Source organism: Bombella saccharophila, assembly GCF_026385475.1.
Classification (GTDB): domain Bacteria; phylum Pseudomonadota; class Alphaproteobacteria; order Acetobacterales; family Acetobacteraceae; genus Bombella; species Bombella saccharophila.
The window spans coordinates 633,485-691,155 of sequence record NZ_JANIDW010000001.1 but is presented as its reverse complement, the minus strand read 5'-3'; the positions used below and the strand labels follow the sequence as shown (position 1 = coordinate 691,155).

General features: G+C 50.5%; 51 protein-coding genes (2 of these 51 running past the window's edge). 25 read left to right on the top strand and 26 right to left on the bottom strand.

Annotated features, from left to right (window positions below):
• Positions 1-32: the beginning of a 3-deoxy-D-manno-octulosonic acid transferase gene (locus NQF64_RS03060; RefSeq protein ID WP_266106417.1), read on the bottom strand. 1,219 nt of this gene lie to the left of the window's left edge; the window shows 32 of its 1,251 coding nt (coding positions 1-32); it begins with the start codon at positions 30-32; its stop codon lies beyond the left edge, outside the window.
• Between the two features lie 171 nt (positions 33-203).
• On the opposite strand from NQF64_RS03060, the gene fabI reads away from it, so the two are divergent.
• From fabI to NQF64_RS03035, 5 genes are all read left to right on the top strand, one after another.
• Positions 204-1,055: an enoyl-ACP reductase FabI gene (fabI, locus tag NQF64_RS03055; RefSeq protein ID WP_099027080.1), complete on the top strand. Its 852-nt coding sequence runs from the start codon at positions 204-206 to the stop codon at positions 1,053-1,055.
• A gap of 5 nt (positions 1,056-1,060) precedes the next feature.
• Positions 1,061-2,155, top strand: a complete 1,095-nt coding sequence (aroC, locus tag NQF64_RS03050) for a chorismate synthase (RefSeq protein WP_099027079.1) — start codon at positions 1,061-1,063, stop codon at positions 2,153-2,155.
• A 193-nt stretch (positions 2,156-2,348) separates the two neighbouring features.
• The gene (locus NQF64_RS03045; RefSeq protein ID WP_266106416.1) at positions 2,349-4,262 is read left to right on the top strand and encodes a ribonucleoside-diphosphate reductase subunit alpha; all 1,914 of its coding nucleotides are present in this window, start codon (positions 2,349-2,351) and stop codon (positions 4,260-4,262) included.
• A 34-nt stretch (positions 4,263-4,296) separates the two neighbouring features.
• Complete coding sequence (locus NQF64_RS03040; RefSeq protein ID WP_099027077.1) at positions 4,297-5,319, top strand: ribonucleotide-diphosphate reductase subunit beta; 1,023 nt, start codon at positions 4,297-4,299, stop codon at positions 5,317-5,319.
• Between the two features lie 269 nt (positions 5,320-5,588).
• Entirely contained in the window at positions 5,589-6,599 is a 1,011-nt protein-coding gene (locus NQF64_RS03035; protein ID WP_099027076.1) for a polyprenyl synthetase family protein, read from the top strand.
• On the opposite strand, the gene NQF64_RS03030 is transcribed toward NQF64_RS03035, so the two are convergent.
• Complete coding sequence (locus tag NQF64_RS03030) at positions 6,596-7,420, bottom strand: glutamate racemase (RefSeq protein ID WP_266106415.1); 825 nt, start codon at positions 7,418-7,420, stop codon at positions 6,596-6,598. The genes NQF64_RS03035 and NQF64_RS03030 overlap by 4 nt on opposite strands.
• Positions 7,421-7,446: 26 nt before the next feature.
• Entirely contained in the window at positions 7,447-8,202 is a 756-nt protein-coding gene (locus NQF64_RS03025) for an orotate phosphoribosyltransferase (protein WP_099027253.1), read from the bottom strand.
• 192 nt (positions 8,203-8,394) lie between these two features.
• Here NQF64_RS03025 and NQF64_RS03020 point away from each other — a divergent pair, with 192 nt between their 5' ends.
• Positions 8,395-8,649: a hypothetical protein gene (locus NQF64_RS03020; RefSeq protein WP_266106414.1), complete on the top strand. Its 255-nt coding sequence runs from the start codon at positions 8,395-8,397 to the stop codon at positions 8,647-8,649.
• 67 nt (positions 8,650-8,716) lie between these two features.
• Here the strand turns inward: NQF64_RS03020 and NQF64_RS03015 are convergent, their stop codons facing one another.
• The 12 genes from NQF64_RS03015 to NQF64_RS02960 all read right to left on the bottom strand — a co-directional run bounded on the left by NQF64_RS03015 (position 8,717) and on the right by NQF64_RS02960 (position 25,002).
• A complete protein-coding gene (locus tag NQF64_RS03015; protein WP_407651787.1) occupies positions 8,717-10,915 on the bottom strand; it encodes a pyrroloquinoline quinone-dependent dehydrogenase in 2,199 nt (732 codons plus the stop codon).
• A gap of 135 nt (positions 10,916-11,050) precedes the next feature.
• A complete protein-coding gene (locus NQF64_RS03010) occupies positions 11,051-13,258 on the bottom strand; it encodes a pyrroloquinoline quinone-dependent dehydrogenase (protein ID WP_266106413.1) in 2,208 nt (735 codons plus the stop codon).
• On the bottom strand, positions 13,251-13,631 hold the full coding sequence (locus NQF64_RS03005; protein WP_266106412.1) for a glycerol dehydrogenase: 381 nt from the start codon (positions 13,629-13,631) through the stop codon (positions 13,251-13,253). The genes NQF64_RS03010 and NQF64_RS03005 overlap by 8 nt, the downstream gene beginning before the upstream one ends.
• 140 nt (positions 13,632-13,771) lie before the next feature.
• Positions 13,772-14,074, bottom strand: a complete 303-nt coding sequence (locus NQF64_RS03000; protein ID WP_099027274.1) for a chorismate mutase — start codon at positions 14,072-14,074, stop codon at positions 13,772-13,774.
• Positions 14,064-14,786, bottom strand: coding sequence for a metallophosphoesterase (locus NQF64_RS02995; protein WP_099027390.1), 723 nt, complete (start codon positions 14,784-14,786; stop codon positions 14,064-14,066). Before NQF64_RS02995 ends, NQF64_RS03000 begins: the two co-directional genes overlap by 11 nt.
• 82 nt (positions 14,787-14,868) lie before the next feature.
• Positions 14,869-19,416: a coiled-coil domain-containing protein gene (locus tag NQF64_RS02990; protein WP_266106411.1), complete on the bottom strand. Its 4,548-nt coding sequence runs from the start codon at positions 19,414-19,416 to the stop codon at positions 14,869-14,871.
• Positions 19,417-19,456: 40 nt separating this feature from the next.
• Complete coding sequence (locus tag NQF64_RS02985) at positions 19,457-20,086, bottom strand: thioredoxin domain-containing protein (protein WP_099027276.1); 630 nt, start codon at positions 20,084-20,086, stop codon at positions 19,457-19,459.
• Positions 20,087-20,171: 85 nt separating this feature from the next.
• Complete coding sequence (locus tag NQF64_RS02980; RefSeq protein WP_230873282.1) at positions 20,172-21,056, bottom strand: hemolysin family protein; 885 nt, start codon at positions 21,054-21,056, stop codon at positions 20,172-20,174.
• Positions 21,057-21,073: 17 nt separating this feature from the next.
• A complete protein-coding gene (gene ybeY / locus NQF64_RS02975; RefSeq protein ID WP_266106410.1) occupies positions 21,074-21,592 on the bottom strand; it encodes an rRNA maturation RNase YbeY in 519 nt (172 codons plus the stop codon).
• Positions 21,564-22,622, bottom strand: a complete 1,059-nt coding sequence (locus tag NQF64_RS02970; RefSeq protein ID WP_099027279.1) for a PhoH family protein — start codon at positions 22,620-22,622, stop codon at positions 21,564-21,566. Before NQF64_RS02970 ends, ybeY begins: the two co-directional genes overlap by 29 nt.
• Complete coding sequence (miaB, locus tag NQF64_RS02965; RefSeq protein WP_266106409.1) at positions 22,619-24,004, bottom strand: tRNA (N6-isopentenyl adenosine(37)-C2)-methylthiotransferase MiaB; 1,386 nt, start codon at positions 24,002-24,004, stop codon at positions 22,619-22,621. Before miaB ends, NQF64_RS02970 begins: the two co-directional genes overlap by 4 nt.
• Before the next feature lie 23 nt (positions 24,005-24,027).
• Positions 24,028-25,002, bottom strand: a complete 975-nt coding sequence (locus NQF64_RS02960; protein ID WP_099027281.1) for a lysophospholipid acyltransferase family protein — start codon at positions 25,000-25,002, stop codon at positions 24,028-24,030.
• 216 nt (positions 25,003-25,218) lie between these two features.
• Here NQF64_RS02960 and NQF64_RS02955 point away from each other — a divergent pair, with 216 nt between their 5' ends.
• The 3 genes from NQF64_RS02955 (at position 25,219) to NQF64_RS02945 (ending at position 32,110) form a co-directional block, all read left to right on the top strand.
• Positions 25,219-27,219, top strand: coding sequence for an autotransporter assembly complex protein TamA (locus NQF64_RS02955; RefSeq protein WP_266106408.1), 2,001 nt, complete (start codon positions 25,219-25,221; stop codon positions 27,217-27,219).
• The gene (locus NQF64_RS02950) at positions 27,219-31,394 is read left to right on the top strand and encodes a translocation/assembly module TamB domain-containing protein (protein ID WP_266106407.1); all 4,176 of its coding nucleotides are present in this window, start codon (positions 27,219-27,221) and stop codon (positions 31,392-31,394) included. The genes NQF64_RS02955 and NQF64_RS02950 overlap by 1 nt, the downstream gene beginning before the upstream one ends.
• 71 nt (positions 31,395-31,465) lie before the next feature.
• Positions 31,466-32,110 (top strand): YceI family protein, encoded by a 645-nt coding sequence (locus tag NQF64_RS02945; protein WP_099027392.1) that lies wholly within the window; start codon positions 31,466-31,468, stop codon positions 32,108-32,110.
• A gap of 93 nt (positions 32,111-32,203) precedes the next feature.
• Here NQF64_RS02945 and NQF64_RS02940 read toward each other — a convergent pair whose 3' ends face one another.
• The 3 genes from NQF64_RS02940 to NQF64_RS02930 form a co-directional block, all read right to left on the bottom strand.
• Positions 32,204-33,004, bottom strand: a complete 801-nt coding sequence (locus tag NQF64_RS02940) for a glucose 1-dehydrogenase (RefSeq protein WP_266106406.1) — start codon at positions 33,002-33,004, stop codon at positions 32,204-32,206.
• A gap of 82 nt (positions 33,005-33,086) precedes the next feature.
• The gene (locus NQF64_RS02935) at positions 33,087-33,677 is read right to left on the bottom strand and encodes a CarD family transcriptional regulator (RefSeq protein WP_099027284.1); all 591 of its coding nucleotides are present in this window, start codon (positions 33,675-33,677) and stop codon (positions 33,087-33,089) included.
• Between the two features lie 81 nt (positions 33,678-33,758).
• The gene (locus NQF64_RS02930; protein ID WP_266106405.1) at positions 33,759-34,634 is read right to left on the bottom strand and encodes a bestrophin family protein; all 876 of its coding nucleotides are present in this window, start codon (positions 34,632-34,634) and stop codon (positions 33,759-33,761) included.
• Positions 34,635-34,743: 109 nt separating this feature from the next.
• On the opposite strand from NQF64_RS02930, the gene NQF64_RS02925 reads away from it, so the two are divergent.
• Entirely contained in the window at positions 34,744-35,865 is a 1,122-nt protein-coding gene (locus NQF64_RS02925; protein ID WP_099027286.1) for an S-(hydroxymethyl)glutathione dehydrogenase/class III alcohol dehydrogenase, read from the top strand.
• Positions 35,862-36,713, top strand: coding sequence for an S-formylglutathione hydrolase (gene fghA, locus NQF64_RS02920; RefSeq protein ID WP_266106404.1), 852 nt, complete (start codon positions 35,862-35,864; stop codon positions 36,711-36,713). The genes NQF64_RS02925 and fghA overlap by 4 nt, the downstream gene beginning before the upstream one ends.
• A gap of 56 nt (positions 36,714-36,769) precedes the next feature.
• Here fghA and hisI read toward each other — a convergent pair whose 3' ends face one another.
• Both hisI and ygfZ read right to left on the bottom strand, forming a co-directional pair.
• Entirely contained in the window at positions 36,770-37,213 is a 444-nt protein-coding gene (gene hisI / locus NQF64_RS02915) for a phosphoribosyl-AMP cyclohydrolase (protein WP_266106403.1), read from the bottom strand.
• Entirely contained in the window at positions 37,194-38,045 is an 852-nt protein-coding gene (gene ygfZ / locus NQF64_RS02910) for a CAF17-like 4Fe-4S cluster assembly/insertion protein YgfZ (protein ID WP_266106402.1), read from the bottom strand. The genes hisI and ygfZ overlap by 20 nt, the downstream gene beginning before the upstream one ends.
• Positions 38,046-38,147: 102 nt before the next feature.
• Here ygfZ and NQF64_RS02905 point away from each other — a divergent pair, with 102 nt between their 5' ends.
• The 5 genes from NQF64_RS02905 to NQF64_RS02885 are packed head-to-tail and all read left to right on the top strand — an operon-like array spanning position 38,148 to position 43,839.
• Entirely contained in the window at positions 38,148-40,520 is a 2,373-nt protein-coding gene (locus NQF64_RS02905) for an adenylate/guanylate cyclase domain-containing protein (RefSeq protein WP_266106401.1), read from the top strand.
• Entirely contained in the window at positions 40,517-41,335 is an 819-nt protein-coding gene (locus NQF64_RS02900) for an MlaE family ABC transporter permease (RefSeq protein ID WP_099027291.1), read from the top strand. Before NQF64_RS02905 ends, NQF64_RS02900 begins: the two co-directional genes overlap by 4 nt.
• Positions 41,335-42,069, top strand: a complete 735-nt coding sequence (locus tag NQF64_RS02895) for a P-loop NTPase family protein (protein WP_266106400.1) — start codon at positions 41,335-41,337, stop codon at positions 42,067-42,069. The genes NQF64_RS02900 and NQF64_RS02895 overlap by 1 nt, the downstream gene beginning before the upstream one ends.
• Positions 42,070-42,076: 7 nt before the next feature.
• Positions 42,077-43,048, top strand: a complete 972-nt coding sequence (locus tag NQF64_RS02890; protein ID WP_266106399.1) for an MlaD family protein — start codon at positions 42,077-42,079, stop codon at positions 43,046-43,048.
• A complete protein-coding gene (locus NQF64_RS02885) occupies positions 43,045-43,839 on the top strand; it encodes a hypothetical protein (protein WP_266106398.1) in 795 nt (264 codons plus the stop codon). The genes NQF64_RS02890 and NQF64_RS02885 overlap by 4 nt, the downstream gene beginning before the upstream one ends.
• Positions 43,840-43,890: 51 nt before the next feature.
• On the opposite strand, the gene bioB is transcribed toward NQF64_RS02885, so the two are convergent.
• The gene (bioB, locus tag NQF64_RS02880) at positions 43,891-44,874 is read right to left on the bottom strand and encodes a biotin synthase BioB (protein ID WP_099027294.1); all 984 of its coding nucleotides are present in this window, start codon (positions 44,872-44,874) and stop codon (positions 43,891-43,893) included.
• A gap of 122 nt (positions 44,875-44,996) precedes the next feature.
• Here bioB and NQF64_RS02875 point away from each other — a divergent pair, with 122 nt between their 5' ends.
• From NQF64_RS02875 to mltG, 8 genes are all read left to right on the top strand, one after another.
• Positions 44,997-45,824: an acyl-ACP desaturase gene (locus NQF64_RS02875; protein WP_099027295.1), complete on the top strand. Its 828-nt coding sequence runs from the start codon at positions 44,997-44,999 to the stop codon at positions 45,822-45,824.
• A gap of 4 nt (positions 45,825-45,828) precedes the next feature.
• A complete protein-coding gene (locus NQF64_RS02870; RefSeq protein WP_407651785.1) occupies positions 45,829-47,940 on the top strand; it encodes a M13 family metallopeptidase in 2,112 nt (703 codons plus the stop codon).
• Positions 47,941-48,061: 121 nt separating this feature from the next.
• Positions 48,062-48,787, top strand: coding sequence for a glycine betaine ABC transporter substrate-binding protein (locus tag NQF64_RS02865; RefSeq protein ID WP_266106397.1), 726 nt, complete (start codon positions 48,062-48,064; stop codon positions 48,785-48,787).
• Between the two features lie 27 nt (positions 48,788-48,814).
• A complete protein-coding gene (fabD, locus tag NQF64_RS02860; protein WP_266106396.1) occupies positions 48,815-49,759 on the top strand; it encodes an ACP S-malonyltransferase in 945 nt (314 codons plus the stop codon).
• A gap of 12 nt (positions 49,760-49,771) precedes the next feature.
• Positions 49,772-50,515, top strand: a complete 744-nt coding sequence (gene fabG, locus NQF64_RS02855; RefSeq protein ID WP_099027299.1) for a 3-oxoacyl-[acyl-carrier-protein] reductase — start codon at positions 49,772-49,774, stop codon at positions 50,513-50,515.
• 130 nt (positions 50,516-50,645) lie between these two features.
• The gene (locus tag NQF64_RS02850) at positions 50,646-50,888 is read left to right on the top strand and encodes an acyl carrier protein (RefSeq protein WP_099027300.1); all 243 of its coding nucleotides are present in this window, start codon (positions 50,646-50,648) and stop codon (positions 50,886-50,888) included.
• A gap of 125 nt (positions 50,889-51,013) precedes the next feature.
• Positions 51,014-52,297: a beta-ketoacyl-ACP synthase II gene (gene fabF, locus NQF64_RS02845; protein WP_099027301.1), complete on the top strand. Its 1,284-nt coding sequence runs from the start codon at positions 51,014-51,016 to the stop codon at positions 52,295-52,297.
• Positions 52,298-52,350: 53 nt separating this feature from the next.
• Positions 52,351-53,391 (top strand): endolytic transglycosylase MltG, encoded by a 1,041-nt coding sequence (mltG, locus tag NQF64_RS02840; RefSeq protein ID WP_266106395.1) that lies wholly within the window; start codon positions 52,351-52,353, stop codon positions 53,389-53,391.
• 85 nt (positions 53,392-53,476) lie between these two features.
• On the opposite strand, the gene NQF64_RS02835 is transcribed toward mltG, so the two are convergent.
• Complete coding sequence (locus NQF64_RS02835; RefSeq protein WP_257875183.1) at positions 53,477-54,106, bottom strand: lipid-binding SYLF domain-containing protein; 630 nt, start codon at positions 54,104-54,106, stop codon at positions 53,477-53,479.
• Positions 54,107-54,213: 107 nt separating this feature from the next.
• On the bottom strand, positions 54,214-55,008 hold the full coding sequence (locus NQF64_RS02830; protein WP_266106394.1) for an inositol monophosphatase family protein: 795 nt from the start codon (positions 55,006-55,008) through the stop codon (positions 54,214-54,216).
• 193 nt (positions 55,009-55,201) lie between these two features.
• On the opposite strand from NQF64_RS02830, the gene NQF64_RS02825 reads away from it, so the two are divergent.
• A complete protein-coding gene (locus tag NQF64_RS02825) occupies positions 55,202-56,089 on the top strand; it encodes a glucosamine inositolphosphorylceramide transferase family protein (protein ID WP_099027305.1) in 888 nt (295 codons plus the stop codon).
• Between the two features lie 17 nt (positions 56,090-56,106).
• On the opposite strand, the gene NQF64_RS02820 is transcribed toward NQF64_RS02825, so the two are convergent.
• The 3 genes in view from NQF64_RS02820 to NQF64_RS02810 are tightly spaced (each overlapping or abutting the next) and all read right to left on the bottom strand, a layout consistent with a single transcriptional unit that may run on beyond the window.
• Positions 56,107-56,862, bottom strand: coding sequence for a nucleotidyltransferase family protein (locus NQF64_RS02820; protein ID WP_266106393.1), 756 nt, complete (start codon positions 56,860-56,862; stop codon positions 56,107-56,109).
• The gene (locus NQF64_RS02815) at positions 56,859-57,665 is read right to left on the bottom strand and encodes a sterol desaturase family protein (protein ID WP_099027307.1); all 807 of its coding nucleotides are present in this window, start codon (positions 57,663-57,665) and stop codon (positions 56,859-56,861) included. Before NQF64_RS02815 ends, NQF64_RS02820 begins: the two co-directional genes overlap by 4 nt.
• Positions 57,662-57,671 carry the 3' portion of an LptF/LptG family permease gene (locus NQF64_RS02810; protein WP_099027308.1) on the bottom strand. It continues 1,091 nt past the right edge of the window, so 10 of the gene's 1,101 nt are visible here — the last part of the coding sequence; its start codon lies off the right edge, out of view; its stop codon occupies positions 57,662-57,664. The genes NQF64_RS02815 and NQF64_RS02810 overlap by 4 nt, the downstream gene beginning before the upstream one ends.

Sequence of the window (57,671 nt, the reverse complement as noted above, 5' to 3'; positions counted from 1 at the left end):
GACCAGCCAAGGAGGAGAGGATCGAAGCGCATTGGAGGTTACCTCTCACGGTGGTGCATTTTCGCATCATATGCCATAGAACAACATCAGATGAAGCGGAAAACAGGTTCTTGAAAGCAGAGTCCTCTTGCCGTGCGGCCCTCCTTGTGCAACGAGATGGCCCAATTTATTACAAATGTTAGACCATCCTCAAGGGGGCGACCATGTCGGATACAGAAGCTCATGCGCTTAATGCAACAGCCAAAGGGACACTTATGGCTGGCAAACGTGGCGTTGTGATGGGTGTGGCCAATAAGAATTCCATCGCTTGGGCCATTGCAAAATCTTGTGCAGACCAAGGGGCTGAGATTGCTTTTACCTACCAAGGCGAAGCGCTAGGGAAGCGTGTACGGCCTTTAGCGGAGAGCGTCGGCTCGGATATGGTGCTGCCGTGCGATGTGAGTGATGATGCCGCCATTAATGCCACCTTTGATGAGATTGAGAAGAAGTGGGGCAAGATTGACTTTGTCGTCCATGCTATTGGTTGGGCCGATAAACAATATCTACGCGGGCGTTATGTTGATACGCCGCGTGAGGCGTTCCTTCAGGCTTTAGATATTTCCTGCTTCTCCTTTACTGCTGTAGCGCGGCGTGCCGCAGCGATGATGAATGAGGGTGGCTCTTTATTGACGCTGACTTATCTCGGTGCAGAGCGTGTAATGCCGCATTATAACGTGATGGGTGTTGCCAAAGCCGCTCTGGAGGCCTCTGTGCGGTATATGGCGGTGGATTTAGGCCGCGATAATATCCGTGTGAATGGGATTTCCGCCGGTCCAATTATGACATTAGCGGCTAATGGGATTGGGGATTTCCGCTATATTCTGCGTTGGAATCAAATTAATGCTCCGCTGGAGCGGAATGTATCGCTGAAGGATGTTGGTGGCTCTGGGTTGTATTTTCTCTCCGACCTCTCCGCTGGTGTAACCGGCGAGATTCACCATGTGGATTGCGGCTATAACATTATCGGCATGAAGAACCCAGAAGCTCCAGATATGACCCTATCCTCAGAGGATTAATAGCTATGTCAGAGAACAGCTTTGGGCGTTTGTTGCGTGTGACAACATGGGGGGAAAGCCACGGGCCAGCGATTGGCTGTGTGATTGATGGCTGTCCCCCGCGCCTTAAGCTGTCGGAGGAGGATATTCAGCCTTGGTTGGATAAAAGGCGACCCGGCCAGTCGCGCTATACGACACAACGGCGCGAGGCTGACCAAGTGCGTATTCTCTCCGGTGTGTTTGAAGGGCAGACGACGGGAACGCCCATCTCTCTGATGATTGAGAATACGGATCAACGCTCCAAGGATTATGGGGAAATTGCTCAGCAATATCGTCCCGGCCATGCAGATATTGCGTATGACCTTAAATACGGCATACGCGATTACCGTGGTGGTGGGCGGTCCTCCGCGCGCGAGACGGCTATGCGGGTGGCGGCGGGGGCTGTGGCGCGCGTGATCTTGCGGGAGCTTGTGGGGCCGCAGCTCGTCATCCGTGGGGCATTAACGGCGATTGGCCATCAAAAGGTGGATCATACGCGCTGGGCATGGGATGAGGTGGAACGCAATCCCTTCTTCTCCCCCGATGCAGCGATTGTTCCGCAATGGAGCGAGCAGCTAGAGGCTGTGAGAAAATCCGGTTCATCCATCGGGGCGACTCTTGAAGTTGTGGCAGAAGGGGTGCCCGCCGGTTTGGGGGCACCCGTTTATGGCAAGCTAGATGCTGAACTTGCGGGCGGCTTGATGGGGATTAACGGCATTAAAGCGGTCGAGATTGGTGATGGCATGGCTGTTGCGGCTCTGCATGGGCATGAGAATGCCGATCCCATTCGCCCTTCGGAATCGCCCTTAGAGCCCGTGTTTTTGAGCAATCATGCAGGTGGGATTCTGGGAGGAATCTCAACAGGACAACCTATTGTTGCGCGCATGGCCATTAAACCGACCAGCTCCATCCTCATCCCTGTCCCAAGCATCAATCGTGCTGGCGAGGCTGTGGATGTGATGACGAAGGGGAGGCATGACCCTTGTATTGGGATTCGGGCTGTACCAGTGGCAGAGGCGATGGTGGCGTGCATTCTTGCTGACCAGCTTTTGCGGAATCACGCTCAATGTGGGTGGTTGTGATTCGCCGCGTCTAGGAGACTACAAAGAGATTAATGCAACACAAGATATAGTGTCTCTTTCCCTAGCGTTGCTCCTATATATCCGCAACTCACGCTTATTTTTATAAAAACAGGACTTGAAATTTCGTCCCCATGCGTGGGAGATGGGGGGACCAAAATCGTTAAAAGTGAACTTGGATGAAGGGGCTCGATTCATGACAATGCCTGACGTGCGGACAGCCGCCCGGCCATCGGGTAAGACGGCAGAGCCCGAACTCTTTGCAGAGAGAGTGCAATTACCAGGGCGTCATCCCGTTTATATAAATTCAGAGCGGGATGAACGGCTGACGGCGTTTGGCCGTGCCACTTTAGATGACCGCTATCTGTTAGAAGGTGAGACTTACCAAGGGTTATTTGCCCGTGTTGCCTCGCGTTATGGGGCGGATGAGGGGCACGCGCAGCGTATTTATGATTATATGTCGCGCCATTGGTTTATGCCCGCAACACCTATTCTCTCCAATGGGGGGACGAATCGTGGGCTGCCAATTTCTTGCTTCCTTAATGAGTCTGAGGATAGCCTAGAAGGGATTGTCGGGCTCTGGAATGAGAATGTCTGGCTTGCGGCAAAGGGCGGCGGGATTGGCTCTTATTGGGGCAATTTGCGCTCCATTGGGGAGAATATCGGCCGTAATGGGAAGACCTCTGGGGTGATCCCCTTTATCCGGGTGATGGATAGTTTAACACTCGCCATTAGTCAGGGGAGTTTACGCCGTGGGTCCGCCGCTGTTTATCTGCCGGTTTGGCACCCTGAGATTGAGGAGTTTATCGAGATGCGCCGCCCCACGGGGGGGGACCCGAATCGTAAGGCTCTAAATCTCCATCATGGTGTTTTGCTTACAGATGACTTCATGCGCGCTGTTGCGGGTGATGAGGAATGGGCTCTGATCTCCCCGAAGGATCATAGTGTGATTCGGAAGGTCTCAGCGCGTGCGTTATGGATTCGTCTGCTTACGGCGCGGATGGAGCAGGGCGAGCCTTATATCGTCTTTTCCGACACGGTGAATCGCGCACGGCCAGAGCATCATCGTCTTGCGGGGTTGGAGGTTAAAACCTCTAACCTTTGTGCGGAGATTACCCTGCCAACAGGGATAGACCATCACGGCAAGACACGCACAGCGGTGTGCTGCCTCTCCTCTTTAAATCTCGAATATTGGGATGAGTGGAAAGATGAGCCGCGCTTTATTGAAGATGTGATGCTCTTTTTAGATAATGTCCTTCAGGATTTTATCGATAATGCCCCTAACGATATGGAGCATGCACGTTATGCCGCCATGCGGGAGCGTTCGGTCGGCTTGGGGGTTATGGGCTTTCATTCCTTCTTGCAGTCGAAGATGATTCCTTTTGGCAGCGTGATGGCCAAGGTGTGGAATAAGAAGTTCTTCCAGCACATTGCCGAGCAAACAGCGGCAGCATCGCGTGCTCTTGCAAAAACGCGTGGCCCATGCCCCGATGCGGCAGATTATGGGATTCAAGAACGGTTCTCTCATAAGATGGCTGTTGCGCCGACAGCGTCTATCTCCATCATTGCGGGGAATGCCAGCCCCGGGATTGACCCAATTAGTGCGAATGTCTTTTTGCAAAAAACGCTCTCCGGCTCCTTTACGGTACGGAATCGCCATCTCGCTACGCTGTTGCAGAAATATGGGCAGGATACGGATGAGGTCTGGTCTTCCATCACGTTGAGTAAGGGCTCTGTCCAACATTTGGACTTCCTCTCTCAGGATGAAAAAGATGTCTTTAAGACAGCCTTTGAGATTGACCAGCGTTGGGTGATTGAGCATGCGGCTGATCGCGCGCCGTTCATCTGTCAGTCGCAATCGGTTAATCTTTTCTTGCCGGCAGATGTGCATAAGCGCGACCTTGTGCGTATTCATTACGAAGCGTGGAAAAAAGGTGTAAAATCTCTTTATTACTGCCGCTCTTTATCCATCCAACGGGCTGATACTGTTTCCAATATGGCGGTGAAACGCGATATCATGGAGGGTGATGATGATCACCTCCCTCAAGCCACACCGCGCCATGCAGAAAGTGGGGCGGGGAGCTATGAGGAATGTCTCTCCTGCCAATAAGAGCAGCAGCGCGTTAGGATAGAAGGTCTCAGATATGACAGAAGCAACTCCGTTACCAGAAGCCCCAGAATCTGCCGCGCAGGCGAATCTGCTTGTGGAGAATCCGGTTTATAAGCCCTTCCGTTATCCGTGGGCTTATGATGCTTGGTTGACACAACAGCGTTTGCATTGGTTGCCAGAGGAGGTCCCCCTCGCTGAGGATGTAAAAGACTGGCACCGCAAACTCTCCGAAGCAGAGCAGAACCTTGTGACGCAGATTTTTCGCTTCTTTACGCAAGCGGATGTAGAGGTGAACTCTGCTTACATGAAGTATTACAGCCAGGTCTTTAAACCGACCGAAGTGCTGATGATGCTCTCATGTTTTTCGAATATTGAGACGATTCACATTGCTGCTTATTCCCATTTGTTAGATACAATCGGGATGCCAGAGACGGAATATTCCGCTTTTCTGAAATATAAAGAGATGAAGGATAAGTATGATTACATGCAATCCTTCAATATTAATAGTAAGCGCGAGATCGCCAAAACAATGGCTGCTTTTGGGGCCTTTATGGAAGGGCTTCAGCTTTTTGCATCCTTTGCTATTTTGCTGAACTTCCCGCGCTTTAATAAGTTGAAAGGGATGGGGCAGATCGTTTCATGGTCTGTGCGTGATGAAACACTGCATTGCCTTTCTATGATTCGCCTGTTCCGTACGTTCGTGCGGGAAAACCCAGAGATTTGGACAGAGGATTTCCGCGCCGAGTTGGTAGAGATTTGTCGTCAGACAGTCTCTCACGAAGATGCGTTTATTGAGCTTGCTTTTGAGATGGGGCCTGTAGAGGGCCTCTCAGCTCAGGAAGTGGAGCGTTATATTCGCTTTATTGCCGACCGTAGGCTAACCCAGCTTGGGTTAGACCCTATTTATGGCATTGAGGAAAATCCGCTCCCTTGGGTTGATGATATGCTCAATGCGGTGGAGCATACGAACTTCTTTGAAAATCGTGCGACGGAATATTCACGCGCCTCTACCCAAGGGACATGGGAGGATGCGTTTGAAAGTGGTGTGTTTGATTGAGCAAAAAGCCATAAACGTTGTGTTATATGAGTGGCTGATGGGCAAAACGTGTCTTGACCATATCTCTCTAGCCGCTCATATGGTGTGCAAATGTTAATCGGGGAGAATAGCTGTTTGCTTTATGTTGCATGTTGTTGCGATAAAGGGGGAACAGCTTTCTAGCCCTATCCGTTTTGCATAGTTATATATGAATTAAGCGGATAGAACTGGAGTTTTGCGTTTTGGTGTCTTCCTCATCAGGGTCTTCGAGTGCATCTAGCGGTGAGGCTATGAAGAAAGAGGTCAAAGGGGAGGATGCCCTGAAGGCTCTTTCCGCCTATCTCGCTGATGATATGGTGGCTTGTAATCAGGCCATCATTGATAGGATGCAAAGCTCTGTTCCCTTAATTCCGCAGCTTGGGGCGCATTTGGTTGCAGCGGGGGGGAAGCGGTTGCGCCCGTTGCTTACTTTGGCTTCTGCTCGGCTATGTGGCTATGGTGAGAGGCCGGGTGAAACCCGTCATATAGGTTTGGCTGCTTGTGTGGAATTTATCCATACAGCGACCCTCTTGCATGATGATGTGGTGGATGAAAGTACCTTGCGGCGGGGTATGGCCTCAGCCAATGCCTTATTTGGGAATAAGGCCTCTGTGCTGGTGGGGGACTTCCTATTTGCGCGTTCCTTCCAGCTTATGACGGCCGATGGCTCATTGGAGGTTATGGCTATCCTTTCTGCAGCCTCGGCAACGATTGCGGAGGGCGAAGTGCTGCAAATGTCCACGCAGAATGATCTTTCGACCTCCATTGAGCGTTATTTAGAGGTGATTCACGGCAAAACCGCTGCTCTTTTTGCCGCAGCTTGCCGTGTTGGGGCTGTTGTGGCGCAGAAAGACCGTAAGGCTGAGTTGGCTTTGGAGCAGTACGGTACAAATCTGGGCATGGCCTTCCAGCTTGTGGATGACGCGTTGGATTATGCGGCAGACCAACAAATATTGGGCAAAACAGTGGGGGATGACTTCCGCGAGGGGAAAATTACTCTACCTGTTCTTGTAGCGTATGAGCGTGGAACGGAAGATGAGAAGCAGTTTTGGAAGCGTGTGATTGAGGATACAGAGCAAACAGAGGCCGACCTGCCTCATGCTTTGGAGGTCATCGCGCGGACAAAGGCTATCAGCGCTACGATTGAGCGCGCACGCATCTATGCTCAGCAAGCGGTAGAGGCTTTGGCGGACTTCCCCGAAACTCCCCTTAAAGCCTTATTGAGGGAGACGGTTCTTTATACTGTAGAGCGGGCTCGTTAGGGGAGAAGTTGCCATCCATTTGTAAAGCCTAACCAGGCAATATGCTGAGCGAGGTCTGCCCCGTGAGGTGGTGGAGCGGTAAGGAAGAAGCGATCCGGTGGAGTAGAGGGCACGGCTGTTAAGGGGCCTTCAGTAACATCACTTAACCGCCGTAGGGCTTGTTGGGCGACAGCGGGGGCGGGGTCCAACCACATCATACCGGGGGGACCAAGACGCTGGAAATATGGCATCAAAAAAGTGTAATGGGTACAGCCAAGGCCAATAGCATCAATGTCGCTGCCGTCTGGTTGCTCAAAGAGAGCCGCTAATTCATGCTGTACAGATTCAGGCTCTAGAATTTCACCGCGGAAGGCACGTTCTGCCATAGTGGCGAGATGGCGAGAGCCGTGGATGATAAGCTTACAATCTGCTGCATAATCATGATGTAATTGTGCAAGGTAAGGCCGGCGGGCTGTTGCGCTGGTGGCGAGTAGGCCGATAGTGCGCGTTTTAGACACACGTCCAGCCCAGCGGATAGGTGGCACGCAGCCAACAATAGGTAAGGTGAGTGTCTCTCGCAGAGGGGCGAGGGCTAAGGTACTTGCAGTATTACAGGCGATTATGACCAGAGTAGGTTGTAATAAAGCGCAGGCATGGCAGATAAGCTGGGTAATGCGCTCCCGCAAGAAGTCATCATCTTGCTCCCCATAGGGAAAAAGCGCTGTATCAGCGAGATAATCTAGCGTGAGGGAGGGGGCGAGGCTCCGCAGAGCCTGCACCACCCCAAGCCCCCCAATGCCGGAATCAAAGACAAGAATACGAGGGGGTGATGTATTCGGCATCAGTGAATCCCTATAAGGCGTAGGCCTTAGCCTTGTTTAAAAGCGAGGGCTTCTTCTGCGCTGCTAACACCGCCATGTGCTTTGGACCAACCGCAAGGGTCCTCCAAAAAGCGGCGGACTTCTGCGCTATCCTCGGTGGAGAAATATTGTCCATCTGCACAGGCTTCTAGCACGTCCCACCACGTGCAAAGCGCATGGAGGCTAATGCCCATATCCTGTAAGGTTTTTTGCGCACCGGGGAAGACGCCGTAAAAAAAGACCACAAAGGTATGGTCCACAATCGCCCCAGCTTTACGCAGTGCGTTAGCGAAGCGAATCTTGGAGGCCCCATCGGTTGTGAGGTCTTCGACCAACAAAGTGCGCATACCCTCTGGCACATCGCCCTCAATTTGGGCATTACGGCCAAAGCCTTTGGGTTTTTTGCGAACATAGGCCATAGGTGTCATTAAACGGTCGGCAATCCATGCGGAGAAAGGAATCCCGGCTGTCTCCCCCCCCACAACGGCATCAATGCTCTCATAACCGATATGACGGCCAATCTTCTCCACGGCCAGTTCCATCAATTTTGTGCGGGCGCGGGGGAAGAAGATAATCTTGCGGCAGTCGATATAAACAGGAGATTTCCACCCAGAGGTGAGGGTATAAGGCTCACTAGGGCGGAAGTTAATGGCCTTAATCTCCAGCAGGATGCGCGCTGTTGTGAGGGCGGCATCGCGGTCCCATTGCGTGAGACGAGGCCCCAGAGTGGGGGCAGTGCCAGTTGAGGACATTATTCTCTCCATAATCTCGAAAAATGGTTCCTTTGGAGACATCTACCCGTTAGAAGGGGATAGGGGTAGGGGAAAGATGTCTTTTTTCCCATTCTCTTATTAATGATGCTTTACTCTGTTATAGGTCAGAGCGATAAAGAGGGTAAGTCTTTGTTCACGCGGGTATCCTTTGGGAGAAACAGGGTATCGTAGGGGTTATAGGATATGAAAGTTGATACAGGTCGTATCGGTCGTAAATGCGAACGCGCCGTAATTACAGCTTATCAAGAGCTGCATGATATGGGGCAGAATGAGATGAAGATCTTTGCTGCCTGCACGACTCTTTACAGGATTCATCATCCTGAGGCTTCATTGCCGGAGGCGCGGCTTTTAGTTTCGGAATGGATCGACCATCATATCGTTAGGCGGTCACAGGCCCCAACACGCGGATGTAATTGTCCCCCTACTAACCCGCGCTGAGCTTATCAATTTCGGCCATAAAAAGCGGAACTCCCCCTCGGAGCTCCGCTTTTTATTTGGGCGTATTTTACTTATTGGCCTCTGGCAGCGCGTACACAACAAGCGCGTCAGAGACGGGTGTACCCATAAGATGATGCCCGCCAGCCATGATCGCTACATATTGGCGACCATTCACAGCATAGGTCATTGGGTTCGCTTGCCCCCCACCCGGGAGAACATCCGTCCAAAGTGTTTTGCCGGTTTTTACATCAATGGCATGGAGCAGATTATCGCTCGAAGCACCGATGAAGGCGAGGCCGCCTGCTGTCATCAACGACCCCCCATTATTAGGTGTACCGATGGTGAGAGGCAGGCCAGTCGGTATGCCCCATGGCCCATTGGCGCGCGCTGTCCCGAATGGTTTTTGCCAAAGAACCTTATGGGCTTTGAGGTCAATCGCAGTGACCATGCCATAAGGTGGGGCATTGCACATCATCCTTGTAAAGGTGTTCCAGAAGGGACCAACAACCGCGCCATAGGGGGTTTCAGCTTGTGAGGCATTGCCTGCGGTGATGCCGTGGCGAGGTGTATATTCTGGTACATCAATGGGGAAGAGCTTCAACTTATCGGCTTCTTTACGGCTGACAAGCTGGTCATACATGGGCATGTGGCTCCAGTTGGAGAATAGAATGCCCGTTTGCGGGTTGTAAGAAACGCTGCCCCAATCATTCCCCCCATTATAGCCGGGGTCCTCAATCCATGGTTGCTTAATGGTAGGCGGCGTAAACTCACCCACATAATGCGCCTGACGGAACTTAATGCGGCATGCCAGCTGGTCCAGCGGGGAGGCTCCCCACATATCGGCTTCGGTAAGGTTCGGGAAGCCGAAGCGTGGCACCCCAATGGACCAAGGCTGTGTAGGGGAGCGCGGGTCATCCTTCACAAAGCCGGGGCTTGGGGCTGGTTTTTCCACCACGGGGAAGTCTGGCAAAGGTTTGCCCGTGCGGCGGTCTAGGATGAAGGTCTGCCCCCGTTTGGTTGGCATGATGAGGGCAGGGATGATGGTGCCATCATCAGCATGATAGTCGAAAAGGGTCGCTTGGGATCCAATATCGTAATCCCACACATCTTTATGAACTGTTTGGAAGACCCAGCGCGGCTCACCTGTGCGGACATCCAGAGCGACAACGGCGGAGGAGACTTTATTTTCCGCCTCGCTGCGCATTGCACTATAATAATCCGCAGCGGAGTTACCCGTAGGGACATAGACAAGGCCTAGGGCGTTATCACCTGTCATCGCAGCCCAAGAATTAGGCGTGCCTCGGCTATAGAAATGGTCTTTATCAGGCTGATGGTGATTATCGGGATTATTGACATCCCACGCCCAGAGGAACTTACCGCTCTCAGCATCATATCCACGAATAACGCCAGAGGGAGCCCAACGGCGTTGGCCATCTAACACTTCATGATTGACGACAACAACGCCATTAATAATGGGGGATGGGCTTGTCACACCAACAAAACGCGGGACGGACCATCCCATCCCTTGCATGAGATTAACTTGCCCCCCATGGCCGAAGCTCTCGCATAATTTGCCATCTTCAGCATCAACAGCGATGAGGCGGTTATCTAATGTGCCTTCAATGATGCGATTATGGCAGGGCTGCCCTTCTGGCGTCGTTGAGGAGGTAAAATACGTCACGGCCTTACAGGCTGAGGTAAAGGGGATGGCGTCATAACTCTCATGAGAGTGAAAATGCCATTTCTCCTGCCCTGTTGCGGCGTCAACGCGCATCATGTCGTTAGAGGCGGAGCAGAGATAGAGGGAATCCCCAATTTTAATGGGGGTTGTTTCAGGCGCTAATCTATTCAGCTTCCCTTTAGGGATGAGTGCGCCTGTGTGATAGGTAAAGACCCGCTGAAGTTTCCCCACATTCTCAGGCGTAATTTGGGCGAGAGGGGAGTAGCGCGTGGCTTTGTCATCTCGGCCATAAGCGGGCCAGTCTTCTGGCTTAGGGTTGGCACTTTCCTGCGGGACAGCTTGTGGAAGCTGGTCGATGGGAAGCTCATCAATATCGGGCAGATTCGCCGCATTCACACCCGGTGCTTGTGGTGTGTCTGGCGCAGGGGGATGGAACAGACTCGATTCCGTCAGTTCCTTTGGCATAGTTTGATGCGCAGTACTTGGGGATGTGTCTTGCGGCGCGGGAGTTTGTGCGAAGGCTATAGAAGCACCAAGGATGGTCCCACCTAGAAGGAGACCGAGCAAAGGGGCTGAATTACGCATTTTGGGTGTCCTTTTGGGAGATGAAGCTTAAGGGGCGGTCATTCCCTATAAACGAGGCTGATTCTGCGTAGGCAGAGGCACCGTAGCGTTTAAGGCCATATTGATGAGATATGACCTTAAACGCCGAAAGGTTATTTATTTTCCTTCTTCTGGCAGCGCGTACACAACCAGCGCGTCAGAGACGGGGCTACGCATAAAGTGATGCCCCCCAGCCATGATAGCTACATATTGGCGGCCATTCACAGCATAGGTCATAGCGTTCGCTTGTCCGCCGCCGGGGAGAACATCTGTCCAAAGTGTTCTGCCGGTTTTTACATCAATGGCATGGAGCAGATTATCGGTAGAGGCACCGATGAAGGCAACGCCACCAGCGGTTATCACAGGGCCACCGTTATTAGGCGTACCAACGGTGAGAGGCAGGCCAGTCGGCAGGCCCCACGGCCCATTAGCGCGTGCTGTTCCAAATGGTTTTTGCCAAAGAACCTTATGGGCTTTGAGGTCAATCGCCGTGACCATGCCATAAGGCGGGGCATTGCACATAATCTTCGTAAAGCTATTCCAATAAGGTGTTACGACAATCCCATAAGGTGTTTGGGCCTGGGCACCATTACCTTCTGCACCACCGCCAGACGGGTTATATTGCGGAGAGTCGATAGGGATAAGCCCCATCTTATCGGCCACTTTACGGCTGACGAGCTGGTCATACATAGGCAAATTATTCCAATTCGCCAGTAAGATGCCTGTCTGAGGGTTATAGGCAATACTTCCCCAATCGCTTCCCCCGTTATAACCGGGATATTCCAACCATGGCTGCTTAATGGTAGGCGGCGTAAACTCACCCACATAATGCGCCTGACGGAACTTGATACGGCATGCCAGCTGATCCAGCGGAGAAATGCCCCATGTTCCTTCCTCTGTCATTTTGGGGATACCAAGACGTGGCACCCCGATGGACCAAGGCTGTGTAGGGGAGCGTGGGTCATCCTTCACAAAGCCGGGGCTTGGGGCGGGTTTTTCCACCACGGGGAAGTCTGGCAAAGGTTTGCCCGTGCGGCGGTCTAGGATGAAGGTCTGCCCCCGTTTGGTTGGCATGATGAGGGCAGGGATGATGGTGCCATCATCAGCATGGTAGTCGAATAATGTGGGCTGAGAGCCAATATCGTAATCCCACACATCTTTATGAACTGTTTGGAAGACCCAGCGCGGCTCACCTGTGCGGACATCCAGAGCGACAACGGCGGAGGAGACTTTATTTTCCGCCTCGCTGCGCATTGCACTATAATAATCCGCAGCGGAGTTGCCTGTAGGGACATATACAAGGCCTAGCGCGTTATCGCCTGTCATTGCGGCCCAAGAATTAGGCGTGCCTCGGCTATAGAAATGGTCTTTATCAGGCTGATGGTGATTATCGGGATTATTGACATCCCACGCCCAGAGGAACTTACCGCTCTCAGCATCATATCCACGAATAACGCCAGAGGGAGCCCAACGGCGTTGGCCATCTAACACTTCATGATTGACGACAATAACGCCATTAATAATGGGTGGCGGGCTTGTCATGGCGACAAAACCGGGGACAGACCATCCCATCCCCTGCATGAGATTGACCTGCCCTCCATGGCCGAAGCTTTCGCATAATTTGCCATCTTCAGCATCAACAGCGATGAGACGGTTATCTAACGTGGCTTCAATGATGCGATTGTGGCAGGGCTGGCCTTCCGCACTGGTGGAGGAGGTGTAATAGGTTACAGCCTTACAAGCAGCCGTGTAGGGGATAGCATCATAACTCTCATGAGAGTGGAAATGCCATTTCTCTTGCCCTGTTGCGGCATCAACGCGCATCATGTCGTTTGTAGCGGAGCAGAGATAGAGGGAATCCCCAACCTTAATGGGGGTTGTCTCTGCGGCCCATTTATTTGCCTTATCTTTTGGCGGAAGGCTGCCAGTATGATAGACGAAGGCCCGTTTTAACTGGCCAACATTTGCAGGTGTGATTTGGGTAAGCGGTGAATAACGGCTCGCTGAATCATCTCGGCCATAAGCGGGCCAGTCTTCTGGCTTAGGGTTGGCACTTTCCTGCGGGACAGCTTGTGGAAGCTGGTCGATGGGAAGCTCATCAATATCGGGCAGATTTGCCGCATTCACACCCGGTGCTTGAGGGGTATTAGGGGCGGGGTCGTGATAAATGCTGGAAGATGGATCGGCTGAGGAATCATCAGCATTGCCGGGGCCGGGTGTCTCAACTGACGGCGGAATCTGCGCCAGAGAGGGCGAGACAAAAAAGGAAGCCCCTAGGATTGTCCCAGTAAGCAGTGCGGTGAGTGCATAAGTATGTTTACGCATGAGGATATTCCCTTTGCTTACGGATAAGGAAAAGCAGGGAAATCACGACAGGAATAGCTAATAAAGTGGGACCAAAAAGGCGTGGCAGCCATCCCCACCAATCAAACCCAACCTCATAAATTGTCCATGGGATTGTTGCTGCCCAAGCGAGAAGATAGAGCCATGCCCCAAGGGGCCTACGGCAGAACAGATAAAAGCCCGAGAGGAAAAGGACGATACCACATAGGACGTAATACCATGACCCACCCAACCAAATGAGCCAAACACCGCCTATGATGAAATAAAGGCCAAAAAGCAGAATGATAGCTGCAAGGGCAAAAATAACCCAGTCAGCGAATCCTAATGAGGTTTTGTGGTATGAGGGTGACGGCACGTTGTTACCTCCAGTTGGTAGGGACCTACCCTTGATATGAGTCAAAAATTAACAACTTGAAAAGTAAATATATAAGATAAAACCTATATCATTAAAAGGTTTTCCCTATATTAAAATGGCAGGCTAGAGGCCGTCCGTGCTTATTTAGCCTGATTTTGGCGTGCAATGATTTTATGTTTTGCGACCACTTCCCCCACAAGGAATGTGAAGAAAGCCTTTGTGAAGGCCATATCTAACCCAGCATCTTCAGCAAGTTTTTTTAAACGCTGGATTTGTTCTGCCTCTCGTGCAGGGTCACAGGCGGGGAGATGCGTAGCAGCTTTTAAATGCCCAACCTCATTAGTACAGCGGAAACGCTCTGCCAGCATATAAATCAAAGCGGCATCAATATTATCAATGCGTTGACGAAGAACAGAAAGTTGTTGTGTGGCGTTAGAGGTCATTGAGATCAATCCATGCGAGATGCCCGCCTTTACCAGCACCAAGGTCCATAAATACAGCCTTACCACCCAGACGCCCTGTTTTGTAAAGGGGGCGGCCATCAAGGGAGCGTCTATCATGGCCTACATAAACTGTAATGCCTTCTGGTATGCGGTTTATCCAACTTAATCGGCGTTCTGGGTAGCCATCAGGTTGGAGGCGGCTTGTAGTTTCTCCAAAGAGTGCGCGTGATAGCGGGGCGGACATATCAGCAAGGCCTGTCGCAGGTGGGGGGCCGGAGAGCATAGCTGTATGAAATCCCCCATGAACAAACAGTAAATTGCCAAGGCGTTGCCATGCTGGAGCTTCGGAAACAGCGGAATAAGCACGTTGGGCGAGGTCCTCCATAGGGGAGGCGTGGATCTGCTGTAATGTGCTTTCTAAAGGAAGGTCGCGCCTTAAACGTCTCCCTTCTAAAGCACGGCCTAATTTGCGGTCATGATTGCCGAGGACAAACATGCCTTTTTTTGTTTCGAGCAAGTCCAGCATTGTTTCTAACACGCCAGCACTGTCAGGCCCGTGGTCCACAAGGTCGCCAAGTTGAATGATAAAACGCTTTGTTGCGATAGCGTGACGAAAAGCATTGAGGTCACCGTGGACGTCTCCGACAACGCGCAGCCCATACTTGCGAATGCGGGATAAAACCGATTCGGCAAGCCGTGGTTCAGAGAAAATAGGTCGCTCGTTCACGGTTTTGGTAACTCAGCCTTCAACTACTCAAAAAGGGGGCTAATTCTCTGATGATAATGGCTGAAGGTCAACCATTTACCATGCGGATACTTTCATCAAGATTGACGGAGAGGAGACGACTCACTCCGCGCTCTTGCATTGTAATGCCGTAGAGCCGGTCCATATGAGCCATTGTGAGTTGGTGATGGGTAATGACTAAAAAGCGCGTTTTGGTTTGTTCTGTCATATCGCGTAATAAGGTGCAGAAACGTTCCACATTAGCATCATCTAAAGGGGCATCGACCTCATCAAGCACGCAGATGGGGGCTGGAGTGCAATGGAAGGCGGCAAAAATGAGCGATAAGGCCGTAAGGGCTTGCTCCCCACCAGAAAGGAGCGAGAGGGTAGAGAGCTTCTTACCCGGTGGTTGGGCAAAAATCTCCAACCCAGCTTCGAGCGGGTCATCACTGCCGACCATCTGCAAATGTGCTTGCCCCCCATTAAACATCCGGGTGAACAGCGTTTGGAAATGGGTGTTAATATCGGTAAAGACGGCCATAAGACGTTGACGGCCTTCACGATTGATAGCCCCAACTCCACCGCGCAGCCGGGCAATGGCCGTGGAGAGGTCTTGATGCTCTTTAGTGATTCGTTCTGCTTCCTCTTGGGCAGTGCGGAATTCCTCCTCAGCGCAGAGATTAACAGCCCCTAGCTCATCACGTCTCTTGTTCGCGCGTTTGAGGGTTTGTCGTAAAGCTTGCTCTGTGTCTGCCGAGAGTGTCTCTGGGGCTTCGGCATCGTCAGGCAAAGGGGTCTCATGTTGGAGGAGGGCTAGGGCCTCTTGAGCTTGGGCGAGCCGCTCATTAAGGCGGATTGTGTCTTCACGATAGCGATGTGCCCCGTCTTGATGATGCTCTAACAGGGTTTGCTGTTCTTGGAGATGCTGTCGTGCTTGGGCAAGAGTGGCTAGGAGTGTTTGCTCTTGCTCTTCTAGCTGTTTAAGGGCTTCACTATCGCGTTGAAGCTGTTGCTCATGGCGCGCGAGGCTATCGTCATCTTTTTGCGCGGAGGCTGTTTTTTGTAAGGCAGCCTGACGCTCTGTGAGGTCTTGAAGCTGCATATTAAGCTGATTTTGGCGGTCTTTTGCTTGCTGATAGGTGTGGTTTAGATGCTCCTCACGTTCTTTGAGAAGGGAAAGTTGCTGGGTAAGGGCGTGGCGTTTGCCATGCGCGCGTCTGAGGGCCTCTTGTGTATGGTTGAGGTGCTCAGTGAGGCGATCCACCGTTTCTTTTAGGGCAGAGAGGTCCGGTAGGGCGGCTTGCTCTGCTTGGCAAGTTCGTTCTTCCTGCTGACGTGTCGTGAGTGTAGCCTCACTTGATTGAATATGCTGGACCAACCCATCGCGGCGCGCTTGCAATCCTGTGAGCAAGCGTTTCTTTTCCTGCAAAGCCTGCTCTAGCTGCGTGGCGTTTTGGCGTGCTTCTGCAGCATGCTTAGCCGCTGCCTCTGCGGTGCTTTGCGCCTGTTGAAGGGCGGAATGAGCGTCTTCGTAACAAGCTTGGCGTGCGGGGAGGTCGCTCTTGGCGCGTTCTGCTTCTAAAGCGTGTTTTTGGGCTGTGATGTCCTCCAGCTCTTGCGTAAGCTGGGCGATATTTTGCTCTATTTCCTTTAAGCGTGTAAGACGTGCGTCATCCTGAAAGAGAGCTTGCTGTTGGTGTGTGGTTGCCTCTTGTGCGCGGGCGCGGGCTTGTTCTAACGCCTCGCGGGCGGCTTGTTCTTCAGCTTGTAGTGTTTTAAGCGTCAGAGCGGCTTCTGAGGGTTCAGCTTTTGGGGGTGGGAGTGCGGTTAAAGCCTCCTGTGCAGCATGATGTTCGGCCTTTATCTGTGCAATGTGCGCCTCATGGGTTTGGACCTCATGGTTGATGAGGGCAAGTTGGTCTTGATGCAACGCATGGCGTTGTTTTAGCCCCTCCAGCGCGTGACGTTGTTGAGCATAATCCTCACGCATTGTGGTATAGTTGTCGCGTAAGTCCTTTAGCGTATGTTCCAGCACCGCGCATTGATGTGCGCTTTGTGTGGTTATCTGTTTTTGGGCATTATAATCTTGTGTCAGTTTTTCAATAAGATGGGCTGTTTTCTTTAGTTTTTGAACATGCTGAAGGCGAATCATTTCAGCAGTAGGGCTGTTCGGCTGGCGGATAAAACCATCCCATCGCCATAACGCCCCATCTTTTGTAACAAGCGATTGCCCCGGTTGTAGCTGGGTTTGCAAATTTGGGCCATCTTCTGGCGTATCAAGCAAAAAGATAGCATGGAGAGCCCGACTAAGAGGGGCCGGGGCGTTAATAAGAGCAGCCAAACAAGGGAGGGCGGCGATGGCAGGAGCAGGCCGCAGGGTAGCCCCATCATCGGGTAATAAACACCATTGCCGTGGGGTATCTGCCAGAGGGGCATCAGCTTGTGGCAAAGAGGCCTCTAAACCATCAGTTAGGGCACTGGCCAAAGCATTGATAAGCTCCTCTGGGATGTGGAGTTGCTCCATCACAGGGTGAGGAATGGTTTTTAAGCTGCTTGCAAGGCTTTGCTGTAGCCCTTCATATTCGCCTTTATGGCGGAGTAAAGCCGTATCTATGTCACGGAGGAGCGTTTGTGCTTTCTGCGTAGCGTGCTGTTGTGTAGCAAGCTGGGCTTCCGTTTCTTCAATCGCGTTATGTTGGCTTGTGCTTTGAGCCTCTAATGATGCGAGGTTTTTTTGCGCTTCCTCAAGCGCATGATGAGGGATGGCTTTGGCATGAACATCCTCAAGAGCGGCTTGTAATGTAGCAGAGCGTGCCGCTTGTGCCTTTAGTTGTTCGGCGAGGCGGGTGATATTGTGCTGCAAAGAGGTGCGGCGTTGTTGTTGTTTTTCTGTTTCGGCTTGCTCGTCTAACCAGCATTTTTCAGCCTCTTGGCGGCGTTGTGTGAGGGCCTGCTCCACCTCCGTCGCTTTATGGGCGGCTTGTTGGGCGGTTTGTTGGGTTTGATGAAGGGCTGCTTTGGCGTGGTCATCCAGCAAGGCGGCTTGGGTGTGTTTGGCTTGTGCTTGCTCTGCTGTAAGGCGCGCCTTCTGTTTGGTGAAGCGTTGTGTAAGCTCCTCCTCCCGCTGCTGAAGCTGCTGTAGATGCGCGCGCATTTCCTGTACATCTCGTTGGGCACGCTCTGTGATGAGGCGTTGCTCTTGGAAATGTTCTGCCGCTTCATGGGCTTGTTCGTCTTGCTGCTTTGCCTCGGTTATAGCATCCGCTACATGTTGGGCAGCATCGTCCGTAGGGGTGTGTTGCGCGCAGTCATCTTCAAGGCGTTTCAGTTCAGCTTTGAGATGGTCTAATGTGTTGCAATCATCTGAGATTTGCCGAGCGAGAGCTTGTTGGCGGCTTTGTAACCGTTCTTGCTGGAGCAACCCGGTATGATACTGGGATGATGCGCTCTCAAGTTGGGTGTGTTGCTCGGTCTCTTGGGTGCGTAGAGTGGCAATTTGCTCTGTTATAGTTGGGTGTTGCGCGTTGAGCGTATGTTGCTGAGCGGTGAGGTCCTCTAATGTCTGTTGGGCGTCTTTTTGCTGGCCGTCAAGGCGGTGCAGGTCCTCTTTAAGGCGGGCTATGTCTTCATCAAGTTGGGCTTTTTGGCGTGCGTGGTCCTCAGAGGCCTGCCGTTGATGCTGGAGAGAGGCCTGGGCGACCTCAATATGGATGCGATGCTGCTCCAAACGAGGGCGCAGGGCTGCGTGTTCATCCTCTTTTTGCTGGAGCGAGTGTGTTTTTTGGGCAAGCTGCTCTTGGGCTTCTTTTAGGGCTGCATCATTCTTAGTGAGTGTCTCTTGCGCTTTGTCCAAAGCGGTGCGGCGGGTTTGGACAAGCTGTTCCGCACGGGCATGTTGGAGGATGAGGAGAGAACGCTCATGCTGGCGGATTTCCTCTGAAACAGCGCGGTAAGTTTGTGCTTTTTCTGACTGGCGAGCTAATGTGGTGAGTTGTTGCTCAAGGCTTTGGCGGTGTTCTTCAGCGCGCTCTAGGTTTGCTTCTGCTTGGCGGAGTTTAAGTTCCGCATCACGGCGGCGTACATAGAGGCCACTAATGCCCGCAGCTTCTTCCAATAAGAGGCGTCTTTCCTCCGGCTTAGCGGCAATAAGCTGGCTAACACGATTTTGGCTGATGATAGAGGAGCTACGCGCCCCAGAGGAAAGGTCGGCAAAGATGGTTTGCACATCCCGCGCGCGCATGACCCGATTATTAATACGGTAGGTGCTACCTGTCCCACGCTCTGCTTGGCGGGAGACTTCTAACTCTCCTGCTTGGTGGAAGGGGGCGGGAGCAAGGCCCGTAGCCTCGGCAAGATGAAGCGTGACACGGGCTAGGTTACGCGCAGGGCGACTGCCTGTACCCGCAAAAATGAGGTCATCACTATCCCCGCCGCGTAAGGCGCGGGCGGAGCTTTCCCCCATGGTCCAGCGTAAGGCTTCGACAATATTAGATTTGCCGCAGCCATTAGGGCCGACAATCCCCGTTAGGCCGGGGAGGATATCCAGATGGACCTCATCAGCAAAGCTTTTGAAGCCAACAATATCGAGGCGGGTTGTGATCGCCTTATGTTGTGTCATTGCACCCTATAAACGCTGGGATGAGGTGAGTGAGAGCCTTTTAGGCCTTACTGACAAGCTCCGCAAATTTTTCCACCGTTTCGGGGTCTTGCGCATAAGGGGTATTATTGAAGCGGAAATAAGGCGTCCCTTTAATTTCGTACTCTTGGCCCTCTTTTTGTGTCTGCTGATAAAGAGCCTGACCAAAGCTCATATCCTTGCTGATTTTATCAAACTCAGCCGGAGCGATGCCCGCTAAAGCGGCTTCTTGCCTAAGGTGAGCGACCGGGTCATTGCCGGAGAAGGCCCATTGCATTTGTCGGGAGAACAGAGATTCAATGAAGGGTACATAACGCTCCTCTGGCAGGGAGCGTGCAACCATAGCGGCGATGAGGGCGACTTGGTCTAGTGGGAAATCGTGGAATTGAAAACGAACCTTCCCTGTATCGATGAATTGCTCTTTAATTTTGGGGAATAATTCTGTCGCGAAATGAGCGCAATGGGTGCAAGTGAGGGAGAACCACTCTTGCACGAGGATAGGCGCTTGCGGATTACCAATAATGCGCGGGCCCATGCGTGGGTCTTGTGCAGCTTGTGCGTGGGCACGGCCCATCGTGATGAAGGGAGCAGCGAGCAGGGTAGCGCCCCCCATAAGGAGGTTACGGCGGGAGAGAGAAGATTGGGTGGACATGGTAGCTCCTTTGCGATGGCAATAGGTGGGGCAGAGGTCTAGGAGACCACGCTAGGCGAACATGAACGGCAAGATAGCCCTGCCGTCAAGAGGGAGAAGGTGTGTTTGCTGCTTGACCCTCAGCCGTAGGAGGCTGGCGTCTAAGATGCGGGGGAACGCGCATCCGTAATGTAAGGATATGCCGCGCATCAGAATCAATAACACGAAATTCCAACCCGCTAGGATGAGCGAGGACTTCATCACGCGCGGGAACATGCTCGGCAAGGTGAAAGACTAAACCGCCCACTGTTTCAATTTCGGCTTCACGCTCTTCACGTGTGAGGATAGGGCCAAGACGCTCTTCAAGCTCTTGGACGGTGAGGCGGGCATCAAGGTCTATGGTACCATCAGGGCGGTTGAACCATGGGGTTGTGACAGGCTCATCATGCTCATCAGAAATATCGCCCACAATGGTTTCGATAAGGTCTTCAATCGTGACGAGGCCATCAATACTGCCATATTCATCAATGACGAGGGCCATATGTGTCCGGCGTTGGCGCATTTGGAGCTGGAGGTCCAAAACGGGAATACTAGGAGCTACCAAAAGAGGTTGGCGCAAAAGCGCGCGTAGGCGGAAAGGTTCGTCCGTTCCGATATGGGCTACGAGGTCTTTAACATGAATCATCCCGATAATATCGTCTAACTCGCCATGATAGACAGGCATACGGGAATGATTTTCCTCTCGCATGAGGGCTAAGGCTTCATCAAATGAGAGGTCATCGGACATGGCGATGATGTCCGCTCTGGGGATCATAACATCATCAGCGGTGCTAGTGCGTAGGCGCAGCACATTCATGATGAGCGCGCGCTCTTGCCGGTCGAGTTCTGGTGTTTCGTGGCTATTCTTTCCAAGGCTGGCAGCTTCCCGGACAAGGTCAGCAATTTGCTGCCTAATAGTCTTGGTACGGGCCTTGCGATTGAAAAGTTTCATTGTAAGAGCGGTCTTCCTTAACGCGATAAAATGAGAGGAGCAGGGGCTGACATATGGCCTTGTAGGCGTGGCTTCCATGGGTCTGGGAGGCCCATCCGGCGGAGGATGAAGGTCTCTAACCCTTCCATCTTGCGGGCCTCACTGGGGTGATGATGGTCATAACCAGCAAGATGAAGCAACCCGTGAACAAGAAGATGCGTTGTATGTTCCCGCAGGCTCTTACGCCCCTGTTCAGCCTCGCGCTGCATGGTTTGATAAGCAAGAATAATATCGCCCCCCAGAAGGGGAGACGGTGGCTCGAATGTAAGAACATTAGTTGGTTTGTTCTTACCGCGGAATTGTGTATTCAGCCGTTGAATATGCCGATTATCCGAAAAGACAAATGAAGGCCCCGGCGCACCTGGTGCGAATATCATCCCATAACGCTGAACCATCTGGCATGTGCGTTGGACGAGCTGTTCGATATTTCCCACGCTAGCACGCCAACGAGGGTCGGAAACGATAATCTCAGCGCGTGGGGCGATAGGGCGTTTCATGATGCGTCCGGTAGGGGTGAGAGGTCTCATCTGCGTGGCGATCGTAAGCTTCTACAATGCGTGCGACAAGAGGATGACGGACCACATCCGCCGCGGTGAGGGGGCAAATAGAAATACCTTTTACCCCTTCAAGAGTTGTAACAGCATCACGCAAGCCAGAGGTGACCCCACGGGGGAGGTCAATTTGGCTCATATCTCCCGTAATTGCCATACGGGTCCCCGGCCCCATACGGGTGAGGAACATCTTCATCTGAGCTGAGGTGGTATTTTGGGCTTCATCAAGAATGACATAGGCATGAGCTAACGTCCGCCCCCGCATGAAGGCGAGGGGGGCGACTTCAATCTCGCCACTAGCCATGCGGCGACTGACTTGATCCCCGGGCATCATGTCATGCAAGGCGTCATAAAGTGGGCGGAGATATGGGTCGATTTTTTCTCGCATATCACCGGGGAGGAAGCCGAGCCGCTCGCCTGCTTCCACCGCAGGGCGGGAGAGGATAATCCGGTCCACCTGCCCTGCTTGGAAGAGAGCCACCGCTTGCGCTACAGCGAGATACGTTTTCCCCGTTCCTGCTGGGCCAAGGCCAAAGACAAGCTCTTTGCGAGCAAGAGCCTGCATATAGTGCATCTGACCCGGAGAGCGTGGCGAAATAACCCCCCGTTTGGTTTGTATTTGCGGTAGAACCCCTGGCGGTAAGGCGTCATCTTGGGTATGGGGGGCAGGATTTTGCACTGCCCGGCGATGAGAAGGGAGCGCGGTGAGGCGAATCACGCCATCAACCTGTTCACTATCGACCGTCATGCCGTTCCCTGCTTGCTTATAGAGTGCGTGTAGCACGGCTTGTGCCCGCTCTACAGCGTCATTTTCGCCAGAGATGGCAACACGGTTGCCACGGCACACAAGCCGTGTTCCTGTCCCTTGCTCTAGGCGGATGAGGTGGCGGTCATGGTCCCCAAGGACGTTTTGCAGCCTTTGGTTATCCTCAAATCGCAAGGTTGTCGTGCGATATCCTTCAGCAGAGCTGCTCAAATGGTTGTGCCTTCTTGTTTAGAGAGATGACCACCGAGGGAATTGGTGAAGGGGGTCGTAATATGTACCTTCACAATCTGCCCAATAAGGGCAGGGTCGCCCTCAAAATGCACAGGCTGAAGGTAAGGCGAGCGTCCATTTAGCTGCCCTGGTTTACGACCGATTCCCGTTACAAGAATATCCTGAACTGTGCCAATCAGAGACGCATTGAAGGCATCTTGCTGCTCTCTAAGGAGGGCTTGCAGGGCTGCGAGGCGTTTTTCTTTTACATCTTCTGCCACTTGGAAGGGCTGTCCCGCAGCAGGTGTGCCAGGGCGTTGGGAGTATTTAAAGCTATAGGCACTGGCAAAGCGCACATCACGGACCAGTTGCATTGTTGCCTCAAAATCCTCATCCGTTTCCCCCGGATGGCCGACAATAAAGTCCGATGTTAGTGCAATGTCAGGCCGAGCTGCCCTTAATTTACGGATGATGTCGCGATATTCATCTGCTGTATGGCCACGATTCATGGCTTTAAGCACTTTGTCGGAGCCACTCTGCACAGGGAGATGCAAATAAGGCATGAAGATGGGGTTATCGCGATGAGCATCAATCAGGGCTTGCTCCATATCGCGCGGATGAGACGTAACATAGCGCAGGCGTTTGAGCGCGGGAATCCGCTCATGGAGCAATGCGGCAAGCTCTGGCAGGCTGGCGATACCGTCCTGCCATTCCCCATGGAAGGCGTTTACATTTTGTCCTAACAGGGTAATTTCTTTCACCCCACTGGCGACAAGTCGCTCCGCCTCAGCAAGGATGGAGGCTACAGGGCGGCTTGTTTCTGCCCCGCGTGTGTAAGGGACTACGCAGAAGGAACAAAACTTATCGCATCCTTCCTGAATGGTCAGAAAGGCGGTGAGGTTGCCCTCATTCTGTGGGGCGGCATCCTCCGGTAGAAGGTCGAACTTCGATTCAACGGGGAAGTCTGTATCAATCACACTACCGCCAGCACGCGCAATGCGGGCGACCATTTCCGGTAAGCGATGATAGGTTTGTGGGCCGAGGACGAGGTCCACATAAGGAGCGCGGGCAAGAAGCTCTTTCCCTTCCGCTTGAGCAACACAGCCCGCAACGGCAATGAGGGTTTGCTTGCCCTCTAATTTGCGCGCTTCCCGGATTTGCCGCAGACGCCCTAGCTCGGAAAACACCTTCTCTGCTGCTCTTTCACGAATATGGCAGGTATTGAGGATAATCATATCGGCATGGTCAGGACTATCTACCGGACTATAACCGAGCGGGCGCAACACATCTGCCATACGCGCACTGTCATAAACATTCATCTGACAGCCCCATGTGATGATGTGCAGACCGCGAGCGGGGGAGGGGGTGAGCTGTTCTGGCATAAGTAGAGAGGTGTGATTATCCGTTAATGGTCAGTATGGTCGGTTGTGGGGAGGAGATGGTCCTCTGGGAGGCGATTTTGCCGGAGGTCCTCATTCCCTTGTTCGATAGCCGCGCGAGCTGCGTTAGAGAGTGCCTTACGGGAGGGGAAATCCTCCGGCTTTAGAGGAGGATGAAAGAGGACCGTTGCGCGCATAGAACGCCACCGTGTTAAGCCCACAAGATGGGGGCCGAAATCCATATCACCAAACCATGAGAAGACGAAGGACCGCCTATGCCGCCCGACAGGTAGCCCTTCTAAGCGGTCATAAGTAACAGTTACGGGTTGGATAAGGCAGGTTGGATGGTCATCTTCTGTTGGGTCATCACGCCGGCGTACAGGTTTAGCAATGGCAAAAAGGGAGGACATAAAGGGTAAAAGCTGTGTCCCTTTTGAGGTCGTCCCCTCCGGGAAGAAGGCGATATTATACCCTTTGCGGAGTTGGTTAATAACCTCCTGCACATCCTGCCCAGCTTCTTGCCGGTTGCGATTAATGAAAATTGTCCGGCCCAGATAGGTTAAATAACCAATCAATGGCCAATGGCGGACTTCTTGCTTAGCGATGAAGAAGGCAGGCAGCACCTTGCCCAGTACGAGGACATCCAACCATGAGCTATGATTAGCGACATAAATAACACGCCGCCCATCAGGGCGCAGCGTCAGTGAGCCTTCCATCTTGCCAATAGTCCGCACTTTTATATTGAGGATTCGGCAGGCTACTGTCCAGAAAAAGAGTGGAAAACGGCGGAACATCTTCCCTGGTAAGAGGAGGCATGTCCCTTGGCCAATACACCCACATGCCGCCCAGAATAAGAGGGCTAACGCACGCAAGCGAATACGTAATTGATCCACGAATGTATCGCGCGTGCTAGGCTCTTCCTGCGCAAAAAGATGATCAGGATCAAAAACCGGACGGTTTTTGTTTCTTTGTTTAGGGGAGGAGGGGTTCGCAAAAGACATAGTGCTTAAATAAGCATTTTATGAACTGGAGACAATCTTTATCCGTATTGGAAGTTTAGGTTCTTAACTTCTTTACGCTTGCATTAATGATAGATGACAGAAGAGAAACTTTTGTATCATGCTAAGAGTGGGATAAAGGGAAAGCCAGTATCGTCTAGCTATGGTGTATAGCATTTGAGCAGGCAATTAAGGAAAAAAATACATGCTCTAGGAGGGGTGTTGCTTATAGCAAGCCTCTTTGGGGGGAAGTGTCTTTATGCGGCAGGTCAGGATGATGCCCTCCTTACCATACAAACAATGCCTAAAAAGGCCGTTTCTTATAATGTTGAGGTCCTTCCAACGGATGATAAGTCGATCAGCGATAGCATGGCAGCAGCCTCTCAGCTTGTGAGTTTGCAAAAAACGCGGAATGTGGGGCCTTATGCGTTAGCAGGACGCATAAGGGGGGATTATGCGCGTTTGCAAGGGGCGTTGCAGTCGCGTGGATATTATGCAGGGCGTGTTGTGGTGCGCGTGTCCCTCCATGGCAAAATTCTTGAGGGAACCGCCCCTGCCCTTGCTTCTCTCCTTAATGAGGCTGGAGCAGAAGATCAGGTTCAGGTGCGCATCCAAGCAGAACCGGGCATACAATTTACGATAGGACAGATTGTTATTACTCCCTTAGCGGCGACGCCTGCGGAGGGGCTTGCGAAGGATAAAGAGCCTAGCCTCTCTGAAGCAGAGCGTAAGAGTATGGGAGTGCAAGAAGGGCAACCAGCCATCGCAGGGGATATTTTAGCAGCGCAAGGGCGGCTTTCTCATTTTCTGCAAGAGGAAGGGTATGGCCTTGCAGACGTACAGACCCCCCAAGCGATGTTGCGGCCGAATCATCAGATTGATGTTTATATCAAGATGAAACGCGGGCCCAAATTGATTGTCGGCCCTATCGCGCTGGAGGGGCTAAAGCGCGTTAAGGAGCGATATGTAAGGCGGCGTTTGGCGTTAAAAGAGGGGCAGCTTTATCAACCCTCTGCTATTGAGCAAGCACGATTGGATTTAGGGAGTACAAGTCTATTTTCCTCCATCCAACAACGTAATGCGGATTATGTCCTGCCTTTGCCCCCTCAAGGGGCTTCAGCAAAAGGGAAGGTTGATAAAAAAGGGAAAGCTCCTCCCTTACCCGCTGGGGCAGAGGGGGCATTGCCTCTCAGCTTTGATTTTGATGAAGGCAAACGCCATCGTATCACTGGCGATGTTGGGTATTCGACTGACCTTGGCGGGCGAGCGGGTGTTTCGTGGCTGCATCGCAACCTTTTGGGGAATGGGGAGCAGTTGCGTGTTGCGGCTTTGGCAACCGGGCTGGGCGGTACGGCACAACAAGGTGTGGGCTATGACGCTTATGTCGATTTTACAAAGCCTGATTTTCTCAAACGTAGTCAGACGCTTAATGTGCGGTTGGAGGGGATTCGACAGCTCCTTTATTCCTATGGGCAAACAGCCTTTTTGCTTCATGGTGGGGTGTCTCGTCCGTTAGGGAAGGACCTTTCAGGCAGTATAGGGGCTACGGTGGAACAAGAGCATATTCGGCAATTTGGCCATAAGGCGGAATATTTCATCGCGTCTCTTCCCCTGCAGTTGGATTATGACGGCACCCATCGCTCCAACCCGATTGAACCAGCAACTCATGGTGTGAAAGCCTCTATTGGGGTGACGCCTTCTTTATCGCTAGAGCATCAAACCTCCTTTTTTATCCCTATGAATGCACAGGCCTCCACATATTTTGACCTTACCCATCTAGGGCTAACCAAACCGGGGAATAGTGTTATTGCTCTGCGTGCAATGGTTGGATCCGTACAAGGGGCAACGACATGGCATTTACCACCAGACCAAAGGCTCTATGCCGGGGGACCGGGCTCTGTTCGTGGTTATCGGTATCAAGGGGTTGGGCCGCAATATCAACATACAAAATATGCGATTGGTGGCACAGCTATGGATGCAGGGACTGTGGAGTTTCGTCAAAGACTGCCTAAGAATCTGGGGGTAGTTGGGTTTGTTGATGCAGGGCAGGTAAGTTCAGGCTCTATCCCTGCGCATGGTAAGCTACGGGTTGGGTATGGTGGTGGTGTGCGGTATTTTACGCCCATAGGCCCTGTGCGTGTGGATGTCGCCTTCCCGCTTCATCGGGCTGAACGGGGAGACCGGTGGGAACTTTATTTAGGGTTGGGGGAGACATTTTGATGCTCTTTTGGCGTAGGTTTCTCCGTTATAGTGCCTATGTAGGTATTGTGCTGGATTGTGTGGTGATTGTTGCTCTCATAGGCATCAATTTGCCCCCAACGAAGCGTTTTATTGAGCATAAAGTCCCAAATTGGACGGGTGGGATGGTGGCGATAGAGGGGATGCAAAGCGTTTTGCCGTGGCATCTCTCTTTGGCGCATATTGTTTTGAAAGACCAGCAAGGCATTTGGTTGGAAGGGCGTGGGCTAGAGCTGCGCCTAGGCTTATTCGAGCTGTTGGGAAAAACCATCCGTGTACGCACGATCGCTGCTGAGACGCTTGATTATAAGCGTAACCCCGTTTTCCCACCATCTCCTCCATCATCTCATCCTTCGACAGGCCTGCCAGCATGGGGTGTGCGGCTGGATAAGCTAGCTATACCGCGTTTGACACTTGGCTCATCTGTGATGGGGCAAGCAGTGTCTATGCAGCTGTCTGGTGATATGCAGATAAAGGATGTGAGTGCATTCTCTAAGCCCATCTCTTTTGCAGATGCGCCGCCTATGCAGCTCCATCTGCTCATGACGCGGTTAGATAACCCAGCGTATTTGCGCTTGCACCTCCAGATGGACCGTCATCAGATGACGAGCAATGTGCATTATGATGAATCCGTAAATGGTTTTGCCGCCATGCCGGGGAAGGTCGGTGTGTTAGACCCTCTGTCGATTGATGTTACGGCTGAGGGCCCTTATGAGGCCTTAAAGACCAGTTTGGACATACAAGCGGCGACCCATCAGGCCACACCACTGGCAGTTATATTGAGGGGCAAGCTAAACCTCATCCAATATACAAATGACCTGCATTTTTCCCTCAATGCTCCGGCTATGACCTTGCGCCCCGGTTTGGGGTGGGAGAGCCTGATGATGGAGGCGGAGCTTCACGGCCCTCTCCGCGCACCTTATGGCACGGTTAAGTTAGAAGGGACGGGTTTGCTCGCCGCAGGTGCGGGTATTGGGCATATGTCCGTACAATTTGAAGGAGAAGGAAACAGCCTAGCCGCTGCTTTAGATGATACAACCTCCCGTCCAAAAACAGTGGGCGGAGGGGCGGATCATCTCGCTTTATCCGCTCGTTTTGATGGGATTAGCTTGCCGGGTAAGGCTTCGTCTCTTTTGGCTTCAGCACCTCTGACGATAGAGGCCATGCTTGCACCCCAGCAAGAGGGAAAGCCGTATCAGATTCATATCAAGCATGAGGCTATGGCGTTAGATGTTACGGGGAAGGTAGAGAACCAGCTTTCTGGCCATGTGCAGCTTGCTATAGACAAACTACCAGACCTCACAGCCCTTATGGGGCAGAAGGTCGAGGGGACAGCGCATTTATTGGGGGATTTTACCGTACCCTTACAGCAAAGCGGAGCATTATCCGCGGCGTTAGGGGGGCAATTTGGTATAGACAAAGGCCCTCCGCCTCTTATGGCTCTCATCGGGCCGAAGGGCACCCTTACGTTCCATCTTGCACAGCAAAATGATGGTGCCTTCCTCATAAAGCAGGCAGCTCTAACAGGGCGTGGCTTTCAGCTAGAGGGGGCGGGGCAGCTTGATGCAAAGAGGCATTTATCTTCTTCTGTAAAGCTATCATTGCTGGATTTAGAAGCTTTGCACAAAGTTTTGCGGGGTCATGCAGCCTTGCAGGCAGAGCTGCAAGGGCCTTTGGATGATATGGCAGTCCATACCCGTCTTGCGGGGGCGTTGGGCGTTGTTCATCCTTCAGCCTCCCTCCCTGTAGCCCCGTTGGAGATGAGGGCGGATGTGGCGCATCTGCCTTCTCATCCTCAAGGGATGTTGCATATAGAGGGCATGTTGGATCGCGCGCCGCTGATTGTAGATACACAATTTGACCGTGCGAGTGATGGGACGATAAAAGCAGACCTCCATAAATTAGCGTGGAAAGACGCGCAAGGGCGTGCCTCTTTGTTGCTCCCAGCGGGGACGATGGTTCCGCAAGGGGAGGTCATGCTTAATGTCCCGCGATTGGATATATTTAGCCGCTTAATTGGCCAGCCCCTTACGGGGCATCTCCATGTGGGTATGGAAAATACGGCGCATGACCATATGCAGATTGCGCTTGATGGTCAGGCTTTCATGAAAGATTATGCCGTTAAGGCAGCGCATTTGCAGGCTGATTTACATAATATAACGCAGAATCCTAATGTGGCGATGAATCTGCATCTTACAGGGGTGCGGTTTAAAGAGATAATGGGGGCGGCGCAGCTTTCTCTCAAGGGGCCGCAAACAGCGTTGGATGTGCAAGCCCGTGGAGCGTTTGAGAATGTTATGCACGCGCCTGCGCGGTTTGATGTTGTTGCACAGCTTCATCTACCAGAGCAAAGCGTTAGAGTGGATAGGGCGTTAGCGTCTATAAAGGGCGATATATTCAAATTAACAGCCCCTGCCATTGTACATTACGGGGCGGACCTCGCCGTGGAGCATATGGCGGTAGAGCTTAGCCCGCCTCATGGCGTGGCTGGGCGTGTTTTCCTCAACGGGACGATAAAGCCAAATCTGGTTCTTGAAGCGCGATTGGAGCATATCACCCCCGCGCTAGCCGCACCGTTTCTACCGGCTTTACAGGCGGAGGGGGATGTCTCTGCAGCGGCAAAACTACGCGGCACATTAGCCTCTCCTACCGGGCGGTTTACGATGGAGGGGCGAGGTCTTCGCCTCATCAGTGCCGCGACAGCGTCCTTACCGGCGGGGCAACTGCATATAGAGGCCGATTTAGCCGGGACGCAGGCACTCCTTCATACGACATTCCGTGTGGGGGAACCGTTGGCCTTCATACTTTCTGGGAAGGTGCCATTATCTCCTACGGGACAATTTGCTGTAACCGCAAAAGGACGAGCTGACCTTTCCATTGCCAATGCGTTTTTAGGGGCTGATGGTATGGGGGCCGGGGGGCAGTTGGACTTAGACCTTGGCGTAAATGGCCTTCTCAAACAGCCGCAGCTTACAGGGTCGATTCAATTACATAATGGTTCGTTCGAGGAATATGCCGATGGTGTGCATGTTGAGGCGGGAGACGGGCTCATCAAAGCGCAGGGCGACCGCCTCACAATCGAGCATTTTACCGCGCGCGCAGGGCAGGGCTCTTTAGGGGTAACAGGGCAGATTGGTGTTTTACAACCCGGCCTGCCGGTGGATGTCCATTTTACCATGGATAAGGCAGAACCGGTTCAAAGTGATTTATTGACCGAGCAGATAGATAGTCGGCTTCATATTTATGGCCAAGCGGCAACACGCTTGGATGTAGAGGGGGATGTTACTATCCCAGAGGCGGCCATTACGATACCGGATTCCATGCCGGCTTCTGTCCCGCAACTAGAGCTTATTACACCAGAACAAACCAAGACGCCAGTTAAGCCACCGCCCAAGATGATTATCGGCTTGAATGTTAATGTCATGTCCCCGGGGGCATTATTTGTGCGTGGGCATGGGCTTTTTGCTGAAATGCAGGGGAAATTACATATTGGAGGGCTGAGTACGGCCCCCGTTGTGACGGGGGGGATTACCCTTAAGCAGGGTAATTTCAACTTAGCGGGGATTAATCTTAATTTTACGCGGGGGGAAATTGGTTTTTCTGGGGCTAGTGCAGCGCATAAATTAGACCCAACAATAGATTTTCGCGCTGATCGCAATGCAGATGGCACATTAGCGAGTTTGCTCGTTCGTGGTTATGCGAGTGAGCCAAAGCTTGAATTTGTTTCAAACCCTCAATTACCGCGAGATGAGGTATTATCGATTTTGCTTTTTGGGACAAAGCGCAGCTCCTTATCGCCTGCTCAATTAGCGTCTTTAGGCGTGGCGGTTGTGCAGATTGGGGGAGGTTCTGCTTTTGACCCTATAAGTAAGGTGAGGAATGGCTTAGGGTTAGATCATCTTGCTATAGGTGGGGGGAGCAGCGTTGGTAATGGCGGTACGAGTTTAGAAGCAGGCAAATATATTACAAAACGCGTTTATGTTGGCGCGAGGGAAGGGCTCTCCAGCAAGGGGACGCAAGCGCAGGTGAAGGTAGATCTTACAAAAAGGCTCCAACTCAACACAACTGTTGGTACAGGTGGGCAAGTGACGGGCTTTACCACACCAGAAAATGACCCTGGCTCCAGCATTGGGCTCTCTTATGGGATAGATTATTAAGGGGCCCCCCTGTAAGGATGAAAACGGTCATGCATTGTGTTTGTATGCTAATTAAAGGGAGCCTCTCTGTTATGTCGTTTAAATTTCGTACGGTGTTTGCGGTAGCAGCATTAGCTTGTTCTGCACCATTGACTGCATTTGCCCAGGTTGTAACGGATCCGGCACAGGTCCAGGCCGGGTATTATAAAGTGGAGCCCTTGCATACGCAGGTTAGTTTCTCTGTATTACATCTTGGCTTTACAGTTTATGAAGGGCTATTTTCCGGGGCTTCTGGCGTTCTTCTATTGGACCCCCGTCAACCGGAATCGTCTAGTTTAACGGTTTCTGTGCCTGTTGCTTCTGTGCAGACAACCAGTAGCAAGTTAACAGAAGAGCTAAAAGGGAAGGATTGGTTGGGAGCGGAGCAGTTTCCTAAAGCTGAGTTCGTATCGGTCAGTGTGAAGAGAACAAGTAATGGGGATGCCCTAGTGAGTGGTAATCTTACTTTGCACGGTATTACGCGGCCGGAAACATTGCATGTTCATTTTATCGGCGCCGGTGTGAATATGTTGGATAAGAAATACACGGTTGGGTTTGATGCCACTAGTACAATTAAACGTAGCGAGTTTGGTATTAAGACTTTCGTGCCATATATTAGTGATGAAGTAGAGTTAAAAATTGCTGGCGCCTTCGAGCGGCAAGATACTCAGCCTGCTATGAAAGACCCGAATGACTAAAATGCTGCTATAAATAGCGGTAACAGTAAAGGACGGAGAGTAGTTTGTGAAAACCCCTCTCCGTCCTTTATGTTTATGGTATGATAGTTCGTTTTAAGAAGACCAGTTCTTCTCAAAATCCCCAAAGAGGGTTAAGCCCCCATCGACGTAGAGTGTCTGGCCTGTGATGTAGCTGCTTTCCTCAGAAGCGAGGAAGCCCATAGCATCGGCAATTTCTTGGCTTTCACCTGGTCGTTTCATAGGGATATGGCTGGCAACGGCTTTATATTGCTCAGGGTCTTTTACCCATGAATCGTTAATTGGTGTTACGATGGCACCGGGGGCTACAGCGTTAACGCGGATGCCGCGGGAGGCATATTCCAACGCTAATGTACGCACCATATTATCGACTGCCCCTTTAGAGGCAGAATAACCTAGATAATGGGGCTTAGGGATTAATTGATGCACGGAGGAGTTTACAACAACCCTTCCTTTAACTCCGTGTTTTAGCCAATAGCGCAGGGCCTCGCGGCAGCAAAGCATTACCCCTGTGACATTAACGGACAATACACCTTCAAAATCTGCCAATTTGACATCTTCAGAAGGGGAAGGGATTTGATAGCCGGCATTGCAAATGAGTACATCCAAGCTGCCCATGGCCTCAATGCTCTCTTTAAAGAGTTTTTGGACCGTCTCCTCATGTGAAATATCACCTGTAGCGATGACGTGTTCACCTGCCTCGACTTTAGGCAATGTCTCTAAAACGGCCCGTAATTTATCTTCTTTACGGCCATTAATAGCAACGCGGGCCCCTTCTTTGGCAAAATATTGTGCAGCAGCCTCGCCAATTCCCTGGGAGGCCCCAGTGATGAGGACATTCTGCCCCTTAAAACGTTTTGATGGATTTGTGGACATATAAACCTCAAACCTTTCCCGTTAGGGTTGCGGGAAGGAAAACCCCTCCCAGCAGGAATCCTGTGGGAGAGGGAGAGGAAAATCAAGCGTTTTTCATCGTTTGGGTGAGGTCATCCAAAACTTTGCCGGGGTCTTTATTTTCCAACACGGCAAGCTCTGCAACAAAGCGCTCCTGTGCGGCTTCAAAAAGTTTCCGCTCAGAGAAGCTACCATCCAAGCTATCGACATTGCGGCGGAGGTCACGCAGTACTTCGGCGATTTGGACGAGATCGCCAGAGTTAATTTTCTCTTGATACGCTACAGCACGACGTGCCCACATACCACGGCTAACATGCGGCTTTCCTTTAACCACAGCCATGGCTTTATCGACAATCTCGCGCGTTGCAATTTTACGTAAGCCGGATTTGCGTGCCTTAGCCAGTGGGATGCGCAAAGTCATTTGGTTGCCGGGGAAGGAAATCTGAATCATTTCGATCTTCGTATCAGCGATTTCTTCTTCGCCGATGCGGTCAACGCGGCCAACACCATGGGCTGCGTAAACGATAGCGTCCCCCTCGCGGAAAGGATTCTTTTCCTGCTCAGGGTCTTTCTGACGGGCAGTGTGCTCGGCGGCGGCGCGGGCCATCTCGTCAGTGACACCACCCTTATGGGGCATTCTGAAGCTGTTGTTCATGGAGCGACCTTACCAGAAAAAGAGGAAGTTGTCTTGTTTTACGTAATGTTTAATTCGTCTTTTTACGAATTATTTCCTCCTTTAAGGAACGCGTCCAAAACGTGGGGTGGGCATGGGGTGAGGTGTTTCTCCAAGAGGTTGGAGTAAGTCACGCTCAATCGTGCGGCTAATAGTCAGCATAGGTAGAGCATGAGGGCTATCGCGGAAGGGTTCTTGCAGGTTTCGCCCGCTTCTATCAAGCATTTGGAAGAGCACACCGATAATGCTGGAGCCTAAGGGGGTAATCCACCCTAGGGTTTGTACAGCCGAAAGCGGAAGTAAGATGCAAAATAGGTGCGTAACGATGTTCGGCAGCATCGAATATTGAATAGGTAATGGTGTATTACGAATACGCTCTAGCCCCCCTTGTGCATTGGCAAGGTCGGAGAGGATGCGATCCACTGTTCCATGAACAGCACCATCAATATTACGTTCTATAACAAGATGGCGGACAGACTGACCCAGCTTATAAAGCAATGCATTAGCTGGATTGCCGCATGAAAATACAAAGCTATAGGTATCTTCATCTAGCAATGTGCGAATGACAGCATCAGGTTCATTATTACTGAGGGAAGATTTAAGGATATAAGGATAGGCTGCCATGGCGCGTGCAAGCTCTGGTGCTCCGCCAAGAAGGGAGTCGACCTCACGGCCAAAAGAGCGGCAATTATTGGTGACAGAGCCCCATAAGGTACGTCCCTCCCACCAGCGTGCGTAAGCAGCATTATTGCGGATACCTAGGAAGATAGCCAAAGCCGACCCCATAAGGGAGAAGGGTAAGGCAGGTTGCTCCATCCATTCTTGATGAAAGATTTGGAAGAGAATCACAACCACGCAATCCCATCCCGTAAGGATGATGAGTGGGGGAAGAATCTCTCTAAACAATATGGAGAAGCCGTACCGGCGTTTGATAATCACGGGGGCAGAATCCTCACATAATTAGCAGTGATGACATCAGGGCTTGAAGCCCGCTCATTCTGTGGCACAATCCAGATAACAGAAACTGTTGAGATAAGGTAATTACGCAATGGATGTTCGCGCTGCAATCGCTTTAGAAGCAGGACAGCCGCTGGTTGTCGATACTGTTCAGCTTGAAGGCCCTCGCGAAGGGGAAGTTTTGGTAGAGCTGATGGCTACCGGGCTATGCCATACGGATAAATATACACTCTCCGGTAAAGACCCGGAGGGGCTGTTCCCCTCTATCTTGGGGCATGAGGGTGCAGGGGTTGTGCGTGAGGTAGGCGCAGGTGTGAAGCATCTGAGACCTGGCGACCACGTCATTCCTCTTTACACGCCGGAATGTCGGGAATGTCCGTCTTGCCTTTCTCGTAAGACGAATCTGTGCACGTCTATCCGCAGCACACAGGGCAAGGGCCTTATGCCTGATGGGACGACACGTTTTTCCTATAAAGGGAAGCCTGTTCATCATTATATGGGCTGCTCTACCTTTGCTAATTTCACGGTCATGCCGGAGATTGCTTTGGCAAAGATTCGCTCTGACGCACCGTTTGATAAAGTTTGCTATATTGGCTGCGGTGTGACCACGGGTATCGGCGCGGTATTATTTACGGCGAAGGTTGAAGCAGGCTCCACCGTGGCTGTGTTTGGCCTCGGCGGTATTGGGCTGAATGTCATCCAAGGGGCTAAAATGGTCGGGGCAAACCGCATCATCGGTATTGATGTGAACCCAGAGCGTGAGGCCATTGCCCGTAAGTTTGGGATGACAGATTTTGTGAATCCTAAAGAGCTTGGTGAGAAGGGTGACCTTGTTGCGCACTTAATTGAGCTGACCAATGGTGGGGCGGATTATACGTTCGAATGTGTGGGTAATGTTAGCCTCATGCGTCAGGCCCTAGAGAGTGCCCATCGCGGTTGGGGTGTTTCCTGCGTGATTGGTGTTGCCGGTGCGGGGGAAGAAATTAGCACGCGTCCCTTCCAGCTTGTGACAGGTCGGCGTTGGATTGGTTCTGCCTTTGGGGGCGCGCGTGGCCGGACGGATGTGCCCAAAATTGTTGATTGGTACATGGAAGGACGCATCAATATTGATGACCTCATCACCCATGAGATGAAGCTAGAGGACATCAATAAAGGTTTTGACATGATGGGGCGCGGCGAAGGGATTCGTAATGTCGTGAATTACAGATTATGACGGCAAATCCTTTCACACTTCTTGAGAGCCATGCATGCTGTGGGGGAGAAGTACGCTTCCTCTCCCATCAGTCCCGTGAGCTAGGCTTACCAGCGCGGGTTAATCTTTTCCTCCCAGAAAGGGCCGTGGCGGGCGCGGCTGTCCCGGCTGTGTATTGTCTGGCTGGGCTGACATGCGACCAAGATACGTTTTTGATTAAAAGCAATGCCATCCGCTATGCGGCAGCGCATGGCTTGGCCCTTATTGCGCCTGATACTTCTCCACGTGGCGCAGATGTCGCGGGGGAAGATGAGGCTTACGACTTAGGAACAGCGGCTGGTTATTATCTGGACGCCACTGCGGACCCTTGGGCAGCTCATTATCGTATGGGCTCCTATATCCGCAAAGAGCTTCCTGCTTTGATGGAAGCCCATTTTCCCCTTAAAGCGGGATGCCGTGGCATTATGGGTCATTCTATGGGCGGGATGGGGGCGTTAGCCATTGCGTTGGGGGATGCCTCTGCTTGGCAAACGATCTCCGCTTTTGCGCCTATTTCTGCCCCTGCGCGTGTCGAATGGGGCCAGAAAGTCACAAAGGCTTATTTTGGGGGCTATGAGGCTGAATGGGGGCAATATGACCCTTGTTTACTTTTAGCCGCAGGGAAGACTCATCCCGGGCCTTTGCTGGTTGATCAGGGTACAGATGATGAGTTCCTCGACCGCTTACGCCCTGATTTGTTGGAGGAAGCGGCCGCGAAGGTAGGCCAAGCCCTCATCCTACGTCGCCATAAAGGCTATGACCATTCCTATTGGTTTGTGCAGAGCTTTGTGAAAGATCACCTCGCTCATCACGCTAAGGGCTTGCTGTAAGGTCCTTATTATAAAAAATCCCCTTCCTGTTGTATAAGAGGAAGGGGATTTTCCTTTTATGATGATGTTTTTACCCCATACAGGGCATCTGGTGTGATGTCTGGCTCGGTAAGTTCTATGAGGCCGGTAGGGGTAAGGGCGTTATAAAAACAGCTATGCCGCCCTGTATGGCAGGCCACACCTTTTTGCCTTACAGTCAGCAAGAGACAATCTGAATCACAATCTAGCGTAGCAGCAAGAAGATGCTGCACTTGGCCAGAGCTTTCCCCTTTACGCCAGAGTGTTTTGCGGCTGCGTGAATAATAACAAACCCGCCCCGTTGTGAGTGTTTCTGCTAGGGCCTCTCGATTCATCCAAGCGAGCATAAGGACGTTTCTGCTATCATCTTGAGCAATGGCACTGATAAGCCCTTGCTCATTAAAGCGAACTTTTCCCAAAAGCTCTGTCAAAATAGGCGCGACTATAGGGACCCATTCCGCTTTATTGGCCTGCTGTGTCATGTTTCATCTCCTCACGGGGTAGCCAATCTGGCCAATTAAGTGTGATGGGGCATAGTCCGAGCATAAGGTTAGTCGCCTCCCAAGCACGGCGATGGAGCAGAGCAAGACCGTGAGAGCCGTGATAGGAGCGGAGTTCCCCTACCTCTTGCCCATTAAGCGTGATAGCTGCCTCAGCAGGGAGGGGTGTCCCATCTCGTGATGAAATCGGCAAAATCCGCTTTTTGATAAGCCCACGATAATGGGTACGAGCGGTGACCTCTTGGCCGAGGTAACAGCCTTTCTCCCACGAGACACCATGCAAATAATCCATATTCGCTTCTAATACGAGCGTTTGGCCGGGTATGATGTCCGCATCATCAGGGACGCCAATCATTAGACGACGTGTTATTAAGTCATTATCTCTTGCAGCCGTGGCTTCAATAATGGGGTGAGGACAAATAGCTCTCCACCCAAGAGCAAGGTGCCGAGGATCACTTACAGCGAGGATCGCCTGTTGTGGTGGTGGCGTTTCAACCGGGCCAGTGAGAATGCTGTAGTTTGTTAGCTCTATTTGTACATCTGCGCGTAAGCGAAAACGGTTTAGGGTTTTGATGATTGTCTCAGCATGTTCGGTGGCGATGTCTAGGAATAAGATATCATCCGCTTTCCAGAGGTAGAAGAGTGCTTGTATACGCCCTTGAGCATTTAACAAGGCTGTCCAACAGCTTTGTTGCGGGGCAAGAGCAAGAACGTCATTCGTTACCAACCCTTGGAGGAAAATAGCCCGTTCACTTCCGGTAAAAGAAATGACAGAACGGTGTGAAAGATGGTTGCGCTTCATCAGTGTCCGCATAATAGTGGAATATCAAGAAGAGAGAGTTTCACCTCATTTGAGGGTGCGATACAAGAAGAGATCATATCTGTGTGTCGGATGATCAGAAGGGATTTTTGAGCCTTGTTAACAGATGAAATCGTTGATCCCGCTATTGATACCACCGGACGGCGTTGGCAGCTTTTCCAATTTATTGGGCCGATTTTGGGTGTCATTCTCGTCATCGTGACCATTGCTTTAGTGACACTCTATACCTATCGCACCATGCGGGAAGGAGCAATCACGCTCTCCCGTAATTTGCTGCGTAGTCAACAGCGATATATTACAGAAGAAGTTAGCCATTATCTTTCGCCGGCCACGGGAATTTCCTTCATGGCAAGCAATATGCTGACAGGCGATGATATTAAGCAAAATGCAGCTACGTTTATGACGCTTGGTCGCTCAGTTTTGCGGGATATGCCGCATGTTGATAGTTTTTATCTGGCTGATGATCAAGGTCATTTTTGGATGGCAAGCCGGCGTGATAATGCCTATGAAGAAACAACTATGCAGATTGAGGATGGCGCTCCTTATTACCGTCATAAAGTGACGGATAAAGATGGTCGCTTTATCTCGACGGATCGTTTTTCGGCTGAAGGATATGACCCTCGCTTGCGTCTTTGGTATAAAAAGGCTGTAGAGCGTGAAAGTAGAACGCCTGATCGTCGTTTATTTTGGACGGCACCTTATTTGCATCTTTCAACACGTCAATTTATCGTAACAGCTTCATTAGCTTTCCAAGCCTTAGATGGTCATAAAATTGTCTTTGCAATTAATATTTCTCTTAATCAGCTCACCAAGTTTGTAAATAGTCTTAAAGTTGGCAAAAGTGGACAGGCCGTAATTGTAGATTTGGATGGCCATGTGATTGCAGGTCATAATATGGCTGATATTGGTAAACCTGGTTTTGATGCCGCCAATGTTAGTTTAGACCCAAAGACACAGCCTGTTTTTGTTCGTGCTTTAGATGTATTTCGCGTTATGGGGGATGGCTCAGGCATTGTCCATGCACGTGGGACAAGTTACGTTACAATCGCAGCGGCGATGCCCTTAGCAAAACGGTCTTGGGTTTTATTACTTAATGCGCCAGAGGGTGACTTTGCTAATTTTACACAGGTTGTAAAACATCAAACTGTTTATTTCTCTGTTATTATTGTTGGTTTGGCTTTGGTGCTGGCTGCAGGGTTGATTTATCAAGGTCGACGGGTAGAACGTCTACAAAAAGAGTTGGGGACGTTTGGTGAGGAAAAAAAAGAAGATAATATTATTCTCCTTAAAATTATTAATACAGTTGGTTTATTAAATCCAAAACAAGAGCAGCCTTACTTATGTGAGGCTTTATCTGAAAGATCAGTATCACGACGCGCTAGTATTTGGAGATTACTTTCTGATGGTGACAGGCTTCTGTGTGAAGATATGTTTGATCGTGATCGTAATGCCCATCGGCTTGGTATGGAGCTAACGCGGACAGGCCATCCAGGTTTATTTGAGTGTCTTGAAGGTGGTCATCCTGTAGATGTTCCTAATGCAGAAGAAGATCCGCGTTTACAAAGTGTACAGCGTGTTGTCATGCGCATGATCGATACCCATCATCTCTTTTTGCTGCCTGTTATGGAAGAGCATCGCCTCGTCGGGGCGATTATGCTTGAAGACCCTATTCAACTCACTGAGGCGGAACGTGTTGTTATGTTAATCGCATCCGTCCTAGCGGTGCGGTTTGGACAGGTGCAGGAGGAAGAAGGCAACAAGGAGGATTCTGTCCGAACTTCTACAACGCCTTCGCCGTCTGCCTCACGGTCGGCGAGGCCCCAATTGCGGGTTATAGAAGGTTTCCTTTTACGTTCTAATACAGACAGTTCTAATCCAACCAATATGCCAGAGCCAGGTTTGTACCCAAGTGTACCGATTATGGTTTTGGAATTCTCAGAAGCCTATTCCTCAAATCATGATGCCGCTCGCGCTATGCTAGACTTGGTAGGCGAGCTAACGGACAAGATTCAATCTATTGCACGAGAGCATAATCTCTTTTCTGTACAGGTGGCTGGTAATCGGTTCATCTTTTTGGGGAGTTGTTCTCAAACGCTTGATTCAGAGGGAGCGGCAAATTTAGCGGACGCCGCGATTGGTATTCGCGAAGTTTGCTTGATGATTATTTCTCATATGAATACGCGACTTATGTTCCGTATTGGAATTGATGTAGGAGCGGTGTTGGTTGCTCATCTTGGGAAGAATCGTGATGTCTTTAATTTGTGGGGAGAGGGGCTGACCATGGCTGGTGCCCTTGCACATAATGCGCCAGATGGAGGGCAAATACAGGTTTCCGATCGTGCTTATCAGATTTTGCAGGGATTGTTCTTATTCCGGCTACGGGGGGAGTTCTTTTTACCTGGGAGTGGCATAGCTAACAGCTATATTTTGGCAGGTAAGGGGGATGTTGGAATGGTAGTTAAAAAATGAACTTCTCTGAGCGATTCTCTATACTCCATATCGGGTTAGCCCTACTTGGGCGTTTTGCCCGCTCCTTGCCTCGTTTTTTTCTTATTGTCATTGGTGGCGGATGGGGTGTCTTTTACAGCATACTACATCCTAGCGCGTGGCGTCGCACTGTGATCATTGAGTTCCGTCGTAGTTTGCGGCAGTTGGTTGCGGGTGGTTTTTTTAGTGTTGTCGTAGTGGCTTGCCTTACGGGGTTTGGTTTGGTGTCGCAAGCTGTGTATTGGCTCGGCTTCGCTGGAATGTCTCAGATGACAGGTGGTTTGTTATCTAGTGTTCTTTTGCGGGAAATGGCACCCATATTGGTCGGCGTTATTTTATTGGGTCGTTCTGGCATGTTAATGCTGACAGAAATGGGAGGCCTAACCAAAGGGGGGCGTTTGAGTTCGCTCAATGGGATGGGGGTTGATCCCTTTTTAATTTTCGTTGTCCCGCGAACTATTGCGATGACTGTGGGAGGAATCACGCTCGGAACGCTTTTTGGTGCGATCGCGTTAGCGACGGGTTATGTAGCATGCTGGGTCAAAGGGATTGTTACAGTATCTATTTGGTCTTTCCTTTTCGAAGTTGTTAATAGTATGCAATTGGTGGATTATATAGGTATCCCTTTGAAGTTTTTATTGAGTGGGTCAAGTGTAGGGTTGTGTTGTTGTCTTTCAGGCATTGATATAACGGCTGAGGATAATTTAACAACATTGATGCCCCGAGGGTTCTCGCGGGGGATTATGTCTGTATTGGTCATTAATGTGGTCATTGACGTAATTTTGGGGAGTTTTTAATGGCAGATGACCCCAGTGGAACAGGAAGAGATTATGACTTTGTCCTGAAACTGGATGAAGCTGTTCCTGCATCAGATTCTACAGGACTCCCCCCAGTAAAATATAATCTTTTTGTCGAGCCGGGCGAGTGTGTTTTTATAGAATGCCGGGATGAATTTCGGGCAGCTCAGTTTACGGATTTTTGTGCAGGTATTTTGCCCGTTAAAGAGGATCCAGCAACAAGAAAGAGACGTGGCGCTGTCAGTTGTATGGGGCTGGATTGGTCGGATCTTGATGAACGTAGGGCTAACGCATTACGTGGTCGTATAGGGCGTATTACAGCTGAGAGCGGCTGGATCGACTTGTATGAGATGCATCTCAATATTCTATGGCCAAGCTTACACCATAGTCGCGCACCCTATGATACCTTAGTGGGAGAGGCAGTTAAATTATGTCAATCATTTGGTTTGCCTGGTTTGCCTACGCAATTACCGGAAAAACTTTCTGTACTTGATAGAAAGAGGTCGGAATATGTGAGGGCCTTTATGAATAGACCCTCCTTGCTTTTATTGGAAAATCCCGTCAGTCTTACTGCGCCGGTTGAGCTCTATAATGCGTTTTTTACTGAGTTGACAGCAGCAAGAGAACGAGGCTGTGCGGTTATATGGATCGGGGCGGAGCGCTCTGCATGGTCAGGCTATATTCAGCAAGGCATGCAACGTTTTCGTCTAGGTGATAATGGACTCTTAAAGTGAGAGATGAATGATGCGTTCCCTGCGTTTACGTCGCCAGACGGGTTTGTCTGCTCCCTTATTTCGAAGCACTTTTGTTGATGAATGGGTGGGATTGTTGGTCTTAATTGCCATTGTAATCCTAACAGCGACCCTAGTGGAGGCGGGCTTATTGAAGCAATGGTTGACGCCTGCTGGACGTATTCACTTTGTCTTGCCAGAGAGTGGTGTAGCGGGGTTGGCAGTTAATAATGATATTGAGGTTATGGGGGTGCGTGTTGGAGAGATACGCAAACTAGACCTTAATGAGTCTGGTCGGATGTATGCTGAAGGGACGATTGAGCCACATTTTGAGCGTTATATCCGTAGCGATAGCATTGCCACTATTAAGAGACGTCTAGTGGTAACCGGTGCGGGATATATCGAAATTAGTCGTGGGCAAGGCCAGCCGTTAAATTGGGGCTACGCAGTTTTAAACACAAATATTGATCCCAATCCGGCCGATATGATCATTCAAACCTTAACAGACCTACGTGCGAGCCTTCTTCCAGCTATGAGTAATGTTCAGGATATTACGAAGCAAGCACGTGATATTATGACGGATTTACACGCGGGTAAGGGAACAGCCGGGGCACTGTTAACGCGGGAGGAAACAGCTGATCATATTAACGCGATTCTTCTCAGTCTGAACCAAGCGATTGAGAATGTTCAGCCACTAGAGCGTAAGCTTCAGATCACTTTAGATGAAGCTAATGGCACGATGAAGAACGTAAATAATATGACAAATGGCTTTAAAAATTCGGTCCCAGATGTCAATCGAACAATTCATAATGTTGCAGAAGCAACTGAGCAGTTACCGTCTGTTTTGGCTGAGGCTGAAGCAACAGCGGAAAGTCTTAGACAGTTGAGCGAGCAGTTACGTGGTTTGTGGTTCCTTGGTGGGCATGGGAACCATAAAAAATCTCAAACGCGTCGCCTTCCAGCACGGGAGGTAAAGCCATGAGGTCGTGGCTGCTTCCTGGTTTTGCGTTGTTTATAGTAGGAGCGCTCGCAGGGTGTTTTGGAGGCGGGGGGGATCAAAAAGGATGGAACGATCCGCGCTATAAAAATGCAATGGATGTTGGGAATAGCATATTTTCCTTAGAACATATAAAGCCTGCCCGGCAGCAATATAAAGCTGCGTTGGATAGGGCTTTGCTGGCTAATAATACGCAGGCCATTTACGATGCAGGTTTTAATCTGGCCCTGAGTGAGTTGCGTTTAAAAGCTTTTCAGGACTGCCTTGCCACCGTTCAAAAAGTGATGCAGGCCCTTACCGTGCGCGGCTGGACAGACGCACAACAGGCCGGTTTACACCTAATTCGTGCCAGTGTTTTTTATGAGCAGAGGCGCTGGCACGATTCTTTAACAGAAGCCAATTTGGCACGTAATAGTAGAGATAGTGATATCCAGGCAGAAGCTTATGCTGTAGCTGGTTTAGATGCTGCTATATTGCAGGATAGGCCTCAACTGGAAGAATCTATTACACATCTTTCTACAAGTCATGACCTGCGGGATAAGACGAATTTGCGAGAATTGCTTGTTTATAGAGAGTTGATGGATCAACAGTGGCAGCGTGCCGCGGATGATGCACATAGTCTTGCGCAAAGTCGAGAAGAAGCGTTGAATTACGAATCAATGCGGCGCGCACTCAGACTGCAGGCCCAGGCTTTAGAGGCCATGGGACAGAAGGAAGAGGCACGTAATCTCCTTCAACAAGTGGTGGATAGTCAAAAGACACAATCCACCCCGTGATTGTTTTAGAAAACAGGCTCCCAAATAAAAATGAGAGCCTGTTGGGGGCTATTAAGCGTGGACCATAGGCGTCATGCCCAGCATGGCCAGGAGTTTGGTATCACGGTTCTGGGCAGGATTGGGTGTAGTAAGGAGTTTTTCTCCCCAGAAGATAGAGTTGGCCCCAGCGAGGAAGCAGAGCGCGTGTGTGGATTCGGACATATTTTCACGCCCTGCGGCAAGGCGTACATGGCTTGCAGGCATCATAATGCGTGCTGTGGCAATGACACGGGCAAAAGTAATGGGATCCACAGTCTCTTCATCAGCTAGGGGAGTGCCCTCCACGCGGACAAGGAGATTAATCGGCACACTTTCTGGGTGTGTTGGTAAAGTTGCTAAGGTAGTGAGCAATCCGGCACGGTCTTGGCTATCTTCGCCCATGCCGATAATCCCGCCACAACAGATTTTAATCCCCGCATCACGCACATTCGCCAGCGTATCCAAACGCTCTTGGTAGGTGCGTGTGGTGATAATCTTGCCGTAAAAATCCTCTGACGTATCAAGATTATGGTTGTAATAATCCAACCCGGCATCCTTTAACCGTGCAGACTGGCTAGGGGTAAGCATCCCAATGGTTAGGCATGTCTCAAGACCCAAAGCTTTTACCTCTTCTACCATGCGGCATACGGCATCAAGATCGCGGTCTTTAGGTGCGCGCCAGGCTGCTCCCATACAAAACCGGCCTGCCCCGGCCTCTTTAGAGCGTTTGGCATCAGCGATAACGCGCTCTAACGGCATGAGTTTTTCTGCCTCCATGCGCTTATCGTGATGGGCACTTTGTGGGCAGTAGGCGCAATCCTCCGGGCAGCCCCCACTCTTGATGGAAAGTAGAGTCGATATCTGCACTTTAGTAGGGTCAAAAAACTGACGATGTGCCTGTTGCGCTTGGAAGATTAATTCGGGGAAGGGCAGGGCCAATAGGGCTTCTGCTTCCTCTCGTGTCCAATCATGCCGAAGGTGAGGGGCGTGCGGCACAGGGCAGGGTTGTTCAGTCATTAAGCTTTTCTCTCCAAGTTAGCTGCCTACACCTATCCAAAATGAGCACGCTATGCCATCTGAAAAGTGTGCTAAATACATGATGGTTGCATAATCATCATGGGTATGAGGAGTGTGGTTGTATGAAACATTGGCAGATCGACCAAATGGACTGGGATGCTTTTGACGCTACAAAAGTGAGTCCGGATATCCTTGCTTTGGTAAAGGCGGCCTCCGTAGTGGAGCGTAATGCGCGGGATTATACAATTTACCTTCGCAATGTCTTTCATGATGATTCGGGCTTTCGCGATGCTGCAGAGAATTGGGCTGAAGAAGAAGTCCAACATGGCGATGCGTTAGGTAAATGGGCGATGCTGGCAGATCCCAATTGGGATTATAGGGAGGCATTTAATCGCTACCGTGAAGCCTATAAAATTGATACGGATGTCTCGTCCTCCATCCGTGGCTCACGCACGGGTGAGTTGATTGCACGTTGTATGGTGGAGACGGGGACATCCTCCTTTTATACCGCGCTAGCTGATGCGACAGATGAACCCGTTTTAAAGGCCGTTTGCAAACAAATAGCCGCTGACGAATATCGGCATTTCAAGCTTTTTTATGACAATATGCACCGTTATTTAGACCGTGAAAAATTAGGCCGCTGGTTCCGGTTGCGGATTGCCCTCAGCCGCGTAATGGAAAGTGAAGATGATGAATTAGCCACTGCTTATTACATTACGAATACACACGGTGAAGCACATTATAATCATAAAGACTTCATCGCGGCTTATATGGCGCGTGCTTTGTCTTTTTATCAGCAGAAGCATCTGGACCGTGTAACAGCGATGATTCTCAAAACCTCTGGTTTGACACCACATTCCAAGATGCAGGCATGGTTAGCAAAGCTGTTCCATAAAATTATTGCATGGAAGCAGAAATCCTACGCGCGCTATTTAGCACAACAGGCTTGAGGGTATGATGAAAGTTAACGCTCTATCATTGCGTAAATTATTAAAGCAGGGCAGCATCCTCATGATGATGGGGGCTGGATTTATGGGGGGGGCTGTAACGCCTAGCCTTGCTCAAGAGCCTGCATTATCTATTCAGCCTTACCAAAATGGCTGGGGGTTTGACCAAGAGGGCATGGACCCAACCACCCCACCGGGGCAAGATTTCTTCACCTACGCTAATGGGCGTTACATCACGCAGTTGCATATCCCCGATGATATGAGTAGCTATGGGCCGTTTCATATTCTATTTGAGTTATCCCAAGCGCGGCAGCGGAGCTTATTGGAGTCTTTATCGCCTTCAGGGAAGAATGATGAACAACATAAGCTTGCTATCTTTTACCATAGCTATTTGGACCAAGCCGCTGTGGATGCACAAGGGATAACCCCTTTGCATGATGAGTTAGCACAAATCCAAGCTGCAAAAGATGCGCCTTCCTTTGCTCATCTCTTTGGAGCAGCGGCAGGCTCCTTATCGTTTAGTCCTTTTGCATTGGATATTGAGCAAGACCAAGCAGACCCAACCCGGTATATGTTAATGCTGGACCAAGGGATGAGTATTGGCATTAGCGGTGGCTTGGGCTTGCCTGACATTAGCTATTATACAAACCCTAAATTAGCCCCGCAAAAGCAAGCATATCAGGCTTATATCTTGCAAATGCTCAAGCTTATTCAATGGCCGGAGCCAGAGCATAACGCCGCTGCTATTATGGAGTTAGAGACAGCCCTCGCGAAGGTTGAGACACCACGGGATCAAACGCGTGACCCATTAAAAATGTTCAACCCGATGAAGGTGAAAGATCTCATCACTCTCGCGCCCTCTATAGATTGGATGACCTATTTACGCTCTATGGGACTGCCGGAGCGTGGTTTAGCAGAGCGTGTGATTGATGTGCGGGAGCCTCACTCAATTGCGGCGATGGCGCAGATTATTGCAGGGACAGAGAGCACAACATTGCGGGCATGGCTGGCATTTCATCTCGCCGATAATGCTGCCCCCTATCTGTCCCATGATGTCTCCGATGCGTCCTTTGCTTTTAATGGTCGTACGCTAAGCGGTATCACGCAACAGCCAGTCCGTTGGAAGCGGGCTGTGCGTGTCACAAACACGGCAATGGGTTGGGCTTTAGGACGGCTTTATGTGCAGCATTATTTCCCTCCAGAAGCCAAAGAGCGCATCACCAACCTTGTTAATGAGCTAAAAACCGCCTTCCGCTGGCGGCTAGAGCATAATGACTGGATGGACAGCCCTACACGTAAAGCTGCGTTGGTAAAGTTGGATCATTTCGCTATGCAGGTTGGCTACCCGCGGAAATGGTGGGATTATTCCGCTTTGGAGGTCCGAGCGGGGGATGTGTATGGCAATGCTTCACGCGCGGCAGCGTTTAATTGGCAGCATCGCCTCCATCAGCTTGACCGCCCTGTGGACCGGGACGAATGGGATATGACGCCACAAACCGTCAATGCCTATAATGACCCGGTAAAGAACGAAATTGTCTTCCCCGCAGCCATTCTTCAACCGCCCTTTTTTGACCCTAAAGGCGATATGGCGGTGAATTATGGTGGGATTGGCGGTGTTATTGGCCATGAGATGAGCCATGGTTTTGATGACCAAGGCCGTCATTATGATGAGCATGGCCGTTTGCATGATTGGTGGAGCCAAGCATCTTCACAGGCTTTTGAGGCACGAGCAAAACGGCTCGGGGCGCAATATGACGCCCAAGAGGTTCTACCGGGGCTGCATGTAAATGGCACGATGACCATGGGGGAGAATATTGCAGACCTTGGCGGGCTGAATCTTGCCCTCCAAGCCTATCATAATAGCCTTCACGGTAAGGATGACCAACCATTGCATGGTTGGACAGGGGACCAACGTGTGTTCTTAGGCTGGGCGCAAGTATGGCGCGAGAAGGACCGCCCCGATGCGCTGCGGCGTCAGGTCTTATCGAACGAGCATGCACCAGCGCGTAGCCGGGTGAATATGCCCGCTCATAATATCGACCTCTGGTATAAAGCTTTTGCAGTTCATGCAGGAGATGCGCTTTACCTACCACCGCAAGAGCGCGTTAAAATTTGGTAGCTCTTAGGGGCAAATCTTCCATAGAGGCCTTTAGTGGGTGGGCAAACAGAGCTAAGGGCTTCACAAAGGGGTAGGCTATAGCTATCCCAAGGCATCTTTTATAAACGTAAGGCAGTTTTCTATGTCATATCTCACTATTGGTCATCTCTACACGGCGTTACATGCTGCCTGTGCTAGTGGCGTGGCCCGTGTTATCGAGGCGAATGGTGAGGATGTCGCCTATGCGGATTTAAGCGCAGATGAACGCTTAGCTGCGTTGGATGAGGGGCGTGTTGATATTCTTGTCTCAGCATGGTTCCCGCAGGATGATGCTTTATTAGCTCATGGTCATGAGATTCTCGGCAGTTTATATCATCCAGAAATCAAGCTTTCTGCTCTTAAAAAAGCAGGGAAAGGGGCGAATTGGACAGTGGGGGAGTTTACCTCCTTGCTGACCACCGCAGCAGCGCAGCCTTATCTTGAAAAAGCTATGGAAGCCCGGCCGGAGCTTAAAGAATTGCCCCTAGAAGTTCTAGCCCCGGAGGCTGTTTTAGAGCGTGTAAAGCAGGCAGAAGAAGCGGGGGAATGCCCATTGATTGCTCTATGGCAGCCTCACGCTATCTTCCATACCGATATGCTGGCCGAGCTACCGGGGGGAGACCTCTTAGCGGGGCAGGAGCAAACTGCACGGTTGGTTTTGCGTAAAGGACTACGCGATGAAGTGGATGAGGATATGTTGGATGAATTATCCATCATGATGCTCAGTAATAAAGTGATGAGTGCTTTGGATTATGCAGTGAGCGTTGATGGTATGGGGCCGGAGGAGGCCGCTGAATCATGGCAGCGTGGCCGGCTGATTCCTCGGTAATAATCTAGCAGTTTGGAGAGAGTGAATATGACAGGTCAGGCATTTGTTTTCCCCGGTCAGGGGAGTCAATCTGTCGGGATGGGAGCGGAGCTTCATAAGGCCTTCCCCGTTGCCCGCGCTGTGTTTGAGGAAGTGGACGAGGCTCTTAGCTTCAATCTGTCTCGGTTGATGTTCGAGGGGGATGCTGCAGAGCTTACAGCAACAGAGAATACCCAACCCGCGTTATTTGCCGTCTCTATGGCCGTTGTGCGTGTTTTGGAACATGAGGGTGGGTTTGCCCTTAAAGAGAAAGCGGCAGTGCTAGCAGGTCATTCTTTAGGGGAATATGCCGCTTTAACTGCCGCTGGTGTTATGGGGATCAGCGAGGGCGCACGTCTTTTACGGTTGCGTGGGCAAGCTATGCAACGCGCCGTCCCTGTTGGGCAAGGCGGTATGGCTGCTCTCCTAGGTGTAGAGCCAGATGTAGCACAAAATATTTGTGCCGAATGTGCCAAAGGGGACGTGTTAGAAATTGCTAATGACAATGGCGGTGGTCAGATTGTTCTTTCTGGTCATATAGCGGCAATAGAGCGCGCCATGGAGGCAGCAAAAGCGCGGGGTATCCGCCGCGTTGTCAAATTGCCGGTATCCGCTCCCTTCCATTCTTCCCTGATGGCTCCAGCCGCGCAGGAGATGAAGGAGGCCTTGGCACAGGCAGAACTTCATCCAGCAGAGATTCCGGTTATCGCTAATGTGACTGCTGCGATCGTCTCCCAACCGGATGAGATTCGGTCTTTATTAGTGCAACAAGTAACTGGACGTGTACGGTGGCGGGAGACGGTTCTCGCTATGGCTGATAAAGCTATTACAAACCAGCATGAGCTAGGGGCTGGTAAGGTGCTGACAGGGCTTGCACGCCGCATCGTACCGGATTTATCAGCCGACCATGCCGGAACCCCGGCAGAAATTGAAGCGATGTTGAAGACGTTTTAAGAGGAATAAGCGATGTTTTCTTTATCAGGTAAAATGGCATTGATTACGGGGGCATCTGGCGGGATTGGTGCCGCCATTGCACGCCAGCTACATGAGCGCGGTGCTATTGTAGTCCTCAGTGGCACGCGTGAGGGGGCCTTGCAGGAGGTCGCTGCGACTCTAGGGCAAGAGCGTGTTCATATTGTGACAGCCAATCTCTCTGATGCCACAGCCGCAGATGAGCTTGTCAGCCGTGCAGAGGAGGCAGCGGGGCATCCCTTGGATATTCTCGTCAATAATGCTGGTCTGACGCGGGATACTTTGGCAGTACGGATGAAAGATGAAGATTGGACGCAGGTGCTCAAGGTGGATTTGGAGAGCCCATTTCGCCTCGCCCGTGCGGCCTTAAAGGGCATGCAACGGCGGCGGAGCGGGCGGATTATTTCTATTTCCTCCATCGTAGGGACAATCGGCAATCCCGGTCAGGCCAATTACGCAGCGGCTAAGGCTGGCCTTGTTGGGATGAGCAAATCCCTTGCTCAAGAGGCTGGGCGTCGTGGGGTAACGGTTAATGTTGTAGCCCCCGGTTTTGTCGAGACCGCTATGACGGATGCCCTACCAGACTCTGTGCGTGAGAAATTAACAAGCAATATCCCGCTTGGGCGTATGGGCAAACCAGAAGATGTGGCGGGAGCCGTGGTTTACCTAGCCTCAGATGAGGCTGGGTGGGTGACGGGTACGACACTTCATGTTAATGGTGGGATGGCCATGGTCTGAAAAGTTTGGCGTTTATCAGAAAACGTGCTAAGCGCGCCCTGCTTTGCCTGACGAAGATCAGAGTATGGCTTTAAATCGGGCAGGTTTTTTTCTTAAGCAAACCCAGTAGGGTAGTAAGGATTTAAGACAGATGAGCAACGAAATCGCTGACAAGGTGAAGAAGATCGTCGTCGAGCATTTGGGTGTTGAGGAAGATAAGGTAAAGCCGGATGCTTCCTTCATCGATGATCTCGGTGCTGACAGCCTGGATACGGTTGAGCTTGTAATGGCTTTTGAAGAGGCATTCTCCGTTGAAATTCCGGAAGATGCTGCAGAGAAAATCGCCACCGTAAATGACGCGATTGAATATATCAGCAAGCAGAAAGCTGCCTGATTTTATAGTGTGGTAGAATGATGGGGAGCGGGCAGCTTGGGTTGTTCGCTCTTACCGTCATGGAGGCGAAGCGGAAGATACCGTTTCGCTTTATCTGTATTTAGGAATTATGAGGTAAGGCGGCGATGAGCGGTTCTGGAACGAGCAGAAAACGTGTGGTCGTTACGGGGATAGGCGTAGTAAGCCCGTTGGCTGTTGGTGCAGAACTGACGTGGAAACGTCTTATCGAGTCACAATCTGGCATTGGGCGCATCACGCAGTTTGATGCTTCCGGTTTGCCTGCGCAAATTGCTGGAGAAGTGCCAGAAGGGCCAACGGCAGAAGGTGGTTTAACCCTCTCTGATTGGGTTCCCGTTAAAGAGCAAAAGAAGATGGATCGTTTTATCCATCTTGGTTTGGCAGCGGGGATTCAAGCTGTAGAAGATTCTGGATGGAAACCAGAATCTGAGGAGGACCGTTGCGCAACAGGGGTCATGATGGGCTCTGGCATTGGCGGATTAAAGACGATTTATGATAACTCCGTTCTGGTGTCCTCTGGGAAGGCACGCCGCCTGTCGCCTTTCTTTATTCCATCTTCCTTAATCAATTTGACGGCAGGGCATCTGTCCATCCGTTACGGTTTTAAAGGTCCAAATCATGCCGTTGTGACGGCTTGTGCTTCTGGCACTCACGCAATTGGTGATGCATCACGCTTGATCCAACATGGTGATGCTGATGTGATGATTGCTGGCGGCGCGGAATCGGCCATTTGTGAACTAGGAATTGCCGGTTTCTGTTCAGCACGTGCACTTTCTACAAGCTTTAATGACAGCCCGACGACTGCATCCCGTCCGTGGGATGAAGAACGTGATGGCTTCATTATGGGCGAGGGGGCCGGTGTTGTCGTACTAGAAGAATACGAACATGCTAAACGGCGTGGTGCCAAAATTTATGGTGAAATTGGTGGATATGGCCTCTCTGGCGATGCGTATCATATCACTGCTCCCGCCGAGAATCATGAAGGTGCCTTCCGGGCTATGCAAGCAGCCCTAAAAGATGCGCGCGTAACGCCTTCCGATATTGGTTATGTCAATGCTCATGGTACATCCACTATGGCAGATGATTTAGAGTTAGGGGCTGTAGAACGCCTTTTTGGAGATGCTGCGGCCGGGGCGAGTATGTCCTCCACCAAGTCTGCTATCGGTCATTTGCTCGGTGCAGCTGGCGCTGTGGAAGCTATCTTCTGTTTGCAAGCTATGCGTGACGGTATTCTGCCGCCAACGCTTAATCTCGATAAACCTTCTCGTGAGAGTGTGATGGATCGTATCCCCCATACAGCTAAGGAGAAGCATGTTGATATCGCTCTCTCCAACAGTTTTGGCTTCGGCGGCACGAATGCAAGCCTTATCCTAAAACGCTTTAAAGCATGATCTTCCCGTAAGATAGTTTTAGGTGTTGCTTAGCATGGCTTAAGGAGAGAAAAATGCCGGAGACCCCTGCGCCAAGTAACCAAGAAAAAGAGGCAGTGCCCAATAGTACACGTCGCCGATTTGTTACTAAGGGACGTGTGTTAGCCTTAATGCTTGTTGCGGCGGGGGGAAGCCTTTTTGCGGGATATGGACATTATACGGACCCTGGGCCTTTGCAGGGGGAGCGTGTCGTTGTTATTCCACGCGGAGGGGTTGATCGTGTTGTCCATGTTCTACAAGAAAATGGAATATTGGCGCCTGGTCTTGTTTCTTCTCTCTTTTTTAAGCTGGCCCTTTTTTCGACAAAGTCTCAAGGGCCGATCCATGCTGCCGAGTTAAAATTCCCTGATAGGGTTTCTATAGCACATAGTTTGGTTATTTTGCGTCATGGTCAACCTGTACCGCATAGCTTGACCATAGCAGAAGGGCTAACGGCTCGTCGTATTCACGCTTTGCTTATACAGGCTCCGGTATTGCAGGGAACAGTGGAAGAAATTCGGGAAGGAGAGGTCGCGCCGCAAACATTTTTTTATGTGTGGGGAACGGAGAGGCAGACACTCCTAACCCATATGAAAAAATTGATGAATACCCAACTAAAAGAGGTCTGGGAGAATAGAGACCAAAGTGCTTTACAAGGGGTCATCACAACACCAGAGCAATTATTAATTTTAGCATCGTTAATTGAGAGAGAAACCGCCCTACCAGAAGAACGGGCACAAATAGCAAGAGTCTTTATCAATCGTTTAAAACGCGGGATGAAATTACAAACAGACCCAACAGTGATTTATGCGGTAAGTCAAGGCGAGGGTATTCTTCCAAGGGCTTTGACAAAAGCAGATCTGCAATTCGATAGTCCATATAATAGTTATTTATACGTGGGCCTTCCGCCAGGGCCGATATGTTCACCAGGACGGGATGCTTTAGAGGCAGCGGCTCATCCTGCTGAAGGGGATGCTTTATATTTTGTCGCGACAGGACATGGAGGTCATAATTTTTCTCATAGTTTAGCTGAGCATATCGAGCATGTTCATAGTTACCGCCATATAAGCCACTGAGGCTTTAACTTTTAACCATTCTTTAAAAAAGCCCTCCTTTTTAATAAGAGGGCTTTTCGTTTAGCAAAAATTAGAAATTGCGCTTTTAGCGAGCAACAGCTTTCATCATCATACGACGAAGAGGATCTGCCGCCTTATTGTTGACGCGCATGTTAATGACAATATCCTCAGGACCAACAACTTGTCCGTAATAAGCACGGTTTGCCGCATTATTAGGCTTGAGTTTGCTGCTCCCTAAAGAGACGCCAGCAAAAACACCATTGCTTTTTTGTAGGGCATAAACTTCGCGATGATCGTTCGTAGCATTTGTTGCATGTGGGCCAAAACCAGCATCAGCACTAGCATCAAACGTATACTCGTGATCCATCATAGATAAAACAGCTTTATGAGACGTAATGATGAGGAAGAGCTGGCTATGCTGATAACCTGCTTGCAATCCAAAAGAGCCAGCACTGAGATGATAGAATGCAGGGTCAGACCAAGAGTTATTGGCACCACGCCCCATGAGAACGCATGTCCCCCCAGTACCACCGAAAACTAGGGACATCTTGGTGACATCAGGGCAAATAACAATTGCCTTGGCATCGCGAAGTAGTTGTACAGTGTGCAAGTTTGACTTAGAATCGATGAAGGCAGATTGTACCGCAAAAGCTGCTTTATCGATTAATGCCTGTTGCTTCCGCGGGGTGGAAACATCGGCTGCACATGCATTCATCGCCAGTATGCTTGTGGCGACGACTACAGCACGAGTAATGAACGCAAAAGGTTTTGACATAAAGCTCTCCTATCATGAATAAAGGGACTGCCCTTACTAATATAAACTTAATTTAGTGGAACGCCTAGAGCTTTAGATAAAGGATTTACAATTAATGGGGCAGAAGCAAATATCGGGGTACGTTGGGTCAATCCTCCGTTTTTTAGGAAAGGGGATACATAAGCCCCTGCCTCATGTAATATGACAAGAGCAGCGGCTACATCCCATAGAAAAATAACATACTCATAATAACCATCAGAACGCCCACAAGCGACATCGGCAAGTGCTAAAGCACCGGAGCCAAGAGAACGTGGCATGGAGCCTTGCTCTATAAGGGAATTCATTTTCTCTGGGTACCATCCCTTTGGTACATAAGGAGACCACCCGATTTCCACCATGGACTCTCTTATATTGTCAGTTGTCGCGGCATGGATCTTTTTATCATTCAGAAAGGCACCTTGGCCTAAACGGGCAGTAAAAGTTTCGTTCAGAAGCGGCGCTTCAATAATGCCAGCAACGGGCGTCTCACCATGCATTAATCCTACAGAAATACACCATCTTTTTCGCCCCCGAGCATAATTAGACGTTCCGTCAATAGGATCAATAATCCAGCGAAAGAGACCTACGGTTGTTTCGCCATATTCCTCACCTAAGAAAGAATCGTTGGGGAATAAATCGGATAAGTGCTCTACGAGAAAAGTTTCAACAGCTTTATCAGCTGCTGTCACATAATTTTGATGCCCTTTCAATTCAGCAACAGGCTTTCCAGGAGCAGGCTGCATTTTTATTGCCAACTTTGAAGCGTCTTTAATAATTTTTAATGCCGCTTGGAAGCGGGAATCAATCTCAGATGTGCACGGCATTTCAGGATCTCTCGATGAGTTATTTAAAAAATAAAGGGACGTTGGGGAGGATATAAGGTGAAGGAATTTTTCTCAACTAGAGTTGATATAGAACATTGAACAATATGGGGTTGAAATGAAAAGGAGCCTTTCATACGGAAAAAGGGGATTGTATGATGGGGGAACTAGAGAACGCATCTGTAAGGTAAAAATTATGCAACTTTTTAAAATGGATTATTGGCGCTCAGCAATTTTGCATGCCCCTTTTGAACAGATCTTTCATCAAAATAGTTTAGATGATGTTGACATGACCTTTTTGCCATCATGTGGTCAAGAAGGGTTTTTGGCTGATCCTTTTGGGTTATGGCAGGACGGCAAGCTTTATGTCTTTGCTGAATTTTATGATTATAAGAAAAGCAAAGGCGTTATTGATGTTCTTATTTATGATCAAACATTTACCTTATTAGAGCGACGCACTGTTTTAAAAGAGAAATGGCACCTCTCATATCCATATGTTTTTCGATATGAGGGAGCGATTTATATGCTTCCCGAAGGTTATAAGTCAGGACGCTTAACTTTATACAAGGCTCGTTCCTTCCCTTACGAATGGGAGAAGGTTTCTGCTTTTATGTTTCCGATTGGTGCTATTGATGCAACACCGCTTTATCATGCCGGGCGGTGGTGGTTATTTTGGACTCCTCCTGAACCAAAATCATGCAGGCAAAGTACCCTACATATCGCTCTAGCAGAGGAGTTGACAGGCCCGTGGTGTGATCTAGGTCGTTTTCTTATTGATAAGAGTGGAGCACGCCCCGGCGGTACACCTTTTGTAGAAGGAGAGGATGTTTTTTTACCAGTTCAGGATTGCAGCGTAACTTATGGAGGGGGGCTGCGCCTTCTTCAGTTATCTGGGTTTAATAAAGGAAGGCCTTCATTATGTGGAGGTGAAGCTGTACCGTTACATACGCCGGAATTGAGAGAATATCCTGATGGTATGCATACGCTTTCGGCGGCAGGACCTGTCACCTTAGTTGATTTTAAAAAAATTCGATGTGGAGTACGGCCGGCCATTCTTAAGCTTAGAAAAACCTTCCTAAAGTAATCTTGCTTTAGGAAGGTTTATGAGCCTTTCAATAATTGCGTTGCAAGTTGAGCATCGGCGGGTTTATCAACGTCCACAGCGGCACGTCCGTCCGAGAGAGGCAGCAAGCGGACATAGGCCCCTGTTAATGTGTGAATTCTCTCTTCTAATCGTTGTACGCTAAGTGTTTTGGTAAGGAGGCGTAAAATAACAGGTAATCCTAATATCCGTGCCATGCGCCAGGGATGCTTACGATGATGCTGTAACCGACACCATAGTTTGATGACGTTTAGAGATTTGGCCGTGCCTAACCAAAAAAGATTACACCCTGAAAAACTGATATCAGAAAGGTGAATATAAGTCCGTTTTGTTTGGGGCACGTCCCGTTGGATTGTACTCTTTAAAGCGATCCCGGCAGAAATATCCGCCTTGATCAAAAGGCTTTTTTGGAGAAACTCCTTAACCCATTCAGGTTGAAGCAGTGCATGATCAGCTGTTGTTACAAGACAAGGCGTGCCAATTCGTGCAATGGCTTGCAGAACACTTTCACTAGGAGAAGGGCCAGCTTGTAAAATAGCAACACGCCCCCTCAAATGACTAAGGCAGTGAGGTTGTTCTATGCTGACCCATATGTGTCCGATCTCAGGGGTTTGTTCTAACGCGTGGACAACGCGATCAATCATCGGCACTCCTTGGATTGGAAGGAGTGCCTTATGTGTAACATTACCCATTTGAGCCAACGGATCACGCTCTCCATCGCGTGATCCGGCTAAAATCAAAACAGGAATTGTCATGCGCTTTTGGCAAGCTCTTCTTTTTTTGGTGCACGTGCAGGGTCAGGCCGATCACGCGGAGGTGCGCCCGTACGGCGCATAACCCAAGGATAGCGCTCGGCTTCTTCCACTGTGTAGCCTAGATTAAAAACATAAGGACTGCGAGGACGGTCTTTAGCCGCGCGATAGAAAGTTCCCATTAAACGATCAGGAAGATAATTCGTGATACCATAGTTCCCATCTTCATCATGAAAATGATGTAGCACATGAAGTTGTTTAATATATACCACCCACTGCCAGCGCGGTTTATAAGCGAGGTGCTGGATACAATGAAAAAATTCGTAAATACATGTCATCACCAAGGCTGTAGACAACGCAGAAAAGGCACCACTCCAACCACCAATGATAGCACCAATTGGCATGGTTATTGCCATCATTGTTGGAACCGTATTTAAAGGAGAACCGAACAATACTTCCAAAAGATGCGGGTCTTGATGATGATCGAAGTGAATACGCTTCCACATAGATGCTGTAATTGGATTGCGATAAAACCAACGTCCGTGAAGGATATAGCGATGAATAATATACCAGGCTGTTGGGTAAACAGCGACGATAACAGGAATAGGAATAATTAATCCCCACCAGCTATGGCGTAGATACAAGCTGAGCGCAGCCGTTGTGATAATAAGGGCAAAATAGAGCAAGATCGTAGGATAAGTGAGATAGGCAGCCCATAATTGAGAAAGGTTCATCTTTCCCAAGTCATAACTTCTGCCTTGATGCATAAGAGTCGTGCCCTGAAAAAACTTTTTAAACGTACTCATTTTTCC

Coding starts and splice junctions, on each gene's coding strand:
- miaB (WP_266106409.1), bottom strand. CDS start 24,004: ATGCCAGAACAGCTCACCCCCTCCCCCGCTCGCGGTCTGCACATCATC.
- NQF64_RS02950 (WP_266106407.1), top strand. CDS start 27,219: ATGCTCTTTTGGCGTAGGTTTCTCCGTTATAGTGCCTATGTAGGTATT.
- fabF (WP_099027301.1), top strand. CDS start 51,014: ATGAGCGGTTCTGGAACGAGCAGAAAACGTGTGGTCGTTACGGGGATA.
- NQF64_RS02885 (WP_266106398.1), top strand. CDS start 43,045: ATGAGGTCGTGGCTGCTTCCTGGTTTTGCGTTGTTTATAGTAGGAGCG.
- fghA (WP_266106404.1), top strand. CDS start 35,862: ATGACGGCAAATCCTTTCACACTTCTTGAGAGCCATGCATGCTGTGGG.
- NQF64_RS02835 (WP_257875183.1), bottom strand. CDS start 54,106: ATGAATGCATGTGCAGCCGATGTTTCCACCCCGCGGAAGCAACAGGCA.
- NQF64_RS03040 (WP_099027077.1), top strand. CDS start 4,297: ATGACAGAAGCAACTCCGTTACCAGAAGCCCCAGAATCTGCCGCGCAG.
- NQF64_RS02895 (WP_266106400.1), top strand. CDS start 41,335: ATGGCAGATGACCCCAGTGGAACAGGAAGAGATTATGACTTTGTCCTG.
- fabG (WP_099027299.1), top strand. CDS start 49,772: ATGTTTTCTTTATCAGGTAAAATGGCATTGATTACGGGGGCATCTGGC.
- NQF64_RS03015 (WP_407651787.1), bottom strand. CDS start 10,915: ATGCGTAATTCAGCCCCTTTGCTCGGTCTCCTTCTAGGTGGGACCATC.
- NQF64_RS02980 (WP_230873282.1), bottom strand. CDS start 21,056: ATGAAACTTTTCAATCGCAAGGCCCGTACCAAGACTATTAGGCAGCAA.
- NQF64_RS02960 (WP_099027281.1), bottom strand. CDS start 25,002: ATGTCTTTTGCGAACCCCTCCTCCCCTAAACAAAGAAACAAAAACCGT.
- NQF64_RS02820 (WP_266106393.1), bottom strand. CDS start 56,862: ATGACAATTCCTGTTTTGATTTTAGCCGGATCACGCGATGGAGAGCGT.
- NQF64_RS02935 (WP_099027284.1), bottom strand. CDS start 33,677: ATGAACAACAGCTTCAGAATGCCCCATAAGGGTGGTGTCACTGACGAG.
- NQF64_RS03000 (WP_099027274.1), bottom strand. CDS start 14,074: ATGACCTCTAACGCCACACAACAACTTTCTGTTCTTCGTCAACGCATT.
- NQF64_RS02875 (WP_099027295.1), top strand. CDS start 44,997: ATGAAACATTGGCAGATCGACCAAATGGACTGGGATGCTTTTGACGCT.
- NQF64_RS02865 (WP_266106397.1), top strand. CDS start 48,062: ATGTCATATCTCACTATTGGTCATCTCTACACGGCGTTACATGCTGCC.
- aroC (WP_099027079.1), top strand. CDS start 1,061: ATGTCAGAGAACAGCTTTGGGCGTTTGTTGCGTGTGACAACATGGGGG.
- NQF64_RS02850 (WP_099027300.1), top strand. CDS start 50,646: ATGAGCAACGAAATCGCTGACAAGGTGAAGAAGATCGTCGTCGAGCAT.
- NQF64_RS02925 (WP_099027286.1), top strand. CDS start 34,744: ATGGATGTTCGCGCTGCAATCGCTTTAGAAGCAGGACAGCCGCTGGTT.
- fabI (WP_099027080.1), top strand. CDS start 204: ATGTCGGATACAGAAGCTCATGCGCTTAATGCAACAGCCAAAGGGACA.
- NQF64_RS02825 (WP_099027305.1), top strand. CDS start 55,202: ATGCAACTTTTTAAAATGGATTATTGGCGCTCAGCAATTTTGCATGCC.
- NQF64_RS02890 (WP_266106399.1), top strand. CDS start 42,077: ATGATGCGTTCCCTGCGTTTACGTCGCCAGACGGGTTTGTCTGCTCCC.
- NQF64_RS02830 (WP_266106394.1), bottom strand. CDS start 55,008: ATGCCGTGCACATCTGAGATTGATTCCCGCTTCCAAGCGGCATTAAAA.
- NQF64_RS03035 (WP_099027076.1), top strand. CDS start 5,589: ATGAAGAAAGAGGTCAAAGGGGAGGATGCCCTGAAGGCTCTTTCCGCC.
- NQF64_RS02985 (WP_099027276.1), bottom strand. CDS start 20,086: ATGTCCACCCAATCTTCTCTCTCCCGCCGTAACCTCCTTATGGGGGGC.
- NQF64_RS02900 (WP_099027291.1), top strand. CDS start 40,517: ATGAACTTCTCTGAGCGATTCTCTATACTCCATATCGGGTTAGCCCTA.
- hisI (WP_266106403.1), bottom strand. CDS start 37,213: ATGACACAGCAGGCCAATAAAGCGGAATGGGTCCCTATAGTCGCGCCT.
- NQF64_RS03045 (WP_266106416.1), top strand. CDS start 2,349: ATGACAATGCCTGACGTGCGGACAGCCGCCCGGCCATCGGGTAAGACG.
- NQF64_RS02990 (WP_266106411.1), bottom strand. CDS start 19,416: ATGACACAACATAAGGCGATCACAACCCGCCTCGATATTGTTGGCTTC.
- NQF64_RS03030 (WP_266106415.1), bottom strand. CDS start 7,420: ATGCCGAATACATCACCCCCTCGTATTCTTGTCTTTGATTCCGGCATT.
- NQF64_RS02815 (WP_099027307.1), bottom strand. CDS start 57,665: ATGAGTACGTTTAAAAAGTTTTTTCAGGGCACGACTCTTATGCATCAA.
- NQF64_RS03025 (WP_099027253.1), bottom strand. CDS start 8,202: ATGGAGAGAATAATGTCCTCAACTGGCACTGCCCCCACTCTGGGGCCT.
- NQF64_RS03020 (WP_266106414.1), top strand. CDS start 8,395: ATGAAAGTTGATACAGGTCGTATCGGTCGTAAATGCGAACGCGCCGTA.
- fabD (WP_266106396.1), top strand. CDS start 48,815: ATGACAGGTCAGGCATTTGTTTTCCCCGGTCAGGGGAGTCAATCTGTC.
- mltG (WP_266106395.1), top strand. CDS start 52,351: ATGCCGGAGACCCCTGCGCCAAGTAACCAAGAAAAAGAGGCAGTGCCC.
- NQF64_RS02940 (WP_266106406.1), bottom strand. CDS start 33,004: ATGTCCACAAATCCATCAAAACGTTTTAAGGGGCAGAATGTCCTCATC.
- NQF64_RS03010 (WP_266106413.1), bottom strand. CDS start 13,258: ATGCGTAAACATACTTATGCACTCACCGCACTGCTTACTGGGACAATC.
- ygfZ (WP_266106402.1), bottom strand. CDS start 38,045: ATGCGGACACTGATGAAGCGCAACCATCTTTCACACCGTTCTGTCATT.
- NQF64_RS02870 (WP_407651785.1), top strand. CDS start 45,829: ATGATGAAAGTTAACGCTCTATCATTGCGTAAATTATTAAAGCAGGGC.
- bioB (WP_099027294.1), bottom strand. CDS start 44,874: ATGACTGAACAACCCTGCCCTGTGCCGCACGCCCCTCACCTTCGGCAT.
- NQF64_RS02945 (WP_099027392.1), top strand. CDS start 31,466: ATGTCGTTTAAATTTCGTACGGTGTTTGCGGTAGCAGCATTAGCTTGT.
- ybeY (WP_266106410.1), bottom strand. CDS start 21,592: ATGAAACGCCCTATCGCCCCACGCGCTGAGATTATCGTTTCCGACCCT.